The organism is Leclercia sp. LSNIH8 (genome assembly GCF_002920195.1).
In the GTDB taxonomy this organism is placed as follows: Bacteria; Pseudomonadota; Gammaproteobacteria; order Enterobacterales; family Enterobacteriaceae; genus Enterobacter.
The window spans coordinates 1-57,671 of record NZ_PQJY01000012.1; the positions used below are offsets into that span (position 1 = coordinate 1).

Below are 57,671 nucleotides of genomic sequence, written 5' to 3' on the forward strand. Positions count from 1 at the left end.
TGCATGTGTTAGGCCTGCCGCCAGCGTTCAATCTGAGCCATGATCAAACTCTTCAATTTAAGTTTGATGCTCGTGAATTAAACTTCGTAATGAATTACGTGTTCACTCAGAGACTTGGTATTCATTTTTCGTCCGAGGACGTTAAGAATCCATGTCACTTTGAGTGCCCACACAGATTGTCTGATAAATTGTTAAAGAGCAGTGCAACGCGGCTTTCGCTCACCGTTGCGAGGTCCCGTATATTACGTTTTCCTCATTCAGAGTCAAGCGATTATTTTACGCTTTTCTCTGCCGGGTATTCATCGCTGAACCCCGCTGACCCGGCGGCTTGCGTGCCGTTGTTCCGTGTCAGTGGAGGCGCATTATAGGGAGTTCTCCGGCGCTGACAAGAGCTAATTTAAAAAAACTTTTCAACTGCCTTTTTTTTGCACAAAAACGTGCTACACCGCTAGTTTTTCGAGCGTTTCGAAGCCATAACGGTGTAAAACGGGTAAAAGTTGCTCAGTCTCAGCGGTCAATGTCATGCAATAAGCAATATTTGCGTCGGCAGATTTTGCATCTGGCGCTTCATGTTCGAGTAGCCACGCTGTGCGACGGGCAATCGCTGCCCCTGAATCCACCAGCCGGGTGCCTTCCGGAAGTACGGCCAACAGCTCTTCCTGCAGTAAAGGGAAATGCGTACAACCCAGTACCACCGTATCCGGCGGCTCCGCCATCCGCAGCCATGGACGCAGAACACGGCGCAGCTCTTCCAGCGAGACCGCTTTGCCGTGCAGTTTGGCTTCCGCCATCTCAACCAGCTCGGCAGAACCTAACATCGCAATCTGGCATTCATTTGCAAAGCGTTCGATCAGTTCGCGAGTATAAGGACGCTTAACCGTACCGCGCGTTGCCAGGAGCCCCACCACGCCATTTGCCGTCAGGCGCGCAGCAGGTTTGATCGCCGGGACCACGCCCACAACCGGGAACGGGAACTTTTCGCGTAAGGCAGGAAGGGAAACCGTACTGGCGGTATTGCAGGCAATCACCGCCAGTGCGAGGGGATACTGCTGTTGCACGGCAGTAACGATCTCAACGACGCGTTCAACAATAAACGCTTCGCTCTTTTCCCCGTAGGGGAAAGCCACGTTATCGAAGGCATAGATGTAATGAAGATCCGGCAGAAGTTGCCGAATCTCATCATAGACTGAAAGCCCACCGACACCGGAGTCAAACACCAGTACGGTGGGACGTGGGTCAGAAGGTGTAGCTGCCAGACAAGGTGTATTCCCGTCCTGCAGTTTCGTAGCCATAAACTGTCTCGTAGTCTTTATCGAACAGGTTGGCTATTTTACCACGAACTGTAAGGTGAGAGGTGACAGGATATGAAACTGCGAGATCCCACAGGCTTACCCCACCCATTTTTACTCGCTCTGAGGTGAACGTATCAGGATCATACGCCACGTCATAACGGGTGCCCAGATAACGGTAGGCCAGATTCCAGTCGAGATCCCACACCTGCGTATCCAGCTGATACTTCACCTGCTGCTTCGAACGTCGGGCAAGCACTTCGTTCGTTTTGGCATTGCGCGGATCCACGTAGTCATAAGAAATCTGATGGCCTACCGGGCCAGTATCAAACTGCGCCGTGGCTTCAATACCTTTGATACGGGCTTTATCAACGTTGTAGTAGCGGAACGTACGCGGGTCGCTGCTGATCAGGTTGTCGATATCGTTACGATAACCCGATACACGCCAGGTCACCGGGCCGGTCAGCCCCTCGAAACCGCCTTCCCACTGCTTGCTCTCTTCCGGTTTCAGATCCGGGTTGCCGTAGCTCGCACTGTGGATTTGGCTCATGGTCGGTGCTTTATAGGCGGTGCCGTAGGAAGCGATGATGCGGTAACCGTCGATGAACTCCCATCCGGCGCTGGTCTGCCAGGTGTTATGGTTACCAAAGTTAGAGTTGTCATCATTACGCGCGGCGGCTTCCAGGGTGACGCTATCGAACTGCTGCATGGCAGACAGGAACACGCCAGTGTTGCGCTGCTCATAGCCTTTATCCAGATAACCCGTTCCCGCCTGGGTTTTTTGCTTCTGCCAGTCCAGACCGGCGCCGATATTGCCGTGACCCACCGTGACGGTGTTCATCCACTGGGCGGTGTATTGCTTAACGTCATCCGTGGTGGCAGACGAAGCATAACGGCCTTTGCTCGGATCGTAGTTCTGGTCTTTACTGCGACCGTAACCGCCCACCAGCTGAGTCTGGTAAATCCCCTGGTGATAGCGCAGGCCGGTGTCCCAGTTCTGGCTGTAAAGCTGACGGGTATCAGGCAGGCCATCGACCATAAAGTTGTCATCGTAGTGCTCATAGCCGTCATACGCCGTACGGTTGTCATAGCCGAGGCCACGCACGAAACCGCTCAGGCTGTCAGTGAATTGCTGCTCAACCGAGCCAAACAGCGACTTACTCATAAAGCCGTCACGGTCGGGCTGGCGTGGCGCATCGGCCGCATCAATATCAAAGCCGCGGGTATAGGTATAGTTACCGCCCAGGGTAATTTTGGTTTTATCCAGCACCTGCTGGAAGGAGCCATCATAGGATTGATAGCCTTTCGAGCCGACGCTGGCGGTGATTTCCCCCCCTGGCGTGTCCCGACCCGTAATGATGTTAATCACGCCGCCAATCGCATCTGAACCATACAGGGCTGAACGCGGGCCACGAATGTATTCAACACGCTGAATGAGCGAAACGGGGATTTGGCTGAGATCCGGTGAGTTACTGATCCCGGCGTTATTCAGTGGAATGCCGTCAATCAGCGCCAGCACATGGCGGGATTCCGTCCCGCGAATAAAGGTAGAAGAGGTAGCGCCCAGGCCGCCGCTTTGGGCGATATCCACACCCGGTAAGCGCGACATCACTTCAACGACGCTTTTTGCCTGCCAACGCTCAATATCTTCCCGGGTAACGACAGAACTCGGAGCTAGAACGGTATTTGCAGGTTGTGCAACACGGTTTGCCGTCACCACCAACGAGTCTGCGCCATCCTGCGCCCAGCCCGAAAATGCCGTGACGGAAAGCGCCGTCAACAGCGATACTTTTTTAATCATTGTAAAAGCATCCACAATATAAGAAGGATGCCGCAGGCCCCATCGATAGCACGCGATGATGAAACCAAATGCGACGTGATCCCGGCAGGTCTTCGGGCTAGGTGGCGTTTAGTGGATGTAGACTTCCCATTTTCACAGTGTCTGTTAACTCATCCCGCCAGTCTTTACCGCTGCGCGTCAGCTCCAGATTTGCACTGGATTCCCTTTTCACTCATAAGAGACCGGAAACATAATGCTACATTTAGACACGTATAGATGTCCAGACTGCCGTTGACCATTAAGGCTGGACATCCCCTGTACAATCCCTACAATCCCCGCGTAATTCATCATCAACAGGAAGCATCATGACCCCAGAACACCTCCCGACAGAACAGTACGACGCGCAACTGGCAGAGAAAGTCGTCCGTCTGCAAAGTATGATGACGCCTTTTGCTGCGCCTGCGCCTGAGGTGTTCCGCTCCCCGGTTAGCCATTATCGTATGCGTGCCGAATTCCGCATCTGGCACGACGGCGACGACCTGTATCACATCATTTTCGATCAGCAGACCAAAAGCCGGATCCGCGTGGACAGTTTCCCGGCGGCCAGCGAGCTGATTAACCAGTTGATGACGCTGATGATGGATGGCGTGCGCAATAATCCGCTGCTGCGCCATAAGCTCTTCCAGATCGACTACCTGACCACCCAAAGCAATCAGGCCATCGTCTCGCTGCTGTACCATAAGGCGTTGAACGACGAGTGGCGCCAGGCTGCAGAAGCCCTGCGTGATGCGCTGCGCGCGCAGAACATCAATGTGCATCTGATTGGCCGCGCGACAAAAACCAAAATCGCGCTGGATCAGGACTATATAGACGAGCGCCTGCCGGTTGCCGGAAAAGAGATGATCTACCGCCAGGTGGAGAACAGCTTTACGCAGCCGAACGCGGCGATGAATGTGCAGATGCTCGAGTGGGCGCTGAACGCTACCGAGGGCTCAACCGGCGATCTGCTGGAGCTGTACTGCGGTAACGGCAACTTCTCGCTGGCGCTGGCGCGTAACTTCGACCGCGTACTGGCCACCGAAATTGCCAAGCCGTCGGTTGCCGCCGCGCAATACAATATTGCAGCGAATCACATTGATAATGTGCAGATCATTCGCATGTCGGCGGAAGAGTTTACTCAGGCGATGAACGGCGTAAGGGACTTTAACCGCCTGCAGGGGATCGATCTGAAGAGCTACCAGTGTGAGACCATTTTCGTCGACCCGCCACGTAGTGGGCTGGACAGCGAAACGGAGAAGATGGTGCAGGCGTACCCGCGTATTCTTTATATCTCCTGTAATCCGGAGACCTTGTGTCAGAACCTGGAAACATTAAGCCAGACGCACAAGGTTGAACGTCTGGCTCTGTTCGATCAGTTCCCGTACACGCACCATATGGAGTGCGGGGTGTTACTGACGGCTAAAAACGCGTAGGCCGGATAAACGAAGCGCCATCCGGCGCTTTTTGGCAGGTGGCGCTGCGCTTACCTGCCCTACAGAACGGCAAGATGATTACTCCGGCAGTTGCTGCTTACGGTTACGCATTTTAATGCCAATCCAGAACACCAGCGCCACTGACAGCACAGCCGGCAGGAAGTTAGAGCCAATGTCCGGATACTCTGCGCGCACCACGGTGCTATACAGCAGGACGCCCAGCACAAAGAACGCCGCCGACAATGCCGGTAACCCCACCGGCATGGTGCGATTCTGATAACGCTGATGCAGACAGTACACCGTCAGCACCAGAGAGATCATCGGGAAAACCGAGAACGGTACAATAGAGCTAAAAAGCGCTGCGAACGTACCGTTAATGGATAAGCCAGCGATCAATGCCAGCAATAATGTTCCTTTATCCTGTCCTGTCTGTTTCATTACTCACCTTTCACTCATCGGATTGATGCGCCAGTTTTTCTTGTTCACGGCGATACCAGTAATAAGCCCCTTTAGAGATCATCCGCAGCTGCAATACCAGTCGCTCTTCGAGTTGCTTGCGTTGTTCAACGCTCACATCCAGTGCTTCGGCGCCCGCACTGAAGACTATTGTTACCATCGCCTCGGCCTGCGCCTCAGTGAAGGCGCGCGGCATATGGTTTTCGAGTTCAAGATAGTCGGCAAGTTCCGCAATAAAATGCTGAATCTCGCGGGCCACGGCGGCACGAAACGCGGCCGAGGTGCCTGAGCGTTCCCGTAACAATAAACGAAACGCGTTGGGATTATTGCCGATAAATTCCATAAAAGTGGAAACAGAGGTGCGGATCACGCTGCCCCCTTTGGCGATACGCTGACGCGCCTGGCGCATCAGCTGGCGCAGCATCAGCCCGCTCTCATCCACCATGGTCAGACCCAGTTCATCCACGTCACGGAAGTGACGATAGAAAGAGGTAGGCGCAATCCCGGCTTCGCGTGCGACTTCTCGCAGGCTCAGACTGGCAAAACTTCGCTCAGCACTCAGTTGACTGAATGCAGCTTCTACCAGCGAACGCCGGGTTTTCTCTTTTTGTTGTGCTCTTACGCCCATCACGATAGTTGAATCCTTCCAAAGGCCCGCAGGCACTATACCAGAGAATAAAATTAATCGGATTACCTGGCTTACAGAATGAAGGTTTACATGTTGTTTGTGCTCCACTGCGCGAAAAGAGCACAACGATAATTGGGTTATCCTGTCAATGATGTTACTATTCTGTTGCTTTTATGTATAAGAACAGGTAAGCCTTACCATGTCACATTCCTACGATTACGACGCAATTGTTATTGGTTCCGGCCCCGGCGGCGAAGGCGCTGCTATGGGACTGGTGAAACAGGGAGCCAGAGTAGCGGTTATTGAGCGCTACCATAACGTTGGCGGCGGTTGTACCCACTGGGGCACCATCCCTTCCAAAGCCCTCCGCCACGCCGTCAGCCGCATTATTGAATTTAACCAGAACCCTCTCTACAGCGATCACTCCCGTCTTCTTCGTTCCTCCTTTGCCGATATTCTGAATCACGCGGATAACGTGATTAATCAGCAGACGCGCATGCGCCAGGGTTTTTATGAGCGCAACCACTGCGAAATTCTACAGGGCAGCGCGCATTTTGTGGATGAACATACGCTGGCGCTGGAGTGTCATGACGGTTCTGTCGAGACCATCACCGCAGAGAAATTTGTGATCGCCTGCGGCTCACGCCCGTATCGCCCGGCCGATGTCGATTTCTCCCACCCGCGCGTCTACGACAGCGACTCCATTCTGAGCCTGCACCATGAACCGCGCCACGTACTCATCTACGGCGCCGGGGTGATCGGCTGTGAATATGCCTCTATCTTCCGCGGTATGAACGTGAAGGTCGACCTGATTAACACCCGCGATCGTCTGCTGGCCTTCCTCGATCAGGAGATGTCTGACTCGCTCTCGTATCACTTCTGGAACAGCGGCGTGGTGATTCGTCACAACGAAGAGTACGAGAAGATCGAAGGTTGCGATGATGGCGTCATCATGCACCTGAAATCCGGCAAAAAGCTGAAAGCCGACTGCCTGCTGTATGCCAATGGCCGTACGGGTAACACCGATTCGCTGGCGCTGGAAAACATCGGTCTGACCACCGACAGCCGCGGGCAGATCAAGGTGAACAGCATGTACCAGACCGCCCTGCCGCATATCTATGCCGTGGGTGACGTGATTGGTTATCCAAGCCTGGCGTCAGCGGCGTATGACCAGGGGCGCATTGCCGCTCAGGCGCTGGTGAAAGGCGAAGCGACAGCACACCTGATCGAAGATATCCCGACAGGCATTTACACCATTCCGGAGATCAGTTCTGTAGGGAAAACCGAACAGCAGCTGACGGCCATGAAGGTGCCTTACGAGGTGGGTCGTGCCCAGTTTAAACATCTGGCGCGGGCGCAAATCGTGGGAATGAGCGTCGGTACGCTGAAGATTTTGTTCCATCGCGAGACGAAAGAGATCCTCGGCATTCACTGCTTCGGTGAACGTGCGGCGGAAATCATCCATATCGGCCAGGCGATCATGGAGCAAAAAGGTGGCGGTAACACCATCGAATACTTTGTTAATACCACCTTTAACTACCCGACCATGGCGGAAGCCTATCGGGTAGCGGCGCTGAACGGCTTAAACCGCCTGTTTTAAGGTACTGTCGAAATGGCCATCCATTGCACCACGGATGGCCTCCGCCAGCTGCTCATAGCGGCTGCGCAGCGGTGAACCCGGACGATAAACCAGGCCAATGGTACGACGCGGCTCCGGCTTGATGCATGGCAGATAGACCACGCCATCACGCTTATGTTCGCGCGGCACGGCCAGCGCAGGCAGCAGCGTAATACCGCTTCCCGCCGCCACCATGTTACGCAGCGTTTCCAGGCTGGTTGCGCGGAAGTGGGTATCTTCATCGGCACCGGCTTCAAAACAGAAGCCCATCGCCTGATCGCGCAGGCAGTGGCCATCTTCCAGCATCAGCAGCTTTTCGCCGGCCAGATCGGCCATCGGCACGCGATCGCGGCTCGCCCACGGGTGATCCTCATAGATCGCCAGCATCATCGGCTCATCAAACAGCGGCACTTCGATAAAGGCTTCGCTCTCTTTGACCAGCGCCAGAATGGCACAGTCGAGCTTACCGCTATCTAACTGCGCCAGCAGCTGATGGGTTTGCGCTTCATGCAGATACATTTCGAGTTTAGGGAAGGTCTGATGCAGCAAAGGAATAATATGCGGCAGCAGGTACGGGCCAACGGTTGGGATCAGGCCAATATGCAGCGGGCCGGACATTGTCTCCCCCTGCTGGCTTGCCATTTCCTTGAGCACTTTGACCTCGCGCAACACGGTGCGCGCCTGATCCACCAGCAGCAGGCCTGCCTGGGTGAACAGCACTTTACGACTGGTGCGCTCCAGCAGCATTACACCAAGCTCGTCTTCCAGCTTACGGATCTGACCGCTAAGGGTTGGCTGGCTGACGTGGCAGGAGTCTGCCGCGCGGCGAAAATGGCGGTGTTCGGCTAACGCCACCAGGTATTCAAGATCACGAATATTCATTATTCATCCTCCGTCGCCACGATAGTTCATGGCGATAGATAGCATAGCAATGAACGATTATCCCTATCAAGCATTCTGTTGAATAATGCATCACAGAGACGAGGCGGCACCGATTACCCTTGAAGTCCTGTCCCGTCTTACGAGTTTCTCTCAAAACTCGCACAACTAAAGCCAACGTGAACTTTTGCGGACCCCGTGGTCCGCTTTTTTTTGCGTAAAAAAGCCCAACACAGGGTTGGGCTTTGGTTTGTAGGTCGGATAAGGCGAAGCCGCCATCCAACATATCAGGCATCACACCAGACGGGTTTTCGCATCCGCAATGGCCTGCGCCACCTGCTTCGGTGACACGCCGCCTTTTGCGGCACGCTTGTCCAGACAAGACTGCAACGCCAGGATCGGATAAACATCATCGCCAATCACGTTGCTGAATTTCTGCAGATCGGCAAGCGGGAGATCTTCCAGCGCTTTGCCCTGACGAATCGCTTCCACGACTGCTTCACCAACAATATGGTGCGCTTCACGGAACGGAACGCCTTTCGCCACAAGATAGTCCGCCAGCTCGGTGGAGTTGGCATAGCCCTGCTGGGCGGCTTCCTGGCAGCGCGGGCGTTTCACCTGAATGCCGTCCAGCACCAGGGCCGCCATATGCAGACAGTCCAGCCAGGTGTCCAGCGCGTCGAACAGCCCTTCTTTGTCTTCCTGCATATCTTTGTTGTAGGCCAGCGGCAGACCTTTCAGGGTCATCATCATCCCGGTCAGCGCACCCTGCACACGGCCACACTTACCGCGGATCAGCTCCAGCGCATCCGGGTTTTTCTTCTGCGGCATCAGGGAAGAGCCGGAGGTCACGCGATCAGACAGCTCAACAAATCCGGCTTCGCCGGAGTTAAAGAAGATCAGATCTTCGGCAAAGCGTGACAGGTGGACCATACCGATAGCGGCGTTGGAGAGCAGCTCCAGCACATGGTCACGGTCGGATACACTGTCCAGGCTGTTACGGGTCGCAGAGGCAAAGCCCAGCCAGCCCGCCAGCTGTTCACGGTCGATTTCATAGGCGGTGCCGGCCAGCGCGCCGCTGCCCAGCGGGCTCACGTCCAGACGCTTTAAGGTATCCTGCAGACGGCTTTCATCGCGCGCCAGCATCTCGACATAGGCCAGCGACCAGTGAGCAAAGGTGACAGGCTGCGCACGCTGCAGGTGGGTATACCCCGGCATCACCGCATCCTGATTATTCTGCGCGGTCTCCACCAGCGCGCTCTGCAACTGACGGTTAGCCGCCAGCAGTTCCGCCACGGTCTCTTTGCACCACAGCTTCAGATCGGTTGCGACCTGGTCGTTACGGCTACGGCCAGTGTGCAGCTTTTTACCCAGCTGGCCGACTTTGTCGATCAGTTTGCCTTCCACCCAGCTGTGAATATCTTCGGCATCGCTTTCAAGGATTTGCTGCGGGTTAAGACGCACCTCTTCCAGCAGATTGTTCAGCGCCTCTTCCAGCTGCAGCTGTTCGTCTGCGGTCAGCACGCCAACGGTGACCAGCGCTTTGGACCAGGCCACAGAGCCGACGATATCCTGTTCGGCCAGGCGGTAGTCGAAGCGCAAAGAGTCGTTGAACTGTTTGAACCGTTGATCCGCTGCCTGTGTAAAACGCCCACCCCAAAGTGCCATAACATCGTTCCTTTATTCGTTAGTTCTGCCGGGTGGCGCTGCGCTTACCCGGCCTACGGTCATTCATTAAAAACTTACGCTAAAATACGCGTGCCAATCGGCGTGCCGTTAAACAGCGCCGGAAGCTGCTCCGCGTGACGCCAGGAGGCGATATCCACCGGACGGCCCAGCGTACGCGCGGCATCCAGCGCCGCGTTCACTTTGACGATCATCCCGTCGGTAATAATGCCCTGATCAATCAGCTGCTCGGCTTTTGCCGCGGTCATCTCCGCGATGCGCTGGCCTTTACCGTCCAGAATACCGCTCACGTCGGAGAGCAGGATCAGGTCCGCACCCAGCGTCGCCGCCAGGGCGGTTGCCGCCTGGTCAGCGTTGACGTTCATCAGCTGCCCCTCTTCGGTTACACCGATAGAGCTGACGACAGGCAGGAAACCGCCTTCCAGCAGCGTATTAATCAGTTTTGGCGAACCCGGCTGGGCCAGGCCAACGTGGCCAAGCTCTTCATCGAGCTGGGTCACCTTAACGCTGTCGCCATCGCCCAGGTAGAGACCCACGGAGGCGATATGGTGTTTCTTCGCCCATGCCAGCAGGGTTTTGTTTGCCGTCCCCGCCAGCGCACCGGTAATGATGTCGATCTGATCGGCAGGCGTCACGCGCAGGCCGTGCTTCTTTTTCACCGGCAGGTTCAGGCCTTTCATTAACTCATCGACCACACAGCCGCCGCCGTGAACAATCACCAGCGGGCGTTGATGTGACTCGCGATAGTTAACCAGCGCGGTAAACAGACGCTCCAGCGCTTCTTCGCTGTCCAGCAGTACACCACCAAGCTTGATAATTAATGGGTTCATCATCACACCTTAAATAAGAGACTGCGTTTCAGCATAGCCAAAACGAATATTTGCGCACTGCATTGCCTGGGCGGCAGCGCCTTTCAGTAAGTTATCTTCTGCGGCCACCACAATCAGGTGCTCGCCCTGCACGGCAAAACCGATGTCGCAGAACGGCAGGCCGACCACATTTTTCAGCGCGGGCACGCCTTTGTCATAGAGACGCACCAGCGGTTTATCCGCATACGCCTGGGTAAAGGCCTCGCTCACCTGCTCTTTGGTCACGCCAGGCTTCAGGCGGCAGGTGATGGTTTCGAGGATCCCACGCGGGAAACTGCCCAGGTGCGGTGTGAATATCACCTCCGCGCCCAGATGGGTAGTGATTTCCGGGTGATGGCGGTGATTGAACACGCCATACGGCTGCAGGCTCACTTCGCAGAAGCTGTTGGAGATAGCCGCTTTGCGTCCTGCCCCGCTCACGCCGCTGGTGGCGTTGATCACCGGCCACTGGTTCAGATCCAGCAGACCCGCGTCGATCAACGGCTTCAGGGAGAGCTGCGCCGCCGTTGGGTAGCAACCCGGTACGGCAATCAGGTTCGCTTCTTTCAGTTTGTCTGCGCTCCACTCCGCCAGACCGTAGACTGCCTTTTCAAGCAGGTCCGGATGCTGATGGGTGAAACCGTAGTATTTTTCATAGAACGCGGCGTCGTTCACGCGGAACGCACCGGAGAGATCGAATACCACGCAACCGGCCGCCAGGAACTGCGGCGCCAGGTCGTGGCTGACTTCGTGAGCGGTGGCTAAAAAGACCACGTCCACGCCGTCGGTAAATTCGCAGATATCCGACATTGGCTGCAATGGCAGATCGACAATCCCTTTAAGCTGCGGATGTAAATCGGAAATTAACTTTCCTGCATCATTGCTTTGCGCTGAGACAGTCAAAGCGGTTATGGTCATATGAGGATGGCGATTCACGTAGCTTACAAGCTCTGCGCCCGCATAACCGCTAGCGCCTACAATCAGCGTATTCAACATCGGGTTCCTTTATGCTCAACGTTAATGTATTTTTATTCACATTTATTGCATGAATATTGATACTATCACGACCTAAGGTGTGTCAACAATGAAAATGAATTTACCGCCATTTATCGAGATCTACCGCGCCCTGATTGCCACGCCGTCCATCAGCGCAACGGAAGAAGCGCTGGATCAGAGTAATGAGACTTTAATCAATCTGCTGGCAGGCTGGTTCAGCGATCTCGGGTTTAAGGTGGAGGTTCAGCCGGTGCCGGGAACCCGCAACAAATATAACCTGCTCGCCAGTACCGGAAGCGGTGCGGGCGGCCTGCTGCTGGCAGGGCACACCGACACCGTGCCGTTTGACGATGGCCGCTGGACGCGCGATCCCTTCACCCTGACCGAGCACGACAACAAGCTCTACGGGCTGGGCACCGCCGACATGAAAGGCTTCTTCGCCTTTATCCTCGACGCGCTGCGTGACGTCGACGTGACCAAACTGAAAAAGCCGCTCTATATTCTGGCCACCGCCGACGAAGAGACCAGCATGGCCGGGGCACGCTACTTCTCGGAAAACACGGCGATTCGCCCGGATTGCGCCATCATCGGCGAGCCGACATCTCTGCAACCGATTCGCGCGCATAAAGGCCATATCTCCACGGCGGTGCGCGTGCTGGGCCAGTCCGGCCACTCCAGCGATCCGGCGCGGGGCGTTAACGCCATTGAACTGATGCACGACGCCATTGGCCGCATCATGACGCTGCGCGACGATCTGAAGGAGCGGTATCACTACGATGCCTTCACCGTTCCTTACCCGACGCTGAACCTCGGCAGCCTGCATGGCGGCGACGCGTCTAACCGTATCTGCGCCTGCTGTGAACTGCATATGGATATTCGCCCGCTGCCGGGCATGACCCTGAGCGACCTCGACGGCTTGCTGAACGAAGCGTTGGCCCCGGTGAGCGAGCGCTGGCCGGGCCGCCTGACGGTCTCTGAGCTGCATCCGCCAATCCCGGGTTACGAGTGCCCGCCGGACCATCAGCTGGTGGAAGTGGTGGAAAAACTGCTCGGCGAGAAAACCGACGTGGTGAACTACTGCACCGAAGCGCCGTTTATTCAGACCCTCTGTCCGACCCTGGTGCTTGGCCCAGGCTCCATCAACCAGGCCCACCAGCCGGATGAGTACCTGGAAACCCGCTTTATCAAGCCAACCCGCGAGCTGATCGCTCAGGTTGTGCATCACTTCTGCTGGCATTAATGACTGTTCCCCTCTTTCGCGAGAGGGGAAAAATCTCATGATCTTCGTCACATTCTCATAAGCATCTCTTATCTGACGCAAAGCGAATTAAATTTCGTAAATTGCCCCTATTTATTCGTTTGCTGAACCGTTTTCGCAGCAATTGACGACGGGGGTTTTACATGGCTTTATAAAGGGAGATGACAAAATAATGTCCGCGAGATGGCTTTACGGGCATAAACAAAAATGATGGGGTGACTGGGTTTTTATGAACGAACAATATTCCGCGTTGCGTAGTAATGTCAGTATGCTCGGCAAGGTGCTGGGAGATACCATCAAGGATGCGTTGGGCGAGAACATTCTCGATCGCGTTGAAACAATCCGTAAGCTGTCTAAATCTTCCCGCGCGGGTAACGAAGCCAATCGTCAGGAGCTGCTCACCACGCTGCAGAACCTCTCCAACGACGAACTGCTCCCTGTTGCCCGTGCCTTCAGCCAGTTCCTGAACCTGGCAAACACCGCCGAGCAGTACCACAGCATTTCGCCAAATGGCGAAGGGGCCAGCAACCCGGAAGTGATTGCCCGCACGCTCAGAAAACTCAAGGACCAACCCGATCTTAACGAAGCCACCATCAAAAAGGCCGTCGAGTCCCTGTCGCTGGAGCTGGTGCTCACCGCCCACCCGACCGAGATCACCCGTCGTACCCTGATCCACAAAATGGTGGAAGTGAATAACTGCCTGAAGCAGCTGGATAACAAAGAGATCGCTGATTACGAACGTAACCAGCTGATGCGCCGTCTGCGCCAGCTGATTGCCCAATCCTGGCATACCGATGAAATTCGTAAGCACCGCCCAAGCCCGGTTGACGAAGCCAAATGGGGCTTTGCGGTGGTGGAAAACAGCCTGTGGGAAGGGGTGCCAAACTACCTGCGCGAGCTGAACGAGCAGCTGGAAGAGAACCTCGGCTATCGCCTGCCGGTGGATTTTGTGCCGGTGCGCTTTACCTCCTGGATGGGTGGCGACCGCGACGGCAACCCGAATGTGACTGCCGACATCACCCGCCACGTACTGCTGCTGAGCCGCTGGAAAGCCACCGACCTGTTCCTGAAAGATATTCAGGTGCTCATCTCTGAGCTGTCGATGGTTGAAGCCACGCCGGAACTGCGCGAGCTGGCCGGCGAAGAGGGTGCCAGCGAGCCGTACCGTTATCTGATGAAAAAGCTGCGCGGCCAGTTGCTGGCAACGCAGGCCTGGCTGGAAGCCCGCCTGAAAGGCCAGCGTCTGCCGAAGCCAGAAGGACTGCTGAGCCAGAACGAGCAGCTCTGGGATCCTCTGTATGCCTGCTATAAATCGCTGCAGGCCTGCGGTATGGGCATCATCGCCAACGGCGAACTGCTCGACACCCTGCGCCGCGTGAAGTGTTTTGGCGTGCCGCTGGTACGTATCGACGTGCGTCAGGAGAGCACCCGTCACACCGAAGCGCTGGGCGAGCTGACCCGCTATCTTGGCATTGGCGACTATGAAAGCTGGTCAGAAGCTGACAAACAGGCCTTCCTGATCCGCGAGCTGAACTCCAAACGTCCGCTGCTGCCGCGCAACTGGGAGCCAAGCAACGAAACCCGCGAAGTGCTCAACACCTGCAAAGCGATCGTTGATGCGCCGAAAGGATCGGTGGCCGCCTATGTGATCTCCATGGCGAAGACTCCATCCGACGTGCTGGGCGTTCATCTGCTGCTGAAAGAAGCGGGCATCGACTATGCCCTGCCGGTGGCACCGCTGTTCGAAACCCTTGATGACCTGAACAACGCTAACGACGTGATGACCCAGCTGCTGAACATCGACTGGTATCGCGGCTTTATTCAGGGCAAACAGATGGTGATGATTGGCTATTCCGACTCCGCAAAAGACGCGGGCGTAATGGCAGCATCCTGGGCGCAGTATCAGGCGCAGGACGCACTTATCAAGACCTGCGAGAAAGCCGGTATTGAACTAACCCTGTTCCACGGTCGCGGCGGCTCTATCGGTCGTGGCGGTGCGCCAGCGCATGCGGCGCTGCTTTCCCAGCCGCCGGGCAGCCTGAAAGGCGGTCTGCGTGTGACCGAACAGGGCGAGATGATCCGCTTTAAGTACGGCCTGCCAGAAGTGACCATCAGCAGCCTGTCGCTCTACACCAGCGCCATTCTGGAAGCCAACCTGTTGCCGCCGCCAGAGCCGAAAGCCGCCTGGTGCCATATTATGGACGAGCTGTCGGATATCTCCTGCGATATGTATCGCGGCTACGTGCGTGAAAACAAAGATTTCGTGCCTTACTTCCGCTCGGCTACACCGGAGCAGGAGCTGGGTAAACTGCCGCTCGGCTCCCGTCCGGCCAAGCGTCGCCCGACCGGTGGCGTAGAGTCTCTGCGTGCCATCCCGTGGATCTTCGCGTGGACGCAAAACCGCCTGATGCTCCCGGCCTGGCTGGGTGCCGGTGCCGCGCTGCAAAAAGTGGTGGACGACGGCAAGCAGAGCGAACTGGAGACCATGTGCCGCGACTGGCCGTTCTTCTCTACCCGTCTGGGCATGCTGGAGATGGTCTTCTCCAAAGTCGACCTGTGGCTGGCGGAATACTACGACCAGCGCCTGGTGAAACCGGAGCTGTGGACGCTGGGTAAAGAGCTGCGCGAACTGCTGGAAGGCGACATCAAAGTGGTACTGGCTATCGCCAACGATTCCCACCTGATGGCCGATCTGCCGTGGATTGCGGAGTCTATCCAGCTGCGTAACATCTACACCGACCCGCTGAACGTTCTGCAGGCAGAGCTGCTGTACCGTTCGCGTAAAGCGGAAGAAGAGGGTCAGGAGCCAGATCCGCGCGTGGAACAGGCGCTGATGGTCACCATCGCGGGCGTTGCGGCGGGGATGCGTAACACCGGCTAATGGGTTCCGCCGGGTGGCGCTTGCGCTTACCCGGCCTACAAAGGCATCACGCAGGCCCGGCAAGCGCAGCACCGCCGGGCATTACCTCAGAACCTCCACTATGCACCACGATATCACCTCTATTCTGACTGACCTGATAAAGGGTACGCCGCCGCTGCGTCAGGTGCATTTTGCGCCTTTGGCCGAACGGGTTCCGCATACTTCTCCTCGTCTGGTCATTGTTCCTGAAGGCGAAACGCATGATGCGGTCTTCTCTTCCGTCGGGTTTATTGACGATCTTCCGTCCGTCACCCTACTCAGCATCAGCTTCGGTAAGCAGCAGCTGACGATTCAACTCCAGCGTGACAGTACCGTTTTATGCCAACAGCAGGTTGCCAGGCGCGGCCCGAGAACGGGTGCCTTTCTGCTGCAAACGCTCGCGGAGTTGCAGATGCAGCCGGATGAACAGGAGACGGCCAGACTGGTGGTGTTAAGCCTGCTAAGTCACTGCCGCGATCTGCTGGGCAGTGATATCCACACCGCCTCCCGCAGCCGGGCGTTGTTCGAAGCCATTCGTCGCTATATCGAAGAACACCATGCCTCCCCACTTACCCGCGAGTCGGTGGCACAGGCGTTTTATATTTCACCGAACTACCTTTCTCACCTTTTTCAAAAGACCGGCAGCGTTGGGTTTAATGAATACCTGACCCACGTTCGTCTCGAACATGCCCGGCATTTGCTCAAAGGCTACGATCTGAAAATTAAAGATATCGCCGCGCATTGCGGCTTTGCCGACAGCAACTACTTCTGTCGACTGTTTCGCAGGCACACGGAGCGCTCGCCTTCGGAATATCGCCGCCAGTATCACAGCCAGCTCACTGCCAAAAACTAGCATTGTGATCGTCCTCTCACTTCGCTAAGGACCTTACATTTGTCCAGTATTTGGCAAATTTGACTTCTGGCTCACGCCATCTGGCCCGCCGTATCCTTAATTCATACCCGCTGACTTAAGGAAAAATAATGGAACTGTATCTGGATACCGCCAACGTGGCGGACGTTGAACGCCTTGCCCGCATCTTTCCCATTGCCGGTGTGACCACCAACCCGAGCATTATTGCCGCCAGCGGTGAGCCGCTCTGGGAAGTCCTGCCGCGCCTGCAGAACGTCATCGGCCCTCAGGGCATCCTGTTCGCCCAGACAATGAGCCGCGACGCCGAAGGGATGGTTGCCGAAGCCAGACGCCTGCGTAAAGCGATCCCCACTATCGTGGTCAAAATTCCGGTTACCGCTGAAGGGCTGGTTGCGATTAAAGCCCTTAAAAAAGAGGACATTACTACGCTCGGCACCGCAGTTTACAGCGCCTCACAAGGTTTGCTGGCGGCGTTGGCCGGGGCGAAGTACATCGCGCCCTACGTCAATCGCGTGGATGCTCAGGGGGGCGACGGGATCCGCACGGTACAGGAGCTGCAAAGCCTGCTGGAAATGCATGCGCCAGAGAGCAGCGTGCTGGCCGCCAGTTTCAAAACGCCACGTCAGGCGCTGGACTGCCTGCTCGCCGGTTGTGAAGCGATCACCCTGCCGACTGATGTAGCGCAACAAATGCTCAATACGCCAGCGGTAGAGTCAGCCATAGACAAGTTTGAGCAGGACTGGAAAAACGCGTTTGGTAGCCTCAACCTGTAAAGGAGACATAGGATGGATCGTATTATTCAATCGCCTGGCAAATACATTCAGGGTGCAGATGTGCTTTCACGCCTCGGCGACTACCTGAAACCGCTGGCGGCGCGCTGGCTGGTGGTGGGCGATAAATTTGTGCTGGGCTTTGCGGAAGAGACGCTGCGTCAGAGTTTTAAACAGGCGGAACTGTACGTAGAAATCGCGCCATTTGGCGGCGAATGTTCGCAGAATGAGATCGACCGGCTGCGCAAGCTGGCGAAAAGTGCGGATTGCCAGGCAATCCTCGGCATCGGCGGCGGTAAAACGCTGGATACCGCCAAAGCGCTGGCGCATTTCATGGATGTCCCTGTCGCCATTGCCCCGACCATTGCCTCTACTGATGCACCCTGCAGCGCGCTTTCTGTTATCTACACCGACAGCGGGGAATTTGATCGCTACCTGATGCTGCCGCATAACCCGAACATCGTGATTGTGGATACCAAAGTGGTGGCAGGGGCGCCTGCACGTCTGCTGGCAGCCGGCATCGGCGACGCGCTGGCAACCTGGTTTGAAGCCCGGGCCTGCTCACGCAGCGGCGCCACCACCATGGCGGGAGGCAAATGCACCCAGGCCGCGCTGGCGCTGGCCGAACTGTGCTACAACACCCTGATTGAAGAGGGTGAAAAAGCGATGCTGGCGGCAGAGCAGCACGTGGTGACTCCTGCCCTTGAGCGGGTCATTGAAGCCAACACCTATCTGAGCGGCGTCGGTTTTGAAAGCGGTGGCCTGGCAGCGGCCCACGCCATTCATAACGGCCTGACCGCTATACCGGATGCCCATCATTACTATCACGGCGAGAAAGTAGCGTTTGGTACGCTGACCCAGCTGGTGCTGGAGAATGCCCCGGTTGAAGAGATTGAAACCGTCGCGGCACTCTGCCACAGCGTAGGGTTGCCCATCACGCTGGCGCAGCTGGATATTACCGAAGATATCCCCGCCAAAATGCGCCTGGTGGCGACAGCTGCCTGTGCGAAAGATGAAACCATCCATAACATGCCGGGTGGCACCACGCCGGATCAGGTGTATGCCGCCTTGCTGGTGGCTGACCAGTACGGCCAGCGTTTTATGCAGGAGTGGGAGTAGCCTTTATTGCCGGGTGGCGGCTGCGCCTTACCCGGCCTACAAAACCCGTAGGCCCGTGCAAGCGTAGCGCCGCCGGGCAAAAAAATCCCCGCCGGAGCGGGGATTTTCTGTTTACAGCAGATCGAACCGGTCGAGGTTCATCACTTTCACCCATGCCGCGACAAAGTCGTTCACGAACTTCTCGTGGGCATCGCTGCTGGCGTAAACCTCCGCCAGGGCACGCAGCACGGAGTTAGAACCGAACACCAGATCGGCACGGCTCGCCAGATATTTGACTTCCCCGCTCATACGATCGCGCCCTTCGAACAGCTCGCTGGATTCATCGGTGGCTTTCCACTGCGTGCCCATATCCAGCAGATTGACGAAGAAGTCCGTGCTGAGTACGCCCACGCGGTCGGTAAAGACGCCGCTCTTACCGCCATCAAAGTTAGCACCCAGTACGCGCAGCCCGCCCAGCAACACCGTCATCTCTGGTGCGGTCAGCGTCAACTGCTGCGCTTTATCAATCAGCAACGATTCGGTGGTGGAGACGTCAATCGCCGCCCGGTAGTTACGGAAGCCATCGGCAACCGGCTGCAGCAGCGTAAACATGCCGATATCGGTCTGATCCTGGCGCGCATCAACGCGGCCTGGCGTAAACGGTACGGTGATGTTGAAGCCCGCCGCTTTCGCCGCCTGCTCAACGCCCACCACACCGGCCAGCACGATGATGTCCGCCAGCGATGCTTTATGCGCCGATTTATAGATCCCTTCCAGCACCGGCAGTACGCGCGCGGCGACGGCGTTGACATCCCAGCTACGCTGCGGCGCCAGCGCCAGACGTGCGCCGTTGGCCCCGCCACGCTTATCGCCACCGCGGAAGGTGGAAGCCGAAGCCCATGCCACCGACACCAGCTCGCTCACCGACAGGCCAGAAGCCGCAATGTCCGCCTTCAGGCTTTCGATATCTTCAGCGGTCGGGTGGAAGAACGGCTGCGGCAGCGGATCCTGCCAAATCAGCTCTTCTTTCGGCACTTCCGGTCCGATATAACGGGAAATCGGCCCCATATCACGGTGGGTCAGTTTGAACCACGCGCGGGCGAAGGCTTCGTTAAAGGCCTGCGGATCGTTGAGGAAGCGACGAGAAATTTTGTCGAATTCCGGATCGAAACGCAGCGTCAGGTCGGTCACCAGCATGGTCGGTTTACGTTTTTTCGACGGGTCGAAGGGATCTGGCATGATTTCCGGCGCATTCGACGCTTCGAACTGGATAGCACCAGCCGGACTGCGGGTTTGCACCCAGTCGTATTTGTAGAGGTTCTCGAAGAAGTAGTTGCTCCACTGGGTCGGCGTCTGGGACCAGATCACCTCCAGGCCGGAGGTAATGGCGTCTGCCCCGATACCGGTACCGTGGGTGCTGGCCCAGCCCAGGCCCTGAGCCTCAAGCGGGCCGCCTTCCGGGTCGACACCCACATGGCTGGCTTCCCCTGCCCCGTGGGTTTTACCCAGCGTATGGCCGCCTGCGATCAGCGCGACGGTCTCTTCATCGTTCATCCCCATGTTGCCAAAGGTGGCGCGGATAGCCGCTGCCGCCGATAGCGGTTCACCGCTGGCGTTTGGCCCTTCAGGGTTAACGTAAATAAGCCCCATCTCGGTGGCGCCAATGGCGCTTTTCGCCAGGCTTTCCGGGTGACGATGCTCCAGCCAGGCTTTCTCATCGCCCCAGTTAACGTCCAGATCGGGTTCCCAGACATCTTCGCGTCCGGCACCAAAGCCAAAGGTTCTGAAGCCGGAGTTCTCCAGCGCCACGTTGCCCGCAAGGATAAACAGGTCGGCCCAGGAGATTTTCTGGCCATATTTTTGTTTGATCGGCCACAGCAGACGACGCGCCTTATCGAGGCTGACGTTGTCCGGCCAGGAGTTAAGCGGAGAAAAACGCTGTTGACCGCGGCCTGCGCCGCCGCGCCCGTCTACAGAGCGATAGGTGCCCGCGCCGTGCCACGCCATGCGAATGAACAGACCGGCATAGCTGCCCCAGTCTGCAGGCCACCAGGGTTGGGAATCGGTCAGGAGCGCTTTCAGATCGCCTTTCAGAGCGGAGTAATCCAGCTTGCTGAATTCTTTGCGGTAGTTGAAGTCTTTGCCTAGCGGGTTGGAACGTTCGGAATGCTGGTTGAGAAGATCAATACGAAGTTGTTTAGGCCACCAGTCCCGGCTGTTGGTGCCGGCACCTGCACTCTTGTCATAACTGCCCTGATGGAAAGGGCACTTACCTGAATTCTGGTTCTCGTCGGACGTACTCATCGCTCTGCTCCCTCTATGGTTTTATCGTTAGGATATACACCACCGGGAATAAGAGATAATTGAAACAATCCACAGATTTGATAGTTAATACCGTTGTTATCCACCTGAAATATAAAAGCCCTCATATTATTGAGGGCTTCGTCTTTACAGACCCGGGCGAACCCCTAACGTGTGGCAGATCGCGTAGCTCATTTCGGCGCGGTTGAGGGTATAGAAATGGAAATCCTTCACCCCTTCACGGCTTAAAATCTTCACCATATCCATGGCGATGCTGGCACCCACCAGCTTGCGGGTTTCGGCGTCATCGTCCAGGCCTTCATACATCTTCGCCATCCAGTGCGGGATACGCACGTTGGTCATGTCGGCAAATTTCTTGGCCTGCTTAAAGTTAGAAACCGGCAGGATACCAGGGATAATTTCCACGTCGATACCGGCGGAGACGCAGCGGTCGCGGAAGCGCAGATAGCTTTCAACATCAAAGAAGAACTGGGTGATGGCACGGTTGGCACCCGCATCCACTTTGCGTTTCAGGTTGAGCAGATCCGCCTGGGCGCTTTTCGCTTCCGGGTGCACTTCCGGGTAAGCCGCCACGGAGATGTCGAAATCACCCACCTCTTTCAGCAGCGCCACCAGATCGGTCGCGTACATATCCGGCTTACCGCTGCCCGGCGGCAGGTCGCCACGCAGGGCCACGATGTGGCGGATACCGTTATTCCAGTAATCCTGGGCGATGGTGCGCAGCTCGTCGCGGGTGGCGTCGATACAGGTCAGATGCGGGGCAGCTTCCAGACCGGTACGATCCTTAATGCCTTTAATGATGCTGTGCGTGCGGTCGCGCTCGCCGGAGTTGGCGCCGTAGGTCACGGAGACAAATTTCGGTTTCAGGCTGCTCAGGCGATCGATAGAGGCCCACAGGGTCTGCTCCATTTCACTGGTGCGCGGCGGGAAAAATTCAAAAGAGACGTTAATCTGGCCGTTTACTTCAGCCAGGCTCTGATTCAGGGCTTCCCGCTGGTTGGCGTGAAAAAAGCTCATACCTTACCTCATCAATCGCGTGTCGTTGTTTGTTATGCTTCGAACTTCTATACGTTTAGACGTCCAGATGTAAAAATGACGGAAAAGCGGACTGGCGTCAACTGAAAATATCACCATTGACGGTGAGGAATGCTCAGGGAAGATGAAAAAAGTTCAGGATGGGAAAAAAGAAGGCCCGGTAAGCGTTGCGCCACCGGGCATATGGCTTTACAGCAGCTGCGCCAGACGGTTGATATCGGACTGAATCGCCCCGGCGGTCACGTCGCGACCCGCGCCTGGCCCGCGGATAACCAGCGGGTTATCGCGATACCAGCGGCTTTCGATGGCAAAGACGTTATCGCACGGCAGCAGCGCCGCCAGCGGATGTTCCGGGCGGACAGCCTCAACCCCAACGCGCGCCTTGCCGTTGGCATCGAATCGCGCCACGTAGCGCAGCACCAGACCCATTTCGCGCGCCGCTTCCAGGCGCTGTAACATCTGCTCGTTCAGCGCTTCACCGTTCTCGAAGAAGTGATCGACAGACCCCTCTTCGCAGCCCGCCGGCACCAGCGACTCCACGCGCACCTGATTCGGCTCGATGTCGTAGCCCGCTTCACGCGCCAGGATCACCAGCTTACGCATCACGTCTTTGCCGGAGAGGTCAACGCGCGGGTCCGGCTCGGTCAGCCCCTGCTGCCACGCCTGATCCACCAGGTCGGTGAACGGCACGGTGCCATCAAACTGCAGGAACAGCCATGACAGGGTGCCGGAGAAGATACCGCTGATCGCCAGGATGCTGTCACCGCTATCGATCAGATCGCGCACGGTGTGGTTCACCGGCAGACCGGCGCCGACGGTGGCGTTGTAGAGCCAGTGACGGCCCGTTTTTTCAAAGGCGTCATGGATTTGACGATAGTTACGGGTGTTGCTGGCCCCCGCCAGTTTGTTAGCGCTGATGACGTGAAAGCCGTGGCTGGCGAAATCAAGATACTGATCGGCCAGCTGCTCGCTGGCGGTGACATCCAGCACCACCAGGTCATCATAAGGGTGGGCGCGCATCCACAGGAACAGCGACTCTTCATCCTGCTCGATGGCCTCATCGTTGAAGAAGGCCAGCGCACGGCTGGCGTCCAGCCCTTCATAACTGAGCAGGCTGCGGCGGCTGTCCACCACACCCGCCAGTACAAATTCAAAACCGGTACGCGCCGAGAGCGTGGTTTGCTCGCGGGCAAACAGCTCCAGCCAGCGGGAACCGATATTCCCTTTCCCAAACAGCATCAGACCGATGCGTTTTTCGGCGCGGAACAGCGACTGGTGCAGGCCCTGGATCAGACTCTCGGTAGGCCCGGTACGCATCACCGCCACCAGGCTGATGCCCTCCTCGGACTGCCAGGTAAATTCAACCGGCTGCCCTTTCAGCTGCTGCCAGAAACGGTGGCAGTGCAGCGGGTTACGGGTGACGCCCGCGCCCACCATCGCAATCAGCGCCAGCCCCTGACGCAGACGAAGCTCGCCCGGCAGACCCGCTTCATCGAGAATCTTCAGCGCGCTGTCGGCCACTTCGGCGGTGTAGCAGAACTGCAGCAGGTGACGATCGGTATGCACCCCCACGGCCAGCGGGCGCACCTGGGCACGCTTGAGGATCAAGTCGATCTCTTTATGCGCCAGTTTGAAATCCTGACCAGCAGGAACGAGGAACTCAATCAGGCAGATATCGTCATGGCTGGTGACAATACGCGCCCCGGTGCCGGAAGCCAGCACGCGCTCAATGCGGGTGGAACCCTGATCCGGCGTATAGCTACAGCGCAGCTGCAGATCGATATCGCTGCCGGAAACCGGCTGCAGGGTACGGGCGTGGAGAACCGGGGCCGCCAGACGGGCCAGCTCGCTGGCTTCATCGAGACGCAGCAGCGGCAGCAGGCAGGCATCTTTGACCTTGCGTGGGTCGGCGCTATAGACGCCCGCCACGTCGCTCCAGATGGTGACGCGCGACACGCCCGCCAGCGCACCAATCTGTGTTGCAGAGTAGTCGGAGCCGTTACGCCCCAGCAGCACGGTTTCACCCGCGTTGCTGCGGCTGATAAAGCCGGTCACGACAATACGTTTATTCGGATGCTGTACCAGCAGCTGCTGGAGTAGCGGATAAGAGAGGCCTTCATCAACCTGCGGCTGAGCGCCACGTTCGGCACGCAGGAAGTCCCGCGCGTCCAGCCATGCGGCCTCCAGCCCCTGCTGTTGCAGAACCGCCGCCATCAGACGGGCAGACCACACTTCACCGTGGCCCACCACCTCGGCGTAAACGGCATCGGTCACGCCGCTGTCGAGTAAAGCGGCCAGCCGCTCCAGATCCTGGATAAAGTTGCTGATCAGGCCATCGGCCACGTCGGCAGGCAGTAACCCGGCGATCAATTCACTCTGATAACGGCGTAACGCTTGTTGAACCTGATGCGCAGAGAGACGATCGGTCTGGCTTAACTTCAGCCAGCTAATCAACTGGTTGGTGGTGCTGCCCGCCGCAGAGACAACCATCATGTCCCCCGGCATCGAATACTCTGCCATGATCCCCGCGACCCGCAGGTAACATTTCACATCAGCAAGACTACTACCACCAAACTTGTGCAGCTGGCGACCCTTCGCCCCTGCCTGCGCTATCACACTCATGATTACCCCTTGGCTGCGATCCGGAAGCCATTTTCCAGATCGGCAATTAAATCTTCACAATCTTCAATACCGGTTGAGATACGCAACAGCGTCTCGGAGATCCCGGCGGCGGCACGCGCTTCTGGCGCCATGCCTGCGTGCGTCATGGTGGCGGCGTGGGAGATCAAACTTTCAACCCCACCTAAAGATTCCGCCAGCGTAAACAGTGACAGCCCGCTCAGGAAGCGACGTAGCGTCTGCTCATCGCCATCCAGCTCAAAACTTAACATCGCGCCAAAACCCTTTTGTTGACGCGCAGCAATCTCGTGCCCCTGATTCTCCGGCAGCGACGGGTGATAGAGCTTTTTCACCAGCGGCTGGGTCTTCAGGAAATCGACAATCGCCTGGGCATTACGCTGCGCCACATCCATACGCGGCGACAGGGTACGCAGCCCACGCAGCAGCAGATAGCTGTCGAACGCGCTGCCGGTGACGCCGATGTTATTCGCCCACCATGCCAGTTCGGTGACAACCTCCGGATCTTTCGCAATCACCACCCCGGCAACCACGTCCGAGTGGCCGTTCAAATATTTGGTGCATGAATGCAATACCAGGTCTGCTCCCAGTGCCAGCGGGTTCTGTAGCGCCGGACTGAGGAACGTATTATCCACTACACTTATCGCTCCCGCATCCCTTGCAAGCTGACAAATTTTTGCAATGTCCACGACGCGCAGCAGCGGATTGCTCGGACTTTCGATTAATACCAGCTTCGGTTTTTCTGCCAGCGCCTGTTTCAGCGCCTGCTCATCACCCTGATCGACAAACAGCACGCGATAGCATCCACGCTTCGCCAGGCTGTCAAACAGGCGGTAGCTGCCGCCGTAACAGTCGTGCGGGGCCACCAGCAGATCGCCAGGTTTCAGGAACACCGTGGTCACCAGGTGAATAGCCGACATGCCGGTATTGGTCATCACCGCACCTGCGCCACCTTCCAGCTCCGCCAGCGCGCGCTGGGTGACATCACGCGTAGGGTTACCACGGCGCGAGTAGTCATGGGCGCGTGGTTCATTAAATCCGGTGAAGTTATAGGTACTGGAGAGGTGAATCGGCGGGACAACGCAGCCGTACTGTTCGTCATCATTCAATCCGCTACGCACTGCGATGGTGGCCTGTTTACGCGTCATGGTGAAGGCTTCCTGGCTTAATGGATGAAAAGTCAGGCACCAGAGTAAACATTGATTATATGGACGTCAATACATCTGGACATCTAAACTTCTTTGCGTATAGATTGAGCAATGCGCAAATAGCCGTTAAAATTATATGCTTTAGCGCATACCGCAGAGGCAATATCCGTGTCACAACGGCATCTCTACGGTAAACTACGCGCGATTATGGCTCGAACCCCGGCGTATCGCTGCGGTGTCAGCCTCATATTAATGACAGAGAGGATTAAAGGTATCTCATGGCTGAATGGAGCGGCGAATATATCAGCCCATACGCTGAGCACGGTAAGAAGAGTGAACAAGTAAAAAAAATTACGGTTTCCATTCCTCTGAAGGTGTTAAAGATCCTCACCGATGAACGCACGCGTCGTCAGGTGAATAACCTGCGTCACGCTACCAACAGCGAACTGCTGTGCGAAGCGTTCCTGCACGCGTTTACCGGTCAACCGTTGCCGAACGATGAAGACCTGCGCAAAGAGCGTAGCGATGAAATTCCGGAAGAGGCAAAGGTGATCATGCGTGAGCTGGGTATCGACCCGGAGACGTGGGAATACTGATTTACAGATACAAAAAAAGCGCCTTGCGGCGCTTTTTTTCGGGAAACTTACTTGGAACCTGGGATGCTGAAACGCTTGTTGAAGCGGTCAACACGGCCACCGGTTGCAACGTCACGCTGCTTACCAGTGTAGAACGGGTGGCACTGGCCGCACACGTCCAGGTTCAGATCGTGACCCACGGTGGAGCGGATCTGGATAGAGTTACCGCAAGAGCAGTTTGCAGTAATCATTTCGTATTTAGGATGGATATCTTTTTTCATGGGAGAACCTCAGTTAAGGCCGCGTCGCTCTTCCAGCCCTAACGCCAGACACCACGCGATGTTGAATGTAAGTTCTTTGATGCAAAGTGCACCAAAGGCGGCGAATCATACAGAATTTAACCAGGGTATGCAAACTGATCCGCACGCCGCCTTTCACTAATGTGTATACTAACGCGCCACTTTTCAAGTCAGGAAGATTCGATGCCCGTTGCTCACGTTGCCCTGCCCGTTCCGCTTCCCCGTACCTTTGACTACCTGCTGCCAGACAATATGCAGGCTGAGGCGGGCTGTCGCGTGAATGTGCCGTTTGGCAAACAGCAGCGGGTGGGCATTGTTGTCTCCGTAAGCCAGCACAGCGAGTTGCCTCTCAGTGAACTCAAAAGCGTGGTCGAGGTGCTGGACAGCGAGCCGGTCTTTTCCGCCAGCGTCTGGCGACTGCTCCTGTGGGCGGCCGACTATTATCATCATCCCATTGGCGATGTGCTGTTTCACGCCTTACCGATTCTGCTGCGACAGGGCAAAAGCGCCAGCCATGCGCCGATGTGGTACTGGTTTGCCACCGAACAGGGCCAGGCGGTAGATATTAATAGCCTGAAACGCTCCCCGAAACAGCAGCAGGCGCTGGCGGCGTTACGCCAGGGCAGGATCTGGCGGCATCAGGTTGAAAGCCTCGACTTTAACGACGCGGCGTTGCAGAGCTTACGTAAAAAAGGGCTGAGCGAACTGGCCTGCGAAGCGCCGGCACTTATCGACTGGCGCGACGGCTTTAGCGTCGCGGGCGACCGGCTGCGGCTCAATACCGAACAGGCGACCGCCGTTGGGGCGATCCACAGCGCGTCCGATCGCTTCTCAGCCTGGCTGCTGGCAGGCGTGACCGGTTCCGGTAAAACTGAAGTCTATCTGAGCGTACTGGAAAATGTACTGGCTCAGGGCAAGCAGGCCCTGGTGATGGTGCCGGAAATCGGCCTGACCCCGCAGACCATCGCCCGTTTTCGCGAGCGCTTTAACGCCCCGGTCGAGGTGCTGCACTCCGGCTTAAACGACAGCGAGCGCCTCAGCGCCTGGCTGAAAGCGAAAAATGGCGAAGCGGCAATCGTGATTGGCACCCGCTCATCCCTGTTTACACCCTTTAAAAATCTCGGGGTGATCGTCATCGACGAAGAGCACGACAGCTCTTATAAACAGCAGGAGGGCTGGCGCTATCACGCCCGCGACCTGGCGGTCTATCGCGCCCACAGCGAACAGATCCCAATCATTCTCGGCTCCGCGACCCCTGCGCTGGAGACGCTGCACAATGTGCGCCAGCGAAAATACCATCTATTACGCCTGACGCGGCGGGCGGGTAATGCCCGTCCTGCCATGCAGCATGTACTGGATCTGAAAGGTCAGCCGGTGCAGGCCGGGCTAGCCCCGGCGCTGATCGCCCGCATGCGCCAGCATCTGCAGGCCGACAACCAGGTGATCCTGTTTCTCAACCGGCGCGGTTTTGCCCCGGCGCTGCTGTGCCACGACTGCGGCTGGATCGCTGAATGCCCGCGCTGCGATCACTACTATACCCTGCATCAGGCCCAGCATCATTTGCGCTGTCACCACTGCGACAGCCAGCGACCGGTGCCGCGCCAGTGTCCTTCCTGCGGCTCGACCCATATGGTGCCGGTCGGTCTGGGCACCGAGCAGCTGGAGCAGGCGCTGACCCCCTTCTTCCCGGGCGTGGCTATCTCACGTATCGACCGCGACACCACCAGCCGCAAAGGCGCCCTTGAGCAACAGCTGGCGGAAGTGCATCGCGGCGGGGCGCGTATTCTGATCGGTACCCAGATGCTGGCGAAAGGGCATCACTTCCCGGACGTGACCCTGGTGGCGCTGCTGGATGTCGATGGAGCGCTCTTCTCGGCTGATTTCCGCTCCGCGGAGCGCTTTGCCCAGCTCTATACCCAAGTGGCAGGCCGTGCCGGGCGCGCCGGTAAACAGGGCGAGGTGGTGCTACAAACCCACCACCCCGAGCATCCGCTGCTGCAAACCCTGCTGCATAAAGGCTACGACGCCTTCGCCGAACAGGCGCTGGCGGAGCGTCAGACCCTGCAACTCCCGCCGTGGACCAGCCATGTGATTATCCGCGCCGAGGATCACAACAACCAGCAGGCGCCGCTGTTCCTCCAGCAGCTGCGCAACCTGCTGCAGGCCAGCCCGCTGGTGGATAATCAGCTGTGGATTTTAGGTCCGGTTCCGGCCCTGGCCCCCAAGCGCGGCGGACGCTATCGCTGGCAAATCCTGCTACAACACCCTTCCCGGGTGCGGCTACAGCATATCGTCAGCGGCACGCTGGCGTTGATTAACACCCTGCCGGAAGCGCGTAAAGTGAAGTGGGTCCTGGACGTTGATCCTATCGAAAGCTAAAAAAGGGTGGGAGGCGGATCGAAAAATTAAACACGAATCACACTTTTTATGAAAATTCTGTAACCGCTTCCATTCGCAATCTGATAAAACTGACACAGTCAGAAGTGCGGTGATACGCCTGCGAGGAGAAGAAGTTGAAGTCCAGGAAAGAGGTTGCCTCGGCGACCATGAAAGATGTTGCCCTGAAAGCAAAAGTCTCAACGGCAACGGTATCCCGAGCATTAATGAATCCCGACAAAGTCTCTCAAAGCACGCGCAACCGTGTTGAGCAGGCTGCGCTGGAGGTGGGTTATCTGCCCCAGGCTATGGGCCGTAACGTCAAACGAAACGAATCCCGCACCATTCTGGTCATTGTGCCCGACATCTGCGATCCCTTTTTCAGCGAAATTATCCGCGGTATCGAAGTGACCGCCGCCGCCCAGGGCTACCTGGTGCTGATTGGCGACTGCGCGCACCAGAATCAGCAGGAAAAGACCTTCATTGACCTGATTATCACCAAGCAGATCGACGGTATGCTGCTGCTCGGTTCCCGCCTGCCCTTTGATGCCAGCATTGAAGAGCAGCGCAATCTGCCGCCGATGGTGATGGCCAACGAATTCGCCCCTGAGCTGGAGCTGCCTACCGTTCACATCGATAACCTCACCGCTGCCTTTAACGCCGTGAATTATCTGCAGGAGCTGGGCCACAAACGTATCGGCTGTATCGCCGGACCGGAAGAGATGCCGCTGTGCCACTATCGCCTGCAGGGCTATGTTCAGGCGCTGCGCCGCACCGGGGCGACGGTGGATCCGCACTATATCGCCCGGGGCGATTTTACCTTTGCCGCAGGCGGCCTGGCGCTGGAAAAACTGCTGTCGCTGCCGCAACCGCCTACCGCGGTGTTCTGTCACAGCGACGTGATGGCGCTGGGCGCGCTCTCCTATGCCAAACGGCGCGGTCTGAAAGTGCCGAAAGACCTCTCAATCATCGGCTTCGATAATATTTCTCTGTCTGAATTTTGCGATCCTCCGCTCTCGACGGTGGCGCAACCCCGCTATGATATTGGCCGGGAAGCGATGCTGCTGTTACTGGATCAGCTGAACGGACAAACAGTTAGCAGCGGCTCCCGTTTACTGGACTGTGAATTGATCGTCAGAGGTTCAACCCAGGCCCTGACTTAAAGTAAACGCCTTTCAGACGTCCTCATCTGGTCAAAGGCCCGTCGCTTAAGTAACATGACGGGCTGACAAACGAAAAAATACAGCGAAACGATAGTGGCACAACGAGATTATGTACGTCGCGGCCAGCCGGCACCTTCGCGACGCAAAAAGAGTAGCTCACGGAAACCGCAACGCAGCAGCCTGCCCGCAGTCTCACCGGCTATGGTGGCGATCGCGGCGGCGGTCCTGGTGGCATTTATCGGCGGCCTCTGGTTCATTACGCACCATAAAAAAGAAGAAGCAGAAGCGCTGCAGGGCAATAAAGTGGTCGGCAATGGCTTGCCCCCTAAACCGGAAGAGCGCTGGCGCTATATTAAAGAGCTTGAGAGCCGCCAGCCGGGCGTGCGTGCGCCTACTGAACCCTCTGCCGGTGGCGAAGTGGTGGATCCTAACCAGTTAACCAACGAACAACGTCAGCTGCTCGCACAGATGCAGGCCGATATGCGCCAACAGCCTACCCAGCTCAACGAAGTGCCGTGGAATGAGCAGACGCCGGCACAGCGTCAGCAAACGCTGCAGCGTCAGCGCCAGGCTCAGCAGCAGCAACAGTGGGCGCAAAGCCAGACGGTACAGCAGCCGAAAGCGCAGCAGCGGGTGACGGAACAGCCGTACCAGCAGCCTAAGGTGGCACAGACGCAACCGTCGCAACAGCCGAAGACGCAGCCTGCGAAGCAAAATAGCAACACGCAGCCGTATCAGGATCTGCTGCAAACCCCTGCGCATACCACCGCGCAGCAGCCGAAAGCCGCGCCGGTCACCAAAGAGACCGAAGCGCCGAAGCAGACGGCTGAGAAGAAAGACGAACGTCGCTGGATGGTGCAGTGCGGTTCCTTTAAAGGCGCAGAGCAGGCGGAAACCGTACGTGCCCAGCTGGCCTTTGAAGGCTTTGACTCACGCATTACCACCAATAACGGCTGGAATCGCGTAGTGATCGGCCCGGTTAAAGGCAAAGACAATGCCGATGGCACTATCAGCCGTCTGAAGATGGCAGGTCACACAAACTGCATTCGACTCGCTTCCGGGGGTTGAAACCCCCAAAATCCCCCCCATCTATCATTCTATTCAGCCCTGAGCACTGGCTCAGGGCCTCTATTTTCCGAATGTGTAACCAGGGGGTCTGCTCGTGACAACAATAGTAAGTGTACGCCGTAACGGCCAGGTGGTGATTGCCGGTGATGGCCAGGCCACGCTGGGTAATACCGTCATGAAAGGCAACGTGAAAAAAGTGCGTCGTCTGTATAACGACAAAGTGATCGCCGGTTTTGCGGGCGGCACTGCGGACGCCTTCACGCTGTTTGAGCTGTTTGAACGTAAACTGGAAATGCATCAGGGCCATCTGGTGAAAGCTGCCGTTGAGCTGGCGAAAGACTGGCGTACCGACCGTATGCTGCGCAAGCTGGAAGCACTGTTGGCGGTGGCCGATGAAAATGCCTCGCTGATCATCACCGGTAACGGTGACGTGGTACAGCCAGAAAATGACCTGATTGCTATCGGTTCCGGTGGCCCGTACGCCCAGGCCGCCGCCCGCGCGCTGTTGGAAAACTCCGATCTGGGCGCACGCGATATCGCTGTGAAGGCGTTGGATATTGCAGGTGATATCTGCATCTATACCAACCACTTCCACACCATCGAAGAATTGCCGTCTAAGGCGTAAGGATTTCTCATGTCTGAAATGACCCCACGCGAAATTGTCAGCGAACTGAACAAACACATCATCGGCCAGGATAACGCCAAGCGTTCTGTGGCGATTGCCCTGCGTAACCGCTGGCGTCGTATGCAGCTGGATCAAGTGCTGCGCCATGAAGTGACGCCAAAAAACATTCTGATGATCGGCCCAACCGGTGTTGGTAAAACCGAAATCGCCCGTCGTCTGGCTAAACTGGCCAACGCGCCATTCATCAAAGTCGAAGCGACCAAGTTCACCGAAGTGGGCTATGTCGGTAAAGAAGTGGACTCTATCATCCGCGATCTGACCGACTCTGCCATTAAGATGGTCCGCGTCCAGTCCATCGAGAAAAACCGCTATCGCGCAGAAGAGATGGCGGAAGAGCGCGTGCTGGATGTGCTGATCCCACCGGCGAAAAACAACTGGGGCCAGGCAGAACAGCCTGCTGAGCCGTCCGCTGCGCGCCAGGCGTTCCGTAAAAAACTGCGTGAAGGCCAGCTGGATGACAAAGAGATTGAGATCGAGCTCGCCGCCGCGCCAATGGGCGTGGAAATTATGTCTCCGCCAGGTATGGAAGAGATGACCAGCCAGCTGCAGTCCATGTTCCAGAACCTGGGCGGGCAGAAGCAAAAGCCGCGTAAGCTGAAAATCAAAGACGCGATGAAGCTGCTGATTGAAGAAGAAGCGGCGAAGCTGGTAAACCCGGAAGAGCTGAAGCAGGACGCTATCGACGCGGTTGAACAGCACGGTATCGTGTTTATCGATGAGATCGATAAAATCTGTAAGCGCGGCGAATCCTCCGGCCCGGACGTTTCCCGTGAAGGCGTACAGCGCGACCTGCTGCCGCTGGTTGAAGGCTGCACCGTCTCCACCAAGCACGGCATGGTGAAAACCGATCACATTCTGTTTATCGCCTCTGGCGCGTTCCAGGTTGCCAAGCCGTCGGATCTGATCCCGGAACTGCAGGGCCGTCTGCCGATCCGCGTTGAGCTGCAGGCGCTGACCACCGAAGACTTCGAGCGCATCCTGACCGAACCAAACGCCTCCATCACCGTGCAGTACAAAGCATTGATGGCGACCGAAGGGGTGAACATTGAGTTCACCGAAGACGGGATCAAGCGTATCGCCCAGGCCGCATGGCAGGTTAACGAAACCACCGAAAACATCGGTGCGCGTCGTCTGCATACCGTGCTGGAACGCCTGATGGAAGATATCTCTTATGATGCGAGCGACCTGAATGGTCAAAGCATTAAAATTGATGCCGACTATGTGAGTAAGCACCTTGATGCTTTAGTAGCAGATGAAGATCTGAGCCGTTTTATCCTATAATCGCGGCAATTGCATTTTCATCACAAATGATGGGGCTGAAAGGCCCCATTTTTATTGGCACATAATTACTATGACTGAAATCAGCCGCACGCAGGCCTGGCTGGAAAGCCTGCGTCCTAAAACGCTCCCTCTCGCTTTCGCCGCCATTATTGTTGGCACCACCCTCGCGTGGTGGCAGGGGCATTTCGACCCGCTGGTGGCTGCCCTGGCGCTGCTGACCGCCGGGCTTCTGCAAATCCTCTCTAACCTCGCCAACGATTACGGGGATGCCGTCAAGGGCAGCGATAAGCCCGACCGCATCGGGCCATTGCGCGGAATGCAGAAAGGGGTGATCACCCAGGAGGAGATGAAACGGGCGCTGATTATCACCGTCGCGCTGATCTGTCTTTCCGGGATTGCGCTGGTGCTGGTGGCCTGTAAAACCCCGGCGGATGCGGTTGGCTTCCTCGTGCTCGGTCTGCTGGCGATTGTCGCGGCCATTACCTATACCGTCGGCACCCGCCCTTACGGTTACATCGGGCTAGGGGATATCTCCGTGCTGGTCTTCTTCGGCTGGCTGAGCGTGATGGGCAGCTGGTATCTGCAGGCGCACTCGTTAATTCCTGCTCTGTTCCTGCCAGCCACCGCCTGCGGCATGCTGGCGACGGCGGTACTGAATATCAACAATCTGCGCGATATCGACAGCGATCGTCAGAACGGTAAAAACACTCTGGCGGTGCGGTTAGGCGCGGTGAATGCGCGCCGCTACCATGCCTGCCTGCTGATGGGTGCCCTGCTCTGTCTGGCGCTGTTTAACCTGCTTTCCCTGCACAGCCTGTGGGGCTGGCTGTTTGTACTCGCCACGCCGCTGCTGGTTAAACAGGCGCGCTACGTGATGCGCGAGCAGAGCGCCTCGGCCATGCCGCCAATGCTGGAACGCACGGTAAAAGGCGCACTGCTGACTAACCTGTTGTTCGTGATAGGGATTATTCTTAGTCAGACGCTAAATTAGCTGACAAATATCAATTAACAATTGATGATTTTGCCAACAATGCAATTCGCGCGATATACTGAAAACACTCGCAGCAACTGAACTTAAGCCTATGAAATACGATACCTCCGAGCTTTGTGACATCTACCAGGAAGATGTGAACGTCGTAGAACCGCTGTTTTCCAACTTTGGAGGACGGTCGTCGTTTGGCGGACAAATCATTACGGTGAAATGTTTTGAGGACAACGGGTTGCTGTACGATCTGCTCGAACAAAACGGCCGTGGACGCATTCTGCTGGTTGATGGTGGCGGCTCCGTGCGTCGCGCATTAGTTGATGCGGAACTTGCCCGTCTCGCCACCCAGAACGAGTGGGAAGGCATTGTGGTCTATGGCGCGGTACGTCAGGTGGATGACCTTGAAGAGTTGGACATCGGCATTCAGGCGATTGCGGCCATTCCGGTAGGTGCCGCAGGTGAAGGCATTGGCGAAAGCGACGTGCGCGTCAATTTCGGCGGCGTGACCTTCTTCTCCGGCGACCATCTCTATGCCGATAACACCGGCATTATCCTCTCTGAAGATCCGCTGGATATCGAGTAGAAAAAGAAGGCCATCTGTTTTAAGGAGATGGCCTTCTATTTTAATTATCTTTATTCGTATCGTAATGAGTGATATGTAGTTCAAACATCCCTTTCTTTTCCTCTACCGCTATGCTCATTGTTGCATGACGATCCTGATAGTTATCAATATAAGCTTCAAGCTTTTCGTGCTTCCTCTGAAGTTCACTCTTTTGGATACCGGTGAAAGTGAGTGTACTGATCTGCAAACCACTTCCTTCAACGGTTTGCTTCGTGAAGTACCAGTTCTCTGTGATCCTTGGTGCATCCTTCAGTGGTTTCGGTGTTAATAAGTAATATTGAATTAGATTGCCTTGTTTATAATATTCATCGGAAAATATTCTGGTCATTATTAAGGAATAGAGCACGGCCATCAGAACGAATAGAAAAACGATGATATGCCTACATTTCATATACGAACCTCCCTAACGACGGAAGGATCAGATACTGGCACAATAGAATCCATAAATGCAGGCAAATGGCCCGGGAATGGTTGGTGTTTTAGACTTTTATCTTCAGGGTCTGGAAACAGTAAGGGAAGTACACTTTTATTTTTAAATTGCCCAACAGGGCCATAGTAATCCCAGATGCGATAAGCTTTCTCTTTGGAACAAATGTCCAGGAAGGGGGTATAATCTGCATAGTTAACGGCCTGGCAAAAACCAAAAAGATTAGAAACCAAATCTTCTGCGCTGTATCCGCTATCCGTAATCAGAATATAGGGCCAAAAACCCTGCAAGGATTCAAAGCCGTGAGAAGTACTCATAAAAATGGATAAGGCCACACCTCTTAAAACCTCATCGCTTAAGCCTCTACGCACTAAAAAGCGTCTGTATATCCCGGTTGTGGCATTTAATCCTACGATTTTTCTGGACATGCTTTGATGATAATGAATTTCAAACCAGTCGGTGGCGTCTCTGCCAGGCATTATCATTTGTTGCCATAATCGTTCAGCGCCGGAGGGATTTGCGTGTCCTAAGTCAATCCATCCCAGATTTTCCGTATAAATGAGGCCTGATGGAGTATTACGGGTAATGTATCGGTCAGAATTATCAATAATCTCGCTTCGCTTTGTCATCTCGCATTCCTTGTGAGTAACATGTTGAGCGATCTTATTCCCGCAACATAAAAAAGGCATCCCTTGTGGATGCCTTTTTCAGGAATTCGGAATCAGACCTCTTCCATGCGCCCGAGCAGGGCATGCAGACGATCCTGCCAGCCGTTCTGCTGTTCGCGCAGCTGGTGGTTTTCACGCTCCAGCTCTTCACGTCCGTGCTGAGCAGTCTGAATTTCCTGCGACAGCGCGTTGTTTTTTTCTTTCAGCTCTTCGATTTCCATCTGCAGCAGGGTGATGGTATCAATCGCCTGCTGTACTTTCGATTCCAGTTTCTCAAACACTTCTAACGACATAATGCTACCTCTCCTGAATTTGCAAGGCGACGCTTGACGTAAACGCGCACAACACCTGGTGTCGATTGTATGGAGCCCCGCCCTCCCTGTCCAGCGGCAGACCGCGCAGATTGCGGTTTGCAACACTTTTCAGTCTCCTCCTGGTGCGTTTGTGCCATATACCCCTAAATTGTTAACACTTTAGTTAATAGAAAGCTTACTCCCCCTTTCGCTTACAGCAATTCTTGCCCGCTTTATGGCGCGTTATCGCTCATTTTGTTGACGCGGCACACACATTTTAAGTTCGATATTTCTCGTTTTTGTTCGTTAACGATAAATTAACACTATGTCTACAGGACATCGTGCCGGTCATGGCGACCGTCGCGCCAACAATAACCATTAATCATTTTCAGGATCCGATTATGAGTGAAACATCAACCTTAAAAGGCCAATGCATCGCAGAGTTCCTGGGTACTGGGTTGTTGATTTTCTTTGGCGTAGGATGTGTGGCTGCACTGAAAGTGGCGGGTGCCAGTTTCGGTCAGTGGGAAATCAGTGTGATCTGGGGTCTGGGCGTGGCGATGGCTATCTACCTGACGGCGGGTGTTTCGGGTGCGCACCTCAACCCTGCGGTCACCATCGCGCTGTGTCTGTTTGCCTGCTTCGACAAACGCAAGGTTGTGCCTTTTATTGTGGCGCAGTTTGCTGGTGCGTTTTGTGCAGCGGCGTTAGTTTACGGGCTCTATTACAATCTGTTTATCGACTTCGAGCAGACGCACCATATGGTGCGTGGCAGTACCGAAAGCCTTGAACTGGCGGGGATCTTCTCCACCTATCCGAACCCGCACATTAACTTTGTGCAGGCCTTCGCGGTAGAGATGGTGATCACCGCCATCCTGATGGGTACCATCCTGGCGCTGACCGATGACGGCAACGGCATTCCGCGCGGTCCGCTGGCGCCGCTGCTGATTGGCCTGCTGATTGCGGTGATCGGCGCATCGATGGGGCCACTGACCGGTTTCGCCATGAACCCGGCGCGCGACATCGGTCCGAAAGCCTTCGCCTTTATTGCCGGATGGGGTGACGTGGCCTTCACCGGTGGCAAAGATATTCCTTATTTCCTGGTGCCGCTGTTCGGCCCTATTGTAGGTGCTGCGCTGGGTGCCTTCGGCTATCGTAAATTGATTGGCCGCCACCTGCCATGTGACACCTGTGTCGTCGAAGAGGCCGAAGAGAAGGAAACCACCTCTGGCGCACACCAAAACGCTTCGCTGTAATCTGACTACGGGACCACAACTATGACCGACAAAAAATATATCGTTGCGCTCGACCAGGGCACGACCAGCTCCCGCGCTGTCGTTATGGATCATGACGCGAACATCGTCAGCGTGTCACAGCGCGAATTCGAGCAAATCTACCCTCGTCCAGGCTGGGTTGAACACGACCCAATGGAGATCTGGGCGTCACAAAGCTCAACGCTGGTAGAAGTACTGGCGAAAGCTGATATCAGTTCCGACGAGATTGCGGCGATTGGCATCACCAACCAGCGTGAAACGGCCATCGTCTGGGAACGCGAAACCGGTAAGCCGATTTACAACGCCATTGTCTGGCAGTGCCGCCGTACAGCGGACATCTGCGAGAAGCTCAAGCGCGACGGCATGGAAGAGTACGTGCGCAGCGCCACCGGCCTGGTGGTGGACCCCTACTTCTCCGGCACCAAGGTGAAATGGATCCTCGACCATGTCGAAGGCTCCCGCGAGCGGGCAAAACGCGGCGAACTGCTGTTCGGTACCGTAGATACCTGGCTTATCTGGAAGATGACTCAGGGGCGCGTTCACGTCACCGATTACACCAACGCCTCGCGCACCATGCTGTTTAACATCCACGATCTGGACTGGGATGACAAAATGCTGGACGCACTGGACATCCCGCGCGCCATGCTGCCGCAGGTGCGTAAGTCGTCTGAAGTTTACGGTCAGACCAACATCGGCGGTAAAGGCGGCACCCGTATTCCTATCGCCGGGATCGCCGGTGACCAGCAGGCAGCGCTGTTTGGCCAGCTGTGCGTAAAAGAGGGGATGGCGAAGAACACCTACGGCACCGGCTGCTTTATGCTGATGAACACCGGCGAGAAGGCGGTGAAATCGGAGCATGGCCTGCTGACCACCATCGCCTGCGGCCCACGCGGCGAGGTGAATTACGCCCTGGAGGGCGCGGTGTTTATGGCAGGCGCGTCCATTCAGTGGCTGCGCGATGAGATGAAACTGATCAGCGACGCCTTCGACTCGGAATATTTCGCCACCAAGGTGAAAGACACCAACGGCGTGTACGTCGTGCCGGCCTTTACCGGCCTGGGCGCCCCCTACTGGGACCCCTACGCCCGCGGCGCGATTTTCGGCCTGACGCGTGGGGTAAACTCTAATCACATCATCCGCGCCACGCTGGAGTCGATTGCCTTCCAGACCCGCGATGTACTGGAAGCGATGCAGGCCGACTCCGGCATTCGTCTGCACGCCCTGCGCGTGGATGGCGGCGCGGTGGCGAACAACTTCCTGATGCAGTTCCAGTCCGACATTCTGGGTACCCGCGTGGAACGCCCGGAAGTGCGTGAAGTGACGGCGCTGGGTGCGGCCTATCTTGCCGGTCTGGCGGTCGGTTTCTGGCAGAACCTGGACGAACTGCAGGAGAAAGCGGTCATTGAGCGCGAATTCCGTCCGGGCATCGAAACCACCGAGCGTAACTACCGCTACAGTGGCTGGAAGAAAGCCGTGAAACGCGCGCTGGCCTGGGAAGAGCACGACGAATCATAACACCTCCCCCTCACCCCGTCGGGGTGAGGGGTCCAAACCGCCTCCCCCACTCTGTGATAAACTTCGTGCAATTCCTTTTGATTGCACGAGTATCTGATGAAACGTGAACTTGCTATCGAGTTTTCCCGCGTAACCGAAGCCGCCGCTCTGGCAGGCTACAAGTGGCTTGGCCGTGGTGATAAAAATACCGCTGACGGCGCAGCCGTCCATGCCATGCGCATCATGCTTAACCAGGTCAACATCGATGGCACCATCGTGATTGGTGAAGGTGAGATCGACGAAGCGCCCATGCTGTTTATCGGCGAAAAGGTCGGTACCGGCAACGGCGATGCGGTGGATATCGCGGTAGACCCCATTGAAGGCACCCGCATGACCGCTATGGGTCAGGCTAACGCCCTGGCGGTACTCGCTGTGGGCGATAAAGGTACCTTCCTCAACGCGCCCGATATGTATATGGAGAAGCTGATTGTCGGCCCTGGCGCAAAAGGGGTTATCGACCTTAATCTGCCGCTGGCGGAAAACCTGCGTAATATCGCCGCCGCGCTCAATAAGCCGTTGAGCGAACTGACGGTCACCATTCTGGCGAAACCGCGTCACGATGCGGTCATCGCCCAGATGCAGCAGTTAGGCGTGCGCGTCTTTGCCATTCCCGATGGCGACGTGGCGGCCTCCATCCTCACCTGCATGCCGAACAGCGAAGTGGACGTACTGTACGGCATCGGCGGCGCACCGGAAGGGGTGGTTTCTGCTGCGGTCATCCGCGCCCTCGACGGTGATATGCATGGCCGTCTGCTGGCCCGCCATGACGTAAAAGGCGATAGCGAAGAGAACCGCCGCATCGGTGAGCAGGAGCTGGCCCGCTGTGCCGCAATGGGCATCGAGGCCAATACCGTGCTGCGTCTGGATGATATGGCGCGCAGCGATAACGTTATCTTCTCGGCGACCGGCATCACCAAAGGCGATCTGCTGGACGGCATCACCCGCAAAGGCAATATGGCCACCACCGAAACGCTGCTGATCCGCGGTAAGTCACGCACCATCCGCCGCATCCAGTCGATTCACTATCTCGACCGTAAAGATCCGGACGTGCAGACCCACATTCTGTAAAACCGTTTGATCAATTGAGCTTTCCGGCCCGCCCGGGCTGGAAATCTCCCTCTCAGGTAAGGAAGATAGATCCCGAGATCAGTACAGGAGAACATCATGGCAGACTGGGTAACAGGTAAAGTCAAAAAGGTAGAGTTCTGGACCGATGCGCTATTTAGCCTCACCGTTCATGCACCCATCCAGCCTTTCACGGCCGGGCAATTTGCCAAGCTGGGGCTGATGATCGACGGCGAACGCGTGCAGCGCGCCTACTCCTATGTCAACGCGCCGGATAATCCGGATCTCGAGTTCTACCTTGTCACCGTTCCCGATGGCAAACTCAGCCCGCGCCTGGCGGCACTTAAACCCGACGATGAGATCCAGATTGTCAGCGAAGCCGCAGGCTTCTTCGTGCTGGATGAAGTGCCAGACTGCGAGACGCTGTGGATGCTGGCAACCGGTACCGCCATCGGCCCTTACCTGTCGATCCTGCAATACGGGCAGGACCTGGATCGCTTTAAAAATATCGTTCTCGTGCATGCCGCGCGCTACGCCGCAGACCTGAGCTACCTGCCGCTGATGCAGGAACTGCAGAAGCGTTATGAAGGGAAAGTGAAAATCCAGACGGTGGTGAGCCGTGAAACGGTGCCGGGGTCACTCCACGGGCGCGTACCGGCCCTGATTGAAAATGGCGAACTGGAAGCCGCCGTGGGTCTGAAGATGGAGGCCGACACCAGCCACGTGATGCTATGTGGCAACCCGCAAATGGTGCGTGATACCCAACAGCTCCTGAAAGAGACCCGGCAAATGACCAAGCATTTACGCCGTCGGCCGGGCCATATGACCGCAGAACACTACTGGTAATTAGCGGTACTTTACGTCGATCGTATCTTTACCGTATTTATTCTCGCCCTGGGTGCCCACAAACGCGCCCAGGTCGACAATGATCATCACAAAAATAATGGTAGTGATCAGCCTGCCCACTACCCACGGCAGCATGGAGGGCAGCATCGACCAGTTGCCTGCCAGCAGCATCCACGCCAGTATCACCAGCAGTGCCCACAATCCCGAACGTCCACGATCGTGCAGACGTTTTACTAACACCGCCGCGGTCGGCCACAGCAGCGACACCAGCGCGAAGGCTGCCGTCTGGGTGTTCAACCAGGCGTTATTGGCAAAAATAAACAGAGCCAGCATGGCGACAATCCATACGCCAATCCAGATCCAAAAATCACGGCGTCCAATACGCCCTTTGAATGAAAACAACCACTGCTGTATGGTCATGTCAGGTTCCTAAAAGTCATCGCGGCGCGTAGTTTACCCTGGAGTCGCCTCCTTTTGACAAGCCAGCCGGATCCCGTTTTAATCGTGGGCAGTAACATTCAGAGACTTTATTGATGAAGATGTGGTTTCACCTTATTTGGCTGGGTTTAACGCTGTTAAGCGCAAGCGCACCTCTGCGTGCTGCTGAGACTTCCGTATCGGCTACCGCACCCTATGTGATGCCGGGCGCGCCGACCTTTGATCAGTCGATCAGCCTGTTCCGTGAAGCCTTCAATCAGGACAATCCAAAGCTGCCGCTCAATGAGTTTCGCTCCATTGATGGCACCCGCGACACCCCGAACCTGACCCGGGCTGCCAGCAAAATTAATGAGAATTTGTACGCCTCGACGGCGCTTGAGCGCGGAACCCTCAAAATCAAAAGTATGCAGATTACCTGGCTGCCGATTCAGGGGCCGGAGCAGAAAGCCGCCAAAGCCAAAGCGCTGGAGTATATGAGCGCCATTTTACGGGCCTTTACCCCTGCCCTGACCAAAGCGCAAAGCCAGCAAAAGCTGCAAAAGCTCCTCACAGCCGGTAAAAACAAGCGTTATTACGCCGAAACGGAAGGCGCGGTTCGCTATGTTGTGGCAGATAACGGCGAAAAGGGGCTGACCTTCGCTGTTGAACCGATTAAGCTGGCGCTATCTGAGGCACTCGGCGGGTCGAATTAATGACAAAAAGCAAAGCCTTTCGAGGGAAAATCTCTATACTGATTCACAGACCATGCTGCCCTGTCGGGCGGCCATATTCCTTAATTCGCTCTTGAGCGTGGAGAATTGAAATGCGACATCCTTTAGTGATGGGTAACTGGAAACTGAACGGCAGCCGCCACATGGTAAACGAGCTGGTAACTAACCTGCGTAAAGAGCTGGCTGGTGTGACTGGCTGTGCTGTTGCTATCGCTCCGCCGGACATGTACCTGGATATGGCTAAGAAAGCGGCTGACGGCAGCCACATCGTTCTGGGTGCCCAGAACGTTGACGTTAACCTGTCTGGCGCGTTCACCGGTGAAACCTCCGCTGAAATGCTGAAAGATATCGGCGCAAAATACATCATTATTGGCCACTCTGAGCGTCGTACCTACCACAAAGAGTCCGACGAGTTCATCGCCAAGAAATTCGCTGTGCTGAAAGAGCAGGGTCTGATCCCGGTTCTGTGCATCGGTGAAACCGAAGCAGAAAACGAAGCGGGCAAAACCGAAGAAGTCTGCGCACGTCAGATCGACGCAGTCCTGACCACTCAGGGCGCAAGCGCGTTCGAAGGTGCGGTCATTGCTTACGAGCCAGTATGGGCGATCGGTACCGGCAAATCTGCCACCCCAGCACAAGCTCAGGCCGTTCACAAATTCATCCGTGACCACATTGCGAAAGCCGACGCGAAAGTGGCTGAGCAAGTGATCATCCAGTACGGCGGTTCCGTAAACGCATCTAACGCAGCAGAGCTGTTCACCCAGCCGGACATCGACGGCGCGCTGGTTGGCGGCGCATCCCTGAAAGCAGACGCTTTCGCGGTGATCGTTAAAGCAGCAGAAGCAGCGAAACAGGCGTAAGAGCCTTTGTGGCGGGTGGCGCTTCGCTGACCCGCCCTACGATACTCCAGGCCCGGTAAGCGCCAGCGCTACCGGGCTTTTTTACAGCCGTCCCAGCAGGCTAAACCACAGATAATCCAGCGGCAATAGCACCAGATAGGTTGCCACCGCCAGCGCCAGACAGAGCAGCATCCCCGCCCGTGCAGGCACCCTTCCCAGTCCCATCGCCACCACAATCGGCGACGCCTGATACGGCAGCAGCGGCGTGGAATACCCCAGCACCTGAATCATAATCACCGACAGCAGCGGAAAGCCGGTGGCGTCCGAGAAGCTTTGCGCCAGGGTGGTATACAGCGCCGGTACGCCGTTGGCGGTCATAATGAAATTCAGGGCGGTGGTGATGCCGGTCAGGGCCAGGAAACTGGTGAACGGCGCATCGGCATCCAGGGGCATTACCCGCATCAGCGCTTCGCCCACCGCACTGCCAATACCGGTTTGCGTCACGGTGATCGCCAGCCCGAGAATACCCGCCACATAAATACAGGTGCGCATGTTCACCCCGGCCGAGAACTCCTCCCCGGTGATAAAGCCGACCCGCGGCAGCATTACCACAATCGACGCCGCAAGCCCGGTCCATGCCGGTCCAATGCCGTGCCAGCTTTCAGTTACCCACATCACCAGCACCACCGCCAGCAGCCAGGCGAGGCGTTTTTCGTCGCGGCCCATCGGCTCCGGCGGAGTCAAATCCTTCGCCGGTTTTGGCGCGCCGGGGAACAGCCAGCAGATCAGGCCGATCAGGATCAGACCCTTGAGAATACCCAGCACAGGCGTGTGCAGCAGCAGGTACGGAACATAGTTAAGATGGATGCCGTACGAGCCTTCCGCCGCCCCGCTCATCACCAGATTAGGTACGTTGGCCGGAAGGATGGTGGCCGATAGCTGGAAGGTGCCAAACCCCACCGCCAGCGCCAGGCCGAACCACGCCCGCGTACCGTCCGCAATGCCCGCCCGCTTCGCCATCGCCGCCACGATGGGCATCAGCAGCGCGATGCGCCCCATGTTGGAGGGCATCACAAACGCCAGCGCATAGGTGAGCAGCACTACGCTTGCCACCATCAGCGGCCAGGAGTCGGTCAGCCTGGCCGACAGCGCCCGCGCCGCCCTGTCCGCCAGCCCGGTTTTGCGGATCGCCACCCCCAACACAAATCCGCTGAACACCAGCCAGAATGCTGACGAGGCAAAACCGCCAAAAATCACCTCCGGCGGGGCAATACGCGCGATCATCGCCGCAGTAAAGAACAGCAGCGCGGTGAGGAATTCCGGCAGCAGCGAGGTGGCCCACAGAATGATAGTGACGACGATAATCAGCGAGGGCAGAAACAGCGGGTGAGTGAACCAGAGCGACATGCCTGTCTCCTGTAGAATTTTTCAGCAAGTCTACGGCGACAGGCAGGACGAGTAAACGCTATTTATGGTGGGGTTCATTCAGGATAGTGCATTGATGATCCTGTAATTCCTCAGCGGAAGCGAGGTTAAACGTCAGCAGGTTGCGCTCGGTTGCCAACAGGATAAACGATCCGTCCGCCTGCTGCGCCATCGCCAGCGCAAAGCGTCCCATATGGTCGCGCGCTTCCGGCAGCTCTTCTGCCAGCATCATAAACGGGCTGCGTTTCACCAGCTCCGCTTCCGTCACCCGACGCGCCAGGTATTCATTCCCCTCCAGTCCGCCGGGGAACGGCAGCCACTGGGTGCTGATTTGCCCCTGACTGGCATTGAGCTTCTCGCGCACGTCCGGGCGCAGGCAGGAGATATGGATATGAAAATGATTTTGCGTGCGACCGGTCGGGGAGTTGATGGTCAGTGAAACTGCACTGTCGGGTACGTTGCTTCCCCGCTTCATGCTCATAAAGTGGCGCGACTGCCACGCCAGCCAGAAGAAATTGGGCGTCTGAGCCTCGGTCAGAAGCGGGCTTTCGGTACCGTTGATGCGGTACGTGGGCATCAGCAGATATTGCAGCGGCCCGTTGCGATCTTTAAACACCACATATCCCGCCTCCGTTTTTACCAGCGCACAGGGCGACGGGTTACGGTTCTGCATCTGACCAGGCACACACTGGTCGAGAACGATATGCCGCAATGCGTTTGGGTTACCCGCTTTCAGCCAGAACCCGACACCTGCCGCGAGCGCAATCACAACCAGTACCAGCACGATTATTTTTTTCACAGCGCATTCCCTGTATCCACCTGACGCCAAAGAGTAACGCATAAAAATGAACAAATAAAAAACCCGGTGGATTTCTCACACCGGGTCCCGTGTCGTTCTTCAAAAAATACTTAACGCTTGCTGATCTGATCGAAGGTGCCGCCATTCGAGAAGTGATCTTTCTGCGCTTTCGTCCAGCCGCCGAAGACCTCATCGATAGTGAAGAGCTTCAGTTTCGGGAAGGCGTTCTCATACTTCTTCGCCACCGCCTCATCACGTGGACGGTAGAAATTCTTCGCGGCGATCTCCTGGCCTTCCGGGGAGTAAAGGTATTTCAGGTAGGCTTCCGCCACGGCCTGGGTGCCTTTCTTATCCACTACTTTATCGACAACGGAGACGGTTGGCTCAGCCAGAATGGATTCGCTTGGGGTGACAATTTCAAATTTGTCTTTACCCAGTTCGTTCGTCGCCAGCAGCGCTTCGTTTTCCCACGCAATCAGCACATCACCAATGCCGCGTTCAACGAAGGTGTTGGTTGCGCCACGCGCGCCGGAGTCCAGCACTTCGACGTTTTTGAACAGCGCTTTCACGAAATCCTGCGCTTTGGCCTGATCGCCATTGTTCTGGTGCAGGGCGTAGCCCCAGGCTGCCAGGTAGTTCCAGCGTGCGCCGCCAGAGCTTTTTGGGTTTGGAGTGATGACCGATACGCCCGGCTTAACCAGATCGTTCCAGTCATGGATCTGTTTCGGGTTACCTTTGCGGACCAGGAAAACGATGGTGGAGGTATACGGCGCGGAGTTGTCCGGCAGGCGTTTGATCCAGTTTTTATCGATACGGCCGCGTTCCGCGATAGCGTCCACGTCGTATGCCAGCGCCAGGGTCACGACGTCGGCTTCAATGCCGTTAATCACCGAGGTCGCCTGCTTGCCGGAGCCACCATGGGACTGGCGGATCACGACGTTATCGCCGGTTTCCTGTTTCCAGTGTGCGGCGAACGCTTTGTTGTACTGCTCGTACAGTTCACGCGTCGGATCGTAAGACACGTTCAGTAACTGAATATCCTTTGCCAGAATGCTGGTCGATGCCAGCAATAACGTTAAACCCACGCCCCATTTATTCATCGCCCAACTCTCTTAATGTTGTGTTTGATGAGTGCAGGGTGCCAGAAAGCGAACCAATGATTAAAGAATAAAAAAAGATTGGCTATAACATAGGGGAATAAAAAGAGGGGATAAGGGCACAAAAAAGCCGGGTGGCAGCTACGCTTTACCCGGCCTACGAACCATGCTTTTGTAGGCCCGGTCAGCGCAGCGCCACCGGGCAACAGCCGCCGATCAGTACAGCTTTTTCGCGCACTCCAGCCAGTCACCTTTGAATGGACGCTTCATATTTTCAATAGCGTCGATGATGTCATGGTGAACCAGTTTTTCGTTCTGAATGCCGACGCAACGACCGCCAAAGCCCTGCTGCAGCAGTTCAATCGCGTAAGCGCCCATACGGGATGCCAGGATACGGTCGTAAGGACCCGGAGAGCCACCACGCTGGATGTGGCCAAGAACGGTCGCGCGGGTTTCGCGTTTGGTTTCGGCTTCAATGTACTTCGCCAGCTCGTCAACGTCGCAGATGTGCTCGGTGATGGCAACGATGGCGTGTTTCTTACCTTTGGCGATACCGGCTTTGATTTCTGCCACCAGATCTTCACGGCTGAATTCCACTTCCGGCACCACGATGAACTCACAGCCGCCCGCAATCGCCGCCGCCAGGGTCAGGTCGCCACAGTAGCGGCCCATCACTTCGACGATAGAGATACGCTGGTGAGAAGAAGAGGTGTCGCGCAGACGGTCAATCGCCTCTACAACGGTGCCCAGCGCAGTGAAGTAACCGATGGTGTAGTCGGTGCCTTTGATGTCGTTGTCGATGGTGCCTGGCAGACCGATGCATGGGAAGCCCATTTCAGTCAGGCGTTTTGCCCCCATGTAGGAACCGTCACCGCCGATAACAACCAGCGCGTCCAGGCCGCGTTTTTTCATGTTCTCGATAGCCACTTCACGGATGCGCTCATCGCGGAATTCCGGGAAACGCGCGGAGCCCAGGAAGGTACCGCCACGGTTAATCATGTCGGACACGCTGTAGCGGTCGAGCTGCACCATACGATCTTCATACAGGCCCAGATAACCGTCATAGATACCAAAAACTTCCAGACCTTCCGTCAACGCTGCGCGCACTACACCACGAATTGCTGCGTTCATGCCGGGCGCATCACCGCCGCTTGTCAACACACCGATTTTCTTAATCATGACTACCTCTGAACTTAGGAATGCAAAAATGAAATCTGTTGCCGGAAGACGTCCTATCGACCAACGAATAGTGCAAATAGTATATCAATCACTTCCCGCTGAATTGATTCAGGTCAGACCAAATGGCGGTTATTTTTCCACAAAATGCTGCCCCGGTTCACTTTTTTACAACGAATTACGAAAGCCCAAAATGTCCAGTACCTGGCTTAGGCACGACTGAGCAGGGATCCTGGTGAATAATGACATCTGACCCCGGGAAACGCTGCAAAATCGCCTGTTCAACCTGTTCCGCCACCAGATGGGCCTGAACGAGCGGCAGGTTATCTTCCATTTCTAAATGAATCTGAATAAAGCGGGTCGGCCCTGACTGCCGCGTGCGAAGATCGTGAGCGCCGCTGACGCCGGGCCAGGAGGTCACAATTTCAAAGATTTCATGCCGTTCTGCGTCTGGCAGTGCGCGATCGAGCAGGGATTGCACCGCATCGTACCCCATACGCAACGCACTGTATAAAATATAGAATCCAATCCCTAACGCAAATAACGCATCGGCCCGGTGCCAGCCATACCAGGCCAGACCGAGCGCAATAAGAATCGCACCGTTCATCATAACATCAGACTGATAATGAAGCATATCTGCCCGTACCGCCTGACTCTGCGTTTTACGCACCACCCAGCGCTGGAACGTTACCAGAACTAATGTGCTTATAAGTGCAATAACGGTTACCACCACGCCGACGCCCGGATCTTTCATCGGCGACGGGGTATACAGATGCTGAATGCCGGTCAAAAAGAGGAACAGCGCTGAACCCGAAATAAACATGCTTTGCGCCAGTGCCGCCAGCGACTCCGCTTTACCATGACCAAAGGTATGCTCTTCGTCTGCCGGCTGTAACGAGTAACGCACCACCCACAGGTTCGTCACCGAGGCGGCAATATCCACCAGGGAGTCCACCAGCGCCGCCAGAATACTGACCGAACCGGTATACCACCACGCGAAGATTTTAATGACTAACAGGCACGACGCCATGACCGTCGCGGCGATTGCGGCCCGGCTCACCAGCCGTCCATAGGATTGATTCATAAACACTCCTGTCACGCTATGCCGCTAGTATAACGGATGCAGAGGAGTCAATAAGATGAATAAACGGTTAACGCATTTTAATGATGGGCAAAAAAAACCCCCACATCATGTGGGGGAAGACAGGGATGGTGTCTATGGCAAGGAAAACAGGGTTTACTGGTTACTACGGGTGTTGCTACTAAAAAGCGTCGATTCAGCGTTCTTCTGCATCCGTGCAACCTCGCGCAACTGGTCCATACGTTGCTGGTGTTTCTGGTTCAAAACCGCTTGCTGCTCTGGCGTTAGCAGGTGAAACATCTGGTTGCGGACCCGGGCCATTTCGACCTGGCGGGCAACCTGTTCCTGCGCCATTTTGTTTGCCTGAGCGCGCACAGCGTTTTCGTCAAAATTTTCTGCGGTGACAAGGCGGTGCATTGTCTCCATTTCGCTAACATTAACAGGGGGCTGGTCATGACGAGCCCGCTGCATCAGATCTCGCATCTGTTGACGCTGATGTTCGGTTAAACTTATGCCGTCGAACATATGGCCCTGGCCACTCTGCTGCGCGATGCCCTCCGATGAAGGACGGTTATCGCCGGTGATGACTCCAGCCGCCTGGCTAAATGCACTAAACGCCAGCGTTGAGGCCATGACGGCAGCGGTAACTATGCGCATCACTTACTCCCAAAATCTTTCGTGTCGCGATTCAACGAGAACCAGTCTACGATTCAGGCTGCAAACATGCGTCAGGGGGTGTAAAACAACGTAAAGTCATGGATTAGATAGCCTTGATGACGTAATTTCTGCCTCGGAGGTATTTAAACAATGAATAAAATCCTGTTAGTTGATGATGACCGAGAGCTGACATCCCTTTTAAAGGAGTTGCTCGACATGGAAGGCTTTGACGTGTCGGTTGCCCATGATGGGGAGCAGGCGCTGAGCCTACTCGACGATAGCATCGACTTGCTTTTGCTCGACGTCATGATGCCGAAGAAAAATGGTATCGACACCCTTAAAGAGCTGCGCCAGACACACCAGACCCCCGTTATTATGCTGACCGCGCGCGGCAGCGAACTTGACCGCGTGCTCGGCCTTGAGCTGGGCGCTGATGACTATCTGCCAAAACCGTTTAACGACCGCGAGCTGGTGGCGCGTATTCGGGCGATCCTGCGCCGTTCGCACTGGAGCGAGCAGCAGCAGAACACCGACAACGGTTCCCCTACCCTGGAAGTGGACTCCCTGAGCCTCAATCCAGGCCGCCAGGAAGCGAGCTTTGACGGCCAGGCGCTGGAGCTGACCGGCACCGAATTCACCCTGCTTTACCTGCTGGCGCAGCATCTGGGCCAGGTGGTATCGCGTGAACATCTGAGCCAGGAAGTGCTGGGTAAACGGCTGACGCCGTTCGATCGCGCCATTGATATGCACATCTCGAACCTGCGCCGTAAGCTGCCGGAGCGCAAAGATGGTCACCCGTGGTTTAAAACCCTGCGTGGACGCGGCTATCTGATGGTTTCCGCTTCATGATAGGTAGCTTAACCGCCCGCATCTTCGCCATTTTCTGGCTGACGCTGGCACTGGTTTTAATGCTGGTTTTGATGTTGCCAAAACTCGACTCACGCCAGATGACGGAGCTCCTCGACAGCGAGCAACGTCAGGGTGTGATGATCGAGCAACACGTAGAAGCAGAGCTGGCCACCGATCCACCCAATGATTTGATGTGGTGGCGCAGGCTGTTTCGCGCTATCGAAAAATGGGCGCCTCCCGGACAACGCCTGCTGCTGGTGACCAGCGAAGGTCGCGTGATTGGTGCGGACCGCAATGAAATGCAGATCATCCGTAACTTCATTGGCCAGGCAGATAACGCCGATCACCCGCAAAAGAAAAAATATGGTCGGGTAGAGATGGTGGGGCCGTTCTCCGTCAATGACGGGGAGGATAATTACCAGCTCTACCTGATCCGCCCGGCGAGCAGCTCCCAGTCCGACTTTATCAACCTGCTGTTTGACCGCCCGCTGCTGCTGCTGATTGTCACCATGCTGGTGAGTTCACCGCTGTTGTTGTGGCTCGCATGGAGCCTGGCGAAGCCGGCGCGCAAACTGAAAAACGCCGCGGATGAAGTGGCGCAGGGCAACCTGCGACAGCACCCGGAACTGGAAGCCGGGCCGCAGGAGTTCCTGGCGGCAGGGGCCAGCTTTAACCAGATGGTGACGGCGCTGGAGCGGATGATGACCACCCAGCAGCGTCTGCTCTCTGATATCTCCCACGAGCTGCGTACCCCGCTGACGCGTCTGCAACTGGGCACCGCCCTGCTGCGCCGCCGCAGTGGTGAGAGCAAGGAGCTGGAGCGTATCGAAACGGAAGCCCACCGTCTGGACAGCATGATCAACGACCTGCTGGTGATGTCGCGCAATCAGCAGAAAAACGCGCTGGTCAGCGAAACGATGAAGGCTAACCACCTCTGGGGTGAAGTGCTGGATAACGCCGCCTTCGAAGCGGAGCAGATGGGTAAATCGTTCACCGTTAATTTCCCGCCGGGCCCATGGCCGCTGTACGGTAACCCGAATGCGCTGGAAAGCGCGCTGGAGAATATCGTCCGTAACGCCCTGCGCTATTCGCATACCAAAATCGAGGTGGCGTTCTCGGTGGATAAAGACGGCATTACCATTAACGTGGATGACGATGGTCCTGGCGTCAGCCCGGAAGATCGCGAGCAGATTTTCCGTCCGTTCTACCGTACTGACGAAGCCCGCGACCGTGAATCTGGCGGCACCGGGCTGGGTCTGGCGATTGTCGAAACCGCCATTCAGCAGCATCGCGGTTGGGTGAAAGCGGACGACAGCCCGCTGGGTGGGTTGCGTTTAACCCTCTGGCTGCCGTTGTATAAACGTTCGTAGTTATTATGCCGGGTGGCGGCTTCGCCTTACCCGGCCTGGTTTCCCCACAATCTCCGCGAATTATTCTCGATCTTCCCGCTTAAACGCCGTTTCTGCATGGTTCTGGTCCAGCTTGTTGACAGGCCCGCCGCCGCCAGCAAATGCTGATACTGTTCGTCGTCAAACGGCATATGCCAGGCGATAGCGCAGGCATCATGTACCGATACGTCGCTCAGGCGTGACACCAGCTCCAGGGGCGCATCCGCCGATACCTGCCCTGCCAGCACCACCCGATAGAGCCAGCCGGTTTTCGCCGCGTTCTGCATCTGCGTAGCCATATCGCTGATGCCGAAATGGAAGTTGAGTTTGAAGCACGGCGAGCGCGGCTGGGTCACCTGGATCAGGGCATCCCCCCAGCGAAAGATGTCGCCGATAAAGACGTTCTCCTCCGTCAGCCCCTCGGTTGAGAGGTTTTCGCCAAACGCCGGGGCGACAAAGAGATCGGCCTGAGCGGGAAATTCCCTTGCCCAGTGCTGATAGTGCTCTCGCGGATAGTGGCACAGCGCGCGATCGGGCCCGCCGTGGATCTTCTTTTCCGCCTGCTCGTCACCTGCCAGTCCAAGGTCGGTTAAGGTCAGCTCACCGTCGACCTGCACTTTAGCAATTGCGCTCGGGCGGCTGCCGTCGTAGTCCCTTACCTTGCCTGTAAACACGTTCACCGGGTAATGCATCTCTACTCCTTCAGATACAAAAAAAGCGAGTCATCAGACTCGCTTCTCACAGAAGGCTTTGCAACCTTATTTTTTAGCAGCGAAACGTGCCGCAGCTTCGTCCCAGTTGACGACGTCCCAGAAGGCTTTGATGTAGTCCGGGCGACGGTTCTGGAATTTCAGGTAGTAAGCGTGTTCCCACACGTCCAGGCCCAGGATTGGGAAACCGGATGCGCCAGAGATCGCTTCGCCCATCAGCGGGGAGTCCTGGTTAGCCGTAGAGACTACCGCCAGTTTGTCGCCTTTCAGAACCAGCCACGCCCAGCCGGAGCCGAAACGGGTAGCAGCCGCTTTTTCAAACTCAGCTTTGAAGTTCTCAACGGAGCCGAAGTCGCGCTCGATAGCGGATTTCAGGTCGCCCTGCAGGGTAGTGCCGGTTTTCAGGCCTTTCCAGAACAGGCTGTGGTTAGCATGGCCGCCCGCGTTGTTACGCAGTACGGTTTTCTTGTCGGCTGGCAGTTGATCCAGTTTGGTGATCAGCTCTTCAACCGGCAGGCTCGCGAATTCTGGCAGGCTTTCCAGCGCCGCGTTGGCGTTGTTAATGTAAGTCTGGTGGTGTTTGGTGTGATGGATTTCCATCGTCTGCTTGTCGAAATGCGGCTCCAGGGCGTCGTAAGCGTACGGCAGGGATGGCAGGGTATAGCTCATAATCATCTCCATTATTGTCGGGCGGCAAACGTGTTAATGCCGCGTAAGCAGTTGGTTCATTATAGTTAATTAAATGATATTGAAAATGTTTATCAATGCCGTAGTTTTAATATGGTTATAACTTTTCGTTATGTCACTGATCTGGCGGGGGCTGCGGAGAAGTCAGGGATAGAGCCGGGATTCTATTACGCGGCGTTATGGCTGCGGTGGCGCCACTGAACCGGGGTCATCCCTACTTCGCGGTTAAACACCACCGAGAAGTAGTTGCTGTCCTCAAAGCCGCACTGCATCGCCACTTCGCTGACCATCAGCTCGGTATGTTGCAACAGATACTGGGCGTGACAAATCCGCAGCTGACGCAGATAGTGGTTCACCGTCATGCCGGTCTGGGTGCGAAACTGCTGGCGCAGGGCGCGCTCGCTGCACTGCTCCTGCTCGCAAAACTTCTCCAGCACAAAGCTGCGGTTCAGGCTGCCGGACAGCGCGGTGATGAGCTTATCCAGCAGCGCTTCCGGCTCGCTGGCGGTCGGGTTGTCCGGGGCGTAGCGGTAACGTTTGAGCATGATCGTCAGCTGGGCAAATAGCAGCTCGGCCATGTCGAACGCGTGGGGATCGTTTTTCAGGCTCTCCTGCTCCAGCTGGGCGATCACCGGGCGCACCTGGGCCATACCGTTGCTGCCCAGCCGCCAGTGCGGTGCCCCGCGGGCGTTCATAAAGCCAGGGATGTTGGTACTCCAGTCCACGTTGAGCTTCAGCCGGTCGGGGCAGTAGATGATGTTCTGCAGCACCAGATCGTTCACCGAGGCGTAGGAGTGTTTGTCTTCCGCGCGGATGTAAAACAGGTCACCGCGGGTAATACGGTAGGGGCGATCGTTGAGGATATGCAGGCCGTTGCCGCGCCACACCAGCACCAGCTCGCAGAAATCATGGGTATGTTCGGCAAAGACGTTCTGCGGATAGCGGTCCGCTACCGCGACGGCCTGAGCAGCGGATGCAAAAAAATCGGCTCTGCGAAGAATCAATTGTCCTGCCACGTCACAACCTCACCGGGGAATAACCTGACATTATTACCCGCTTTACGGCAATAAAACGGTGATTTTCCTCGCGTTACTGAAGTGAAGCATCCCGGCCCTGGCGAATATCGCGCGGCGACCAGCTAAATTCCCGGCGAAACAGGGTCGAAAAATGGTTACTGTCGCCGAAACCGCAGCGATAGGCGATGTCCGTGACGCTATCATCGGTATGGCGCAGCAGATGCCGCGCTTTAATCAGCCGCAGCCGGTTGAGGTAGCGCTGCGGCGTCTGCCCGGTGTGCTGTTTAAGCTGGCGATGCAGGGTGCGCAGCGAAAGAGAGAAGTTATCCGCCAGCGTCTCCCAGCAGACATCCTCCGCGTAGTGATCTTCCAGCCAGGCCATCAGCTGGTTGAGGCGGGCGTCGTTATCCGCCGTCCCTTCGACCAGGCTGCCGCGGCGCAGCAGCACCAGCAGCTGCATAAAGAGGATTTCACGGCTGGCGAGGGCGTGGGTCTCCTGCCCCTCTTCAGCCTGCTCCATCTGGCTCACCAGCTGGCGCACCTGTTGCAGCGTGGTCTGGTTCACCCGCCAGTGCGACGGATAGTGCCCGTCCTGCTCCTGGGGCAGCAGCTGATTCAATCCCGACAAAAACTGGAACGCCTCCGGGGAGCGATAGAGCACGTTGGTCAGGCACAGGTTATCGGTATGTTCATACATGTGCCGGTCATGATCGCGCACGAAACACACCGTTCCGCCGCTGATGGTGTACGGCTGGCCGTTGAAGACATGGATACCCGTACCGTGCTCCACGATCACAATCTCATGAAAATCATGATGATGTTCCGGAAAGGCAGCCTGGGGCAGCCGCGGCTCAATCGCCACAGGCGAGTGGCCTGAAGGAAAAAAATCCACGCTGTGCAGTACGGTCATAACGGGTCACCAGATGATAAGAGTTCTCAAAATAGTAATTTAGGGCTCCCCGCCTCACCTTAAATTTTCGACAGCAAATGGCGCAAACCCTGTCGCTTTTTCAAGAAGCGGCGGGAAAGATCTGGAAATGCGGTCACCGTCACATCGCCTGCAAGAGCCGTTAAAAACAGAAAATGTGAACTCTCTCACGTTCATCTTTGCTTTCTTGCCAGCGCCTGAAATGCACTGTCAGTGGCAAGAAGGTCGCCTTTCCTTCCCTTTTTTACACTGTCCGGCAATGACTTCAGGAAGGACCGGACCATGACTTTTCGCCATTGTGTGGCTGTCGATTTAGGCGCATCCAGCGGCCGGGTGATGCTGGCAAGCTACCACCGCGAGGCGCGCACGCTTCAGCTTCGCGAAATCCACCGTTTCGTTAACTGTCTGCAAAAGCGGGACGGCTTTGACTGCTGGGATATCGACACCCTGGAAGCGGAGATCCGCACCGGGCTGAATAAGGTTTGTGAAGAAGGCATTCGCATCGACAGCATCGGGATTGATACCTGGGGCGTGGATTATGTGCTGCTGGACAGCCACGGCCAGCGCGTCGGCCTGCCGGTCTCCTACCGCGACAGCCGCACCGACGGGGTGATGACGCACGCGCTGGCGCAGCTGGGCAAAGCGGAGATCTATGGCCGCAGCGGCATCCAGTTCCTGCCGTTTAATACCCTTTATCAGCTGCGTGCCCTGGTGGAACAGCAGCCGGAGCTGGTGGCGAACGTTGCCCACGCCCTACTGATCCCGGACTACTTCAGCTACCGCCTCACCGGCCAGATGAACTGGGAATATACCAACGCCACCACCACCCAGCTGGTGAACATCAATTCCGATACCTGGGACGAGAACCTGCTCAACTGGACCGGCGCGCCGCGCGACTGGTTTGGCACGCCAACCCATCCGGGCAATGTGATCGGTCACTGGATTTGCCCCCAGGAGAATGCCATCCCGGTGGTGGCTGTCGCCAGCCATGACACCGCCAGCGCGGTGATCGCTGCCCCGCTGGCCTCAAAGGATGCGGCGTACCTCTCCTCCGGCACCTGGTCGCTGATGGGCTTTGAGAGCAAAACCCCCTACACCAGCGATAGCGCGCTGGCGGCCAACATCACCAACGAGGGCGGCGCAGAGGGCCGCTACCGGGTGCTGAAAAACATTATGGGGCTGTGGCTGCTGCAGCGGGTGCTGAAGGAAAAAGGTATCAGCGACCTGGCTGCCCTGATCGCTGAGACGGAAACCCTGCCGTCGTGCCGCTTCCTGATCAACCCCAATGACGACCGCTTTATCAATCCGACCAATATGAGCGCCGAGATCCAGGCCGCCTGCCGCGAAAGTGCGCAGCCGGTACCGGAGAGCGCCGCCGAGCTGGCGCGCTGCATCTTCGACAGCCTCGCCCTGCTCTATGCCGAGGTGCTGCACGAGCTGGCCACCCTGCGCGGGAAGCCGTTCAGCGAGCTGCACATTGTGGGCGGCGGCTGCCAGAACCAGCTGCTCAACCAGCTGTGCGCCAACGCCTGCGGCATCACGGTGTTAGCCGGGCCGATTGAGGCCTCTACCCTCGGCAATATTGGCATTCAGCTGATGACCCTCGACGAACTGAACAACGTCGACCAGTTCCGCCAGGTGGTGACCGGCAACTATGGCCTGACCACCTTTACCCCTCATCCCGATCATGAGATTGCCCGCTACCGGGCGCAGTTTCAGCAACAACGACCGACAAAGGAGCTTTGCGCATGACCACTCAACTTGAACAAGCCTGGGAACTGGCTAAACAGCGTTTCGCCGCCGTGGGCGTGGATGTCGAGGAGGCTCTGCGTCAACTCGACCGTCTGCCGGTCTCTATGCACTGCTGGCAGGGTGATGACGTCGCCGGTTTTGAAAACCCAGGCGGCGCGCTGACCGGCGGTATTCAGGCCACCGGTAACTATCCGGGCAAGGCACGCAACGCCACCGAACTGCGGGCCGATCTGGAGCTGGCCCTGAGCCTGATCCCGGGCCCTAAGCGCCTGAACCTGCACGCCATCTATCTGGAATCCGACGAGCCCGTCGAGCGTAACGCCATCAAACCGGAACATTTTAAAAACTGGGTCGAGTGGGCGAAAGCCAACAAGCTGGGGCTGGATTTTAACCCCTCCTGCTTTTCGCATCCGCTGAGCGCCGACGGCTTTACCCTCGCCCACGCCGACGACGAGATCCGCCAGTTCTGGATCGACCATGTGAAGGCCAGCCGCCGCGTGTCGGCGTACTTTGGCGAGCAGCTTGGCACCCCATCGGTGATGAACATCTGGATCCCGGACGGGATGAAAGACATCACCGTTGACCGCCTCGCCCCACGTCAGCGCCTGCTGGCGGCGCTGGATGAAGCCATCAGTGAAAAGCTGAACCCGGCGCACCACATCGATGCCGTGGAGAGCAAGCTGTTCGGCATTGGCGCCGAGAGCTACACCGTGGGTTCCAACGAGTTCTACATGGGTTACGCCACCAGCCGCCAGACCGCGCTGTGTCTGGACGCGGGCCATTTCCATCCGACTGAAGTCATCTCCGACAAGATCTCCGCCGCGATGCTCTATGTGCCGCACCTGCTGCTGCACGTCAGCCGTCCGGTTCGCTGGGACAGCGACCACGTGGTGCTGCTGGATGACGAAACCCAGGCCATCGCCAGCGAAATTATCCGCCATGACCTGTTCGACCGGGTGCATATCGGCCTCGACTTCTTTGATGCCTCCATCAACCGCATCGCGGCGTGGGTGATTGGCACCCGCAACATGAAGAAAGCCCTGCTGCGCGCCCTGCTGGAGCCCACCGCCGAGCTGCGCGCGCTGGAAGCCGCAGGGGATTACACCGCGCGTCTGGCGCTGCTGGAAGAGCAAAAATCACTGCCGTGGCAGGCGGTATGGGAGATGTACTGCCAGCGCAACGACGCCCCGGCGGGCAGCCAGTGGCTGGATAACGTCCGGGCGTATGAGCAGGACGTATTAGCTAATC

53 protein-coding genes and 1 riboswitch (1 of these 54 running past the window's edge) are annotated in these 57,671 nt (G+C 56.7%); of the genes, 26 read left to right on the plus strand and 27 right to left on the minus strand.

What is annotated here, in order from left to right; translation table 11 throughout:
• Positions 1–368 (plus strand): hypothetical protein (locus tag C3406_RS26625; protein WP_233210591.1); only part of this gene is annotated, 368 nt, incomplete at its 5' end.
• Between the two features lie 72 nt (positions 369–440).
• On the opposite strand, the gene murI is transcribed toward C3406_RS26625, so the two are convergent.
• Positions 441–1,292, minus strand: a complete 852-nt coding sequence (gene murI / locus C3406_RS22595) for a glutamate racemase (protein ID WP_103825225.1) — start codon at positions 1,290–1,292, stop codon at positions 441–443.
• Positions 1,237–3,090, minus strand: a complete 1,854-nt coding sequence (gene btuB, locus C3406_RS22600; protein WP_103825226.1) for a TonB-dependent vitamin B12 receptor BtuB — start codon at positions 3,088–3,090, stop codon at positions 1,237–1,239. The genes murI and btuB overlap by 56 nt, the downstream gene beginning before the upstream one ends.
• Positions 3,091–3,156: 66 nt before the next feature.
• A riboswitch (cobalamin riboswitch) is annotated at positions 3,157–3,331 on the minus strand.
• A gap of 103 nt (positions 3,332–3,434) precedes the next feature.
• Between btuB and trmA the strand changes: the two genes are divergently transcribed.
• A complete protein-coding gene (gene trmA / locus C3406_RS22605) occupies positions 3,435–4,541 on the plus strand; it encodes a tRNA (uridine(54)-C5)-methyltransferase TrmA (protein ID WP_103825227.1) in 1,107 nt (368 codons plus the stop codon).
• Between the two features lie 78 nt (positions 4,542–4,619).
• Here trmA and C3406_RS22610 read toward each other — a convergent pair whose 3' ends face one another.
• Together C3406_RS22610 and fabR are read right to left on the minus strand one after the other, a co-directional pair.
• Entirely contained in the window at positions 4,620–4,979 is a 360-nt protein-coding gene (locus tag C3406_RS22610) for a YijD family membrane protein (RefSeq protein ID WP_103177480.1), read from the minus strand.
• Positions 4,980–4,989: 10 nt separating this feature from the next.
• Positions 4,990–5,628 carry an HTH-type transcriptional repressor FabR gene (gene fabR, locus C3406_RS22615; protein WP_032615233.1) on the minus strand — a complete coding sequence of 213 codons (639 nt, stop codon included), beginning with the start codon at positions 5,626–5,628 and terminating at the stop codon, positions 4,990–4,992.
• Between the two features lie 196 nt (positions 5,629–5,824).
• Between fabR and sthA the strand changes: the two genes are divergently transcribed.
• Positions 5,825–7,225 (plus strand): Si-specific NAD(P)(+) transhydrogenase, encoded by a 1,401-nt coding sequence (gene sthA / locus C3406_RS22620; protein ID WP_103177481.1) that lies wholly within the window; start codon positions 5,825–5,827, stop codon positions 7,223–7,225.
• Here sthA and oxyR read toward each other — a convergent pair.
• The 4 genes from oxyR to argC all read right to left on the minus strand — a co-directional run bounded on the left by oxyR (position 7,208) and on the right by argC (position 11,652).
• Positions 7,208–8,125, minus strand: coding sequence for a DNA-binding transcriptional regulator OxyR (gene oxyR / locus C3406_RS22625; protein WP_103825228.1), 918 nt, complete (start codon positions 8,123–8,125; stop codon positions 7,208–7,210). The two genes, sthA and oxyR, sit on opposite strands and share 18 nt — an antisense overlap.
• Before the next feature lie 291 nt (positions 8,126–8,416).
• Positions 8,417–9,790 carry an argininosuccinate lyase gene (gene argH, locus C3406_RS22635; RefSeq protein WP_103825229.1) on the minus strand — a complete coding sequence of 458 codons (1,374 nt, stop codon included), beginning with the start codon at positions 9,788–9,790 and terminating at the stop codon, positions 8,417–8,419.
• A 74-nt stretch (positions 9,791–9,864) separates the two neighbouring features.
• Positions 9,865–10,641, minus strand: a complete 777-nt coding sequence (gene argB / locus C3406_RS22640) for an acetylglutamate kinase (RefSeq protein WP_103825230.1) — start codon at positions 10,639–10,641, stop codon at positions 9,865–9,867.
• 6 nt (positions 10,642–10,647) lie between these two features.
• Positions 10,648–11,652: an N-acetyl-gamma-glutamyl-phosphate reductase gene (gene argC, locus C3406_RS22645; RefSeq protein ID WP_103825231.1), complete on the minus strand. Its 1,005-nt coding sequence runs from the start codon at positions 11,650–11,652 to the stop codon at positions 10,648–10,650.
• Positions 11,653–11,740: 88 nt separating this feature from the next.
• Here argC and argE point away from each other — a divergent pair, with 88 nt between their 5' ends.
• The 5 genes from argE (at position 11,741) to gldA (ending at position 18,569) form a co-directional block, all read left to right on the plus strand.
• The gene (gene argE, locus C3406_RS22650) at positions 11,741–12,892 is read left to right on the plus strand and encodes an acetylornithine deacetylase (RefSeq protein WP_103825232.1); all 1,152 of its coding nucleotides are present in this window, start codon (positions 11,741–11,743) and stop codon (positions 12,890–12,892) included.
• A gap of 247 nt (positions 12,893–13,139) precedes the next feature.
• A complete protein-coding gene (ppc, locus tag C3406_RS22655; RefSeq protein WP_103825233.1) occupies positions 13,140–15,791 on the plus strand; it encodes a phosphoenolpyruvate carboxylase in 2,652 nt (883 codons plus the stop codon).
• A gap of 100 nt (positions 15,792–15,891) precedes the next feature.
• The gene (locus C3406_RS22660) at positions 15,892–16,662 is read left to right on the plus strand and encodes a helix-turn-helix transcriptional regulator (RefSeq protein WP_103825234.1); all 771 of its coding nucleotides are present in this window, start codon (positions 15,892–15,894) and stop codon (positions 16,660–16,662) included.
• Positions 16,663–16,790: 128 nt separating this feature from the next.
• Positions 16,791–17,453 (plus strand): fructose-6-phosphate aldolase, encoded by a 663-nt coding sequence (gene fsa, locus C3406_RS22665; RefSeq protein WP_103825235.1) that lies wholly within the window; start codon positions 16,791–16,793, stop codon positions 17,451–17,453.
• Between the two features lie 12 nt (positions 17,454–17,465).
• On the plus strand, positions 17,466–18,569 hold the full coding sequence (gene gldA / locus C3406_RS22670) for a bifunctional L-1,2-propanediol dehydrogenase/glycerol dehydrogenase (protein WP_103825236.1): 1,104 nt from the start codon (positions 17,466–17,468) through the stop codon (positions 18,567–18,569).
• A gap of 111 nt (positions 18,570–18,680) precedes the next feature.
• Here gldA and katG read toward each other — a convergent pair whose 3' ends face one another.
• The 4 genes from katG to metB all read right to left on the minus strand — a co-directional run bounded on the left by katG (position 18,681) and on the right by metB (position 25,690).
• Positions 18,681–20,852: a catalase/peroxidase HPI gene (gene katG, locus C3406_RS22675; protein WP_103825237.1), complete on the minus strand. Its 2,172-nt coding sequence runs from the start codon at positions 20,850–20,852 to the stop codon at positions 18,681–18,683.
• A gap of 144 nt (positions 20,853–20,996) precedes the next feature.
• Positions 20,997–21,887, minus strand: coding sequence for a methylenetetrahydrofolate reductase (metF, locus tag C3406_RS22680; protein WP_032615268.1), 891 nt, complete (start codon positions 21,885–21,887; stop codon positions 20,997–20,999).
• Between the two features lie 207 nt (positions 21,888–22,094).
• Entirely contained in the window at positions 22,095–24,527 is a 2,433-nt protein-coding gene (locus C3406_RS22685; RefSeq protein ID WP_103825238.1) for a bifunctional aspartate kinase/homoserine dehydrogenase II, read from the minus strand.
• A 2-nt stretch (positions 24,528–24,529) separates the two neighbouring features.
• Complete coding sequence (gene metB / locus C3406_RS22690; protein ID WP_103177499.1) at positions 24,530–25,690, minus strand: cystathionine gamma-synthase; 1,161 nt, start codon at positions 25,688–25,690, stop codon at positions 24,530–24,532.
• Between the two features lie 278 nt (positions 25,691–25,968).
• Between metB and metJ the strand changes: the two genes are divergently transcribed.
• On the plus strand, positions 25,969–26,286 hold the full coding sequence (metJ, locus tag C3406_RS22695) for a met regulon transcriptional regulator MetJ (RefSeq protein WP_015966498.1): 318 nt from the start codon (positions 25,969–25,971) through the stop codon (positions 26,284–26,286).
• 47 nt (positions 26,287–26,333) lie between these two features.
• On the opposite strand, the gene rpmE is transcribed toward metJ, so the two are convergent.
• Positions 26,334–26,546 (minus strand): 50S ribosomal protein L31, encoded by a 213-nt coding sequence (gene rpmE, locus C3406_RS22700; protein WP_103177500.1) that lies wholly within the window; start codon positions 26,544–26,546, stop codon positions 26,334–26,336.
• Positions 26,547–26,747: 201 nt separating this feature from the next.
• Here rpmE and priA point away from each other — a divergent pair, with 201 nt between their 5' ends.
• The 7 genes from priA (at position 26,748) to rraA (ending at position 34,705) form a co-directional block, all read left to right on the plus strand.
• Positions 26,748–28,943 (plus strand): primosomal protein N', encoded by a 2,196-nt coding sequence (gene priA, locus C3406_RS22705; protein WP_103825239.1) that lies wholly within the window; start codon positions 26,748–26,750, stop codon positions 28,941–28,943.
• Positions 28,944–29,077: 134 nt separating this feature from the next.
• A complete protein-coding gene (cytR, locus tag C3406_RS22710) occupies positions 29,078–30,103 on the plus strand; it encodes a DNA-binding transcriptional regulator CytR (protein WP_103825240.1) in 1,026 nt (341 codons plus the stop codon).
• A gap of 93 nt (positions 30,104–30,196) precedes the next feature.
• Positions 30,197–31,171, plus strand: a complete 975-nt coding sequence (gene ftsN, locus C3406_RS22715) for a cell division protein FtsN (RefSeq protein WP_103825241.1) — start codon at positions 30,197–30,199, stop codon at positions 31,169–31,171.
• Positions 31,172–31,265: 94 nt separating this feature from the next.
• Positions 31,266–31,796: an ATP-dependent protease subunit HslV gene (hslV, locus tag C3406_RS22720; protein WP_032615282.1), complete on the plus strand. Its 531-nt coding sequence runs from the start codon at positions 31,266–31,268 to the stop codon at positions 31,794–31,796.
• A gap of 9 nt (positions 31,797–31,805) precedes the next feature.
• The gene (hslU, locus tag C3406_RS22725) at positions 31,806–33,137 is read left to right on the plus strand and encodes an HslU--HslV peptidase ATPase subunit (RefSeq protein WP_103825242.1); all 1,332 of its coding nucleotides are present in this window, start codon (positions 31,806–31,808) and stop codon (positions 33,135–33,137) included.
• 64 nt (positions 33,138–33,201) lie between these two features.
• Positions 33,202–34,128, plus strand: coding sequence for a 1,4-dihydroxy-2-naphthoate polyprenyltransferase (gene menA / locus C3406_RS22730; protein ID WP_103177505.1), 927 nt, complete (start codon positions 33,202–33,204; stop codon positions 34,126–34,128).
• Positions 34,129–34,219: 91 nt separating this feature from the next.
• The gene (gene rraA, locus C3406_RS22735; protein ID WP_103825243.1) at positions 34,220–34,705 is read left to right on the plus strand and encodes a ribonuclease E activity regulator RraA; all 486 of its coding nucleotides are present in this window, start codon (positions 34,220–34,222) and stop codon (positions 34,703–34,705) included.
• Positions 34,706–34,745: 40 nt separating this feature from the next.
• Here the strand turns inward: rraA and C3406_RS22740 are convergent, their stop codons facing one another.
• From C3406_RS22740 to zapB, 3 genes are all read right to left on the minus strand, one after another.
• On the minus strand, positions 34,746–35,135 hold the full coding sequence (locus C3406_RS22740) for a hypothetical protein (protein ID WP_103825244.1): 390 nt from the start codon (positions 35,133–35,135) through the stop codon (positions 34,746–34,748).
• A complete protein-coding gene (locus C3406_RS22745) occupies positions 35,132–35,800 on the minus strand; it encodes a hypothetical protein (RefSeq protein ID WP_103825245.1) in 669 nt (222 codons plus the stop codon). Before C3406_RS22745 ends, C3406_RS22740 begins: the two co-directional genes overlap by 4 nt.
• A 92-nt stretch (positions 35,801–35,892) precedes the next feature.
• Positions 35,893–36,132 carry a septal ring assembly protein ZapB gene (zapB, locus tag C3406_RS22750; protein WP_103177509.1) on the minus strand — a complete coding sequence of 80 codons (240 nt, stop codon included), beginning with the start codon at positions 36,130–36,132 and terminating at the stop codon, positions 35,893–35,895.
• Between the two features lie 401 nt (positions 36,133–36,533).
• Here zapB and C3406_RS22755 point away from each other — a divergent pair, with 401 nt between their 5' ends.
• The 4 genes from C3406_RS22755 (at position 36,534) to fpr (ending at position 40,871) form a co-directional block, all read left to right on the plus strand.
• On the plus strand, positions 36,534–37,388 hold the full coding sequence (locus tag C3406_RS22755) for an MIP/aquaporin family protein (RefSeq protein WP_103825246.1): 855 nt from the start codon (positions 36,534–36,536) through the stop codon (positions 37,386–37,388).
• 21 nt (positions 37,389–37,409) lie between these two features.
• On the plus strand, positions 37,410–38,921 hold the full coding sequence (gene glpK, locus C3406_RS22760) for a glycerol kinase GlpK (protein WP_103825247.1): 1,512 nt from the start codon (positions 37,410–37,412) through the stop codon (positions 38,919–38,921).
• Positions 38,922–39,017: 96 nt separating this feature from the next.
• A complete protein-coding gene (glpX, locus tag C3406_RS22765; protein ID WP_103825248.1) occupies positions 39,018–40,028 on the plus strand; it encodes a class II fructose-bisphosphatase in 1,011 nt (336 codons plus the stop codon).
• A 96-nt stretch (positions 40,029–40,124) separates the two neighbouring features.
• On the plus strand, positions 40,125–40,871 hold the full coding sequence (gene fpr / locus C3406_RS22770; protein WP_103825249.1) for a ferredoxin--NADP(+) reductase: 747 nt from the start codon (positions 40,125–40,127) through the stop codon (positions 40,869–40,871).
• Here the strand turns inward: fpr and C3406_RS22775 are convergent, their stop codons facing one another.
• Complete coding sequence (locus C3406_RS22775) at positions 40,872–41,291, minus strand: DUF805 domain-containing protein (protein ID WP_103825250.1); 420 nt, start codon at positions 41,289–41,291, stop codon at positions 40,872–40,874.
• A gap of 113 nt (positions 41,292–41,404) precedes the next feature.
• Between C3406_RS22775 and C3406_RS22780 the strand changes: the two genes are divergently transcribed.
• Together C3406_RS22780 and tpiA are read left to right on the plus strand one after the other, a co-directional pair.
• The gene (locus C3406_RS22780; RefSeq protein ID WP_103825251.1) at positions 41,405–42,001 is read left to right on the plus strand and encodes a DUF1454 family protein; all 597 of its coding nucleotides are present in this window, start codon (positions 41,405–41,407) and stop codon (positions 41,999–42,001) included.
• A 110-nt stretch (positions 42,002–42,111) separates the two neighbouring features.
• Complete coding sequence (tpiA, locus tag C3406_RS22785) at positions 42,112–42,879, plus strand: triose-phosphate isomerase (protein ID WP_103825252.1); 768 nt, start codon at positions 42,112–42,114, stop codon at positions 42,877–42,879.
• An 81-nt stretch (positions 42,880–42,960) separates the two neighbouring features.
• Here tpiA and C3406_RS22790 read toward each other — a convergent pair whose 3' ends face one another.
• The 6 genes from C3406_RS22790 to cpxP all read right to left on the minus strand — a co-directional run bounded on the left by C3406_RS22790 (position 42,961) and on the right by cpxP (position 49,093).
• On the minus strand, positions 42,961–44,265 hold the full coding sequence (locus C3406_RS22790) for an SLC13 family permease (RefSeq protein WP_103825253.1): 1,305 nt from the start codon (positions 44,263–44,265) through the stop codon (positions 42,961–42,963).
• A gap of 58 nt (positions 44,266–44,323) precedes the next feature.
• Positions 44,324–45,082, minus strand: a complete 759-nt coding sequence (locus C3406_RS22795; protein ID WP_103825254.1) for a CDP-diacylglycerol diphosphatase — start codon at positions 45,080–45,082, stop codon at positions 44,324–44,326.
• Between the two features lie 110 nt (positions 45,083–45,192).
• Positions 45,193–46,182, minus strand: a complete 990-nt coding sequence (locus tag C3406_RS22800) for a sulfate ABC transporter substrate-binding protein (RefSeq protein WP_103825255.1) — start codon at positions 46,180–46,182, stop codon at positions 45,193–45,195.
• Positions 46,183–46,395: 213 nt separating this feature from the next.
• A complete protein-coding gene (gene pfkA / locus C3406_RS22805; protein ID WP_103825256.1) occupies positions 46,396–47,358 on the minus strand; it encodes a 6-phosphofructokinase in 963 nt (320 codons plus the stop codon).
• A 175-nt stretch (positions 47,359–47,533) separates the two neighbouring features.
• Positions 47,534–48,439 (minus strand): CDF family cation-efflux transporter FieF, encoded by a 906-nt coding sequence (fieF, locus tag C3406_RS22810; RefSeq protein ID WP_103825257.1) that lies wholly within the window; start codon positions 48,437–48,439, stop codon positions 47,534–47,536.
• Between the two features lie 153 nt (positions 48,440–48,592).
• Positions 48,593–49,093 carry a cell-envelope stress modulator CpxP gene (cpxP, locus tag C3406_RS22820; RefSeq protein WP_103825258.1) on the minus strand — a complete coding sequence of 167 codons (501 nt, stop codon included), beginning with the start codon at positions 49,091–49,093 and terminating at the stop codon, positions 48,593–48,595.
• Positions 49,094–49,243: 150 nt separating this feature from the next.
• Between cpxP and cpxR the strand changes: the two genes are divergently transcribed.
• The gene (gene cpxR, locus C3406_RS22825) at positions 49,244–49,942 is read left to right on the plus strand and encodes an envelope stress response regulator transcription factor CpxR (protein WP_039032144.1); all 699 of its coding nucleotides are present in this window, start codon (positions 49,244–49,246) and stop codon (positions 49,940–49,942) included.
• A complete protein-coding gene (gene cpxA / locus C3406_RS22830; protein ID WP_103177523.1) occupies positions 49,939–51,312 on the plus strand; it encodes an envelope stress sensor histidine kinase CpxA in 1,374 nt (457 codons plus the stop codon). The genes cpxR and cpxA overlap by 4 nt, the downstream gene beginning before the upstream one ends.
• A 26-nt stretch (positions 51,313–51,338) precedes the next feature.
• Here the strand turns inward: cpxA and yiiM are convergent, their stop codons facing one another.
• From yiiM to rhaS, 4 genes are all read right to left on the minus strand, one after another.
• Entirely contained in the window at positions 51,339–52,022 is a 684-nt protein-coding gene (gene yiiM, locus C3406_RS22835; protein ID WP_103825259.1) for a 6-hydroxyaminopurine reductase, read from the minus strand.
• A 66-nt stretch (positions 52,023–52,088) separates the two neighbouring features.
• Complete coding sequence (gene sodA / locus C3406_RS22840; RefSeq protein ID WP_103825260.1) at positions 52,089–52,709, minus strand: superoxide dismutase [Mn]; 621 nt, start codon at positions 52,707–52,709, stop codon at positions 52,089–52,091.
• Between the two features lie 185 nt (positions 52,710–52,894).
• Complete coding sequence (rhaR, locus tag C3406_RS22845) at positions 52,895–53,743, minus strand: HTH-type transcriptional activator RhaR (protein ID WP_103825261.1); 849 nt, start codon at positions 53,741–53,743, stop codon at positions 52,895–52,897.
• A 73-nt stretch (positions 53,744–53,816) separates the two neighbouring features.
• A complete protein-coding gene (rhaS, locus tag C3406_RS22850; protein WP_103825262.1) occupies positions 53,817–54,653 on the minus strand; it encodes an HTH-type transcriptional activator RhaS in 837 nt (278 codons plus the stop codon).
• A 300-nt stretch (positions 54,654–54,953) separates the two neighbouring features.
• Between rhaS and rhaB the strand changes: the two genes are divergently transcribed.
• Both rhaB and rhaA read left to right on the plus strand, forming a co-directional pair.
• Positions 54,954–56,423, plus strand: a complete 1,470-nt coding sequence (rhaB, locus tag C3406_RS22855) for a rhamnulokinase (RefSeq protein WP_103825263.1) — start codon at positions 54,954–54,956, stop codon at positions 56,421–56,423.
• Positions 56,420–57,671, plus strand: partial view of an L-rhamnose isomerase gene (gene rhaA / locus C3406_RS22860; RefSeq protein ID WP_103825264.1) — the 5' portion only. 8 nt of this gene lie beyond the right edge of the window; only the first 1,252 of its 1,260 coding nucleotides appear in the window; it begins with the start codon at positions 56,420–56,422; its stop codon lies off the right edge, out of view. The genes rhaB and rhaA overlap by 4 nt, the downstream gene beginning before the upstream one ends.

Bases quoted from the DNA above. Each gene is read 5' to 3' on its own strand.
- katG (WP_103825237.1), bottom strand. From the start codon at position 20,852: ATGAGTACGTCCGACGAGAACCAGAATTCAGGTAAGTGCCCTTTCCAT.
- argH (WP_103825229.1), bottom strand. From the start codon at position 9,790: ATGGCACTTTGGGGTGGGCGTTTTACACAGGCAGCGGATCAACGGTTC.
- hslU (WP_103825242.1), top strand. From the start codon at position 31,806: ATGTCTGAAATGACCCCACGCGAAATTGTCAGCGAACTGAACAAACAC.
- yiiM (WP_103825259.1), bottom strand. From the start codon at position 52,022: ATGCATTACCCGGTGAACGTGTTTACAGGCAAGGTAAGGGACTACGAC.
- pfkA (WP_103825256.1), bottom strand. From the start codon at position 47,358: ATGATTAAGAAAATCGGTGTGTTGACAAGCGGCGGTGATGCGCCCGGC.
- murI (WP_103825225.1), bottom strand. From the start codon at position 1,292: ATGGCTACGAAACTGCAGGACGGGAATACACCTTGTCTGGCAGCTACA.
- rraA (WP_103825243.1), top strand. From the start codon at position 34,220: ATGAAATACGATACCTCCGAGCTTTGTGACATCTACCAGGAAGATGTG.
- C3406_RS22685 (WP_103825238.1), bottom strand. From the start codon at position 24,527: ATGAGTGTGATAGCGCAGGCAGGGGCGAAGGGTCGCCAGCTGCACAAG.
- argB (WP_103825230.1), bottom strand. From the start codon at position 10,641: ATGATGAACCCATTAATTATCAAGCTTGGTGGTGTACTGCTGGACAGC.
- metB (WP_103177499.1), bottom strand. From the start codon at position 25,690: ATGACGCGTAAACAGGCCACCATCGCAGTGCGTAGCGGATTGAATGAT.
- rpmE (WP_103177500.1), bottom strand. From the start codon at position 26,546: ATGAAAAAAGATATCCATCCTAAATACGAAATGATTACTGCAAACTGC.
- priA (WP_103825239.1), top strand. From the start codon at position 26,748: ATGCCCGTTGCTCACGTTGCCCTGCCCGTTCCGCTTCCCCGTACCTTT.
- C3406_RS22755 (WP_103825246.1), top strand. From the start codon at position 36,534: ATGAGTGAAACATCAACCTTAAAAGGCCAATGCATCGCAGAGTTCCTG.
- fpr (WP_103825249.1), top strand. From the start codon at position 40,125: ATGGCAGACTGGGTAACAGGTAAAGTCAAAAAGGTAGAGTTCTGGACC.
- glpX (WP_103825248.1), top strand. From the start codon at position 39,018: ATGAAACGTGAACTTGCTATCGAGTTTTCCCGCGTAACCGAAGCCGCC.
- C3406_RS22740 (WP_103825244.1), bottom strand. From the start codon at position 35,135: ATGAAATGTAGGCATATCATCGTTTTTCTATTCGTTCTGATGGCCGTG.
- C3406_RS22780 (WP_103825251.1), top strand. From the start codon at position 41,405: ATGAAGATGTGGTTTCACCTTATTTGGCTGGGTTTAACGCTGTTAAGC.
- C3406_RS22790 (WP_103825253.1), bottom strand. From the start codon at position 44,265: ATGTCGCTCTGGTTCACTCACCCGCTGTTTCTGCCCTCGCTGATTATC.
- oxyR (WP_103825228.1), bottom strand. From the start codon at position 8,125: ATGAATATTCGTGATCTTGAATACCTGGTGGCGTTAGCCGAACACCGC.
- argE (WP_103825232.1), top strand. From the start codon at position 11,741: ATGAAAATGAATTTACCGCCATTTATCGAGATCTACCGCGCCCTGATT.
- argC (WP_103825231.1), bottom strand. From the start codon at position 11,652: ATGTTGAATACGCTGATTGTAGGCGCTAGCGGTTATGCGGGCGCAGAG.
- rhaS (WP_103825262.1), bottom strand. From the start codon at position 54,653: ATGACCGTACTGCACAGCGTGGATTTTTTTCCTTCAGGCCACTCGCCT.
- rhaB (WP_103825263.1), top strand. From the start codon at position 54,954: ATGACTTTTCGCCATTGTGTGGCTGTCGATTTAGGCGCATCCAGCGGC.
- glpK (WP_103825247.1), top strand. From the start codon at position 37,410: ATGACCGACAAAAAATATATCGTTGCGCTCGACCAGGGCACGACCAGC.
- cpxP (WP_103825258.1), bottom strand. From the start codon at position 49,093: ATGCGCATAGTTACCGCTGCCGTCATGGCCTCAACGCTGGCGTTTAGT.
- cpxA (WP_103177523.1), top strand. From the start codon at position 49,939: ATGATAGGTAGCTTAACCGCCCGCATCTTCGCCATTTTCTGGCTGACG.
- cpxR (WP_039032144.1), top strand. From the start codon at position 49,244: ATGAATAAAATCCTGTTAGTTGATGATGACCGAGAGCTGACATCCCTT.
- C3406_RS22660 (WP_103825234.1), top strand. From the start codon at position 15,892: ATGCACCACGATATCACCTCTATTCTGACTGACCTGATAAAGGGTACG.
- metF (WP_032615268.1), bottom strand. From the start codon at position 21,887: ATGAGCTTTTTTCACGCCAACCAGCGGGAAGCCCTGAATCAGAGCCTG.
- metJ (WP_015966498.1), top strand. From the start codon at position 25,969: ATGGCTGAATGGAGCGGCGAATATATCAGCCCATACGCTGAGCACGGT.
- trmA (WP_103825227.1), top strand. From the start codon at position 3,435: ATGACCCCAGAACACCTCCCGACAGAACAGTACGACGCGCAACTGGCA.
- C3406_RS22610 (WP_103177480.1), bottom strand. From the start codon at position 4,979: ATGAAACAGACAGGACAGGATAAAGGAACATTATTGCTGGCATTGATC.
- zapB (WP_103177509.1), bottom strand. From the start codon at position 36,132: ATGTCGTTAGAAGTGTTTGAGAAACTGGAATCGAAAGTACAGCAGGCG.
- C3406_RS22775 (WP_103825250.1), bottom strand. From the start codon at position 41,291: ATGACCATACAGCAGTGGTTGTTTTCATTCAAAGGGCGTATTGGACGC.
- C3406_RS22745 (WP_103825245.1), bottom strand. From the start codon at position 35,800: ATGACAAAGCGAAGCGAGATTATTGATAATTCTGACCGATACATTACC.
- sodA (WP_103825260.1), bottom strand. From the start codon at position 52,709: ATGAGCTATACCCTGCCATCCCTGCCGTACGCTTACGACGCCCTGGAG.
- fieF (WP_103825257.1), bottom strand. From the start codon at position 48,439: ATGAATCAATCCTATGGACGGCTGGTGAGCCGGGCCGCAATCGCCGCG.
- fsa (WP_103825235.1), top strand. From the start codon at position 16,791: ATGGAACTGTATCTGGATACCGCCAACGTGGCGGACGTTGAACGCCTT.
- ppc (WP_103825233.1), top strand. From the start codon at position 13,140: ATGAACGAACAATATTCCGCGTTGCGTAGTAATGTCAGTATGCTCGGC.
- btuB (WP_103825226.1), bottom strand. From the start codon at position 3,090: ATGATTAAAAAAGTATCGCTGTTGACGGCGCTTTCCGTCACGGCATTT.
- gldA (WP_103825236.1), top strand. From the start codon at position 17,466: ATGGATCGTATTATTCAATCGCCTGGCAAATACATTCAGGGTGCAGAT.
- sthA (WP_103177481.1), top strand. From the start codon at position 5,825: ATGTCACATTCCTACGATTACGACGCAATTGTTATTGGTTCCGGCCCC.
- C3406_RS22800 (WP_103825255.1), bottom strand. From the start codon at position 46,182: ATGAATAAATGGGGCGTGGGTTTAACGTTATTGCTGGCATCGACCAGC.
- tpiA (WP_103825252.1), top strand. From the start codon at position 42,112: ATGCGACATCCTTTAGTGATGGGTAACTGGAAACTGAACGGCAGCCGC.